Origin of the sequence: Caulobacter segnis (assembly GCF_031454995.1) — a bacterium.
GTDB classification, from domain to species: Bacteria; Pseudomonadota; Alphaproteobacteria; order Caulobacterales; family Caulobacteraceae; genus Caulobacter; species Caulobacter segnis_E.
Genome location: NZ_JAVDRV010000009.1, coordinates 111,094 through 162,772, shown reverse-complemented (window position 1 = coordinate 162,772; position 51,679 = coordinate 111,094). Strand labels below are relative to the sequence as shown.

General features: G+C 68.4%; 53 protein-coding genes, 1 tRNA gene, 1 other RNA gene and 2 pseudogenes (1 of these 57 cut by a window edge). 32 read left to right on the top strand and 25 right to left on the bottom strand.

Annotated features, from left to right (window positions below):
* The first annotated feature begins 15 nt into the window (after positions 1 to 15).
* The 3 genes and pseudogenes from J2728_RS21980 (at position 16) to J2728_RS21970 (ending at position 880) form a co-directional block, all read left to right on the top strand.
* Positions 16 to 92 (top strand) — tRNA-Met (locus J2728_RS21980).
* A 260-nt stretch (positions 93 to 352) separates the two neighbouring features.
* Positions 353 to 556 (top strand): annotated as a pseudogene (locus J2728_RS21975) (cold-shock protein); the annotation flags it as partial.
* Positions 557 to 685: 129 nt separating this feature from the next.
* Complete coding sequence (locus tag J2728_RS21970) at positions 686 to 880, top strand: cold-shock protein (protein ID WP_035017693.1); 195 nt, start codon at positions 686 to 688, stop codon at positions 878 to 880.
* Between the two features lie 110 nt (positions 881 to 990).
* On the opposite strand, the gene J2728_RS21965 is transcribed toward J2728_RS21970, so the two are convergent.
* Positions 991 to 3,279: an NADP-dependent malic enzyme gene (locus tag J2728_RS21965; protein ID WP_310002329.1), complete on the bottom strand. Its 2,289-nt coding sequence runs from the start codon at positions 3,277 to 3,279 to the stop codon at positions 991 to 993.
* A 316-nt stretch (positions 3,280 to 3,595) separates the two neighbouring features.
* On the opposite strand from J2728_RS21965, the gene uraH reads away from it, so the two are divergent.
* The 6 genes and pseudogenes from uraH to J2728_RS22390 all read left to right on the top strand — a co-directional run.
* Complete coding sequence (gene uraH, locus J2728_RS21960) at positions 3,596 to 3,943, top strand: hydroxyisourate hydrolase (RefSeq protein WP_310002328.1); 348 nt, start codon at positions 3,596 to 3,598, stop codon at positions 3,941 to 3,943.
* Complete coding sequence (xdhA, locus tag J2728_RS21955; protein ID WP_310002327.1) at positions 3,943 to 5,397, top strand: xanthine dehydrogenase small subunit; 1,455 nt, start codon at positions 3,943 to 3,945, stop codon at positions 5,395 to 5,397. Before uraH ends, xdhA begins: the two co-directional genes overlap by 1 nt.
* Positions 5,390 to 7,723, top strand: a complete 2,334-nt coding sequence (gene xdhB, locus J2728_RS21950; protein ID WP_310002326.1) for a xanthine dehydrogenase molybdopterin binding subunit — start codon at positions 5,390 to 5,392, stop codon at positions 7,721 to 7,723. Before xdhA ends, xdhB begins: the two co-directional genes overlap by 8 nt.
* Before the next feature lie 96 nt (positions 7,724 to 7,819).
* Positions 7,820 to 8,830 (top strand): xanthine dehydrogenase accessory protein XdhC, encoded by a 1,011-nt coding sequence (xdhC, locus tag J2728_RS21945; RefSeq protein WP_310002325.1) that lies wholly within the window; start codon positions 7,820 to 7,822, stop codon positions 8,828 to 8,830.
* Positions 8,827 to 10,119 (top strand): guanine deaminase, encoded by a 1,293-nt coding sequence (guaD, locus tag J2728_RS21940; protein ID WP_310002324.1) that lies wholly within the window; start codon positions 8,827 to 8,829, stop codon positions 10,117 to 10,119. The genes xdhC and guaD overlap by 4 nt, the downstream gene beginning before the upstream one ends.
* 5 nt (positions 10,120 to 10,124) lie before the next feature.
* A pseudogene (locus J2728_RS22390) lies at positions 10,125 to 10,235 on the top strand (hypothetical protein); the annotation flags it as partial.
* A gap of 10 nt (positions 10,236 to 10,245) precedes the next feature.
* On the opposite strand, the gene J2728_RS21935 reads toward J2728_RS22390, so the two are convergent.
* The 4 genes from J2728_RS21935 to J2728_RS21920 are packed head-to-tail and all read right to left on the bottom strand — an operon-like array spanning position 10,246 to position 13,257.
* Positions 10,246 to 11,223, bottom strand: a complete 978-nt coding sequence (locus J2728_RS21935) for a nucleoside hydrolase (RefSeq protein WP_310002322.1) — start codon at positions 11,221 to 11,223, stop codon at positions 10,246 to 10,248.
* An 11-nt stretch (positions 11,224 to 11,234) separates the two neighbouring features.
* Positions 11,235 to 11,651: an oxalurate catabolism protein HpxZ gene (gene hpxZ / locus J2728_RS21930; RefSeq protein WP_310002321.1), complete on the bottom strand. Its 417-nt coding sequence runs from the start codon at positions 11,649 to 11,651 to the stop codon at positions 11,235 to 11,237.
* Entirely contained in the window at positions 11,648 to 13,042 is a 1,395-nt protein-coding gene (locus J2728_RS21925) for an AtzE family amidohydrolase (RefSeq protein ID WP_310002320.1), read from the bottom strand. The genes hpxZ and J2728_RS21925 overlap by 4 nt, the downstream gene beginning before the upstream one ends.
* Positions 13,039 to 13,257: a hypothetical protein gene (locus tag J2728_RS21920; RefSeq protein ID WP_310002319.1), complete on the bottom strand. Its 219-nt coding sequence runs from the start codon at positions 13,255 to 13,257 to the stop codon at positions 13,039 to 13,041. Before J2728_RS21920 ends, J2728_RS21925 begins: the two co-directional genes overlap by 4 nt.
* A gap of 222 nt (positions 13,258 to 13,479) precedes the next feature.
* Between J2728_RS21920 and J2728_RS21915 the strand changes: the two genes are divergently transcribed.
* Positions 13,480 to 14,433 carry an acetamidase/formamidase family protein gene (locus J2728_RS21915; RefSeq protein ID WP_310002318.1) on the top strand — a complete coding sequence of 318 codons (954 nt, stop codon included), beginning with the start codon at positions 13,480 to 13,482 and terminating at the stop codon, positions 14,431 to 14,433.
* Between the two features lie 90 nt (positions 14,434 to 14,523).
* Positions 14,524 to 15,240, top strand: a complete 717-nt coding sequence (locus J2728_RS21910) for a YceI family protein (protein ID WP_310002317.1) — start codon at positions 14,524 to 14,526, stop codon at positions 15,238 to 15,240.
* A gap of 6 nt (positions 15,241 to 15,246) precedes the next feature.
* On the opposite strand, the gene J2728_RS21905 is transcribed toward J2728_RS21910, so the two are convergent.
* The 9 genes from J2728_RS21905 to trmFO form a co-directional block, all read right to left on the bottom strand.
* Positions 15,247 to 15,924, bottom strand: a complete 678-nt coding sequence (locus J2728_RS21905) for a TetR/AcrR family transcriptional regulator (protein WP_310002316.1) — start codon at positions 15,922 to 15,924, stop codon at positions 15,247 to 15,249.
* Positions 15,921 to 17,108 (bottom strand): urate hydroxylase PuuD, encoded by a 1,188-nt coding sequence (locus J2728_RS21900; RefSeq protein WP_310002315.1) that lies wholly within the window; start codon positions 17,106 to 17,108, stop codon positions 15,921 to 15,923. Before J2728_RS21900 ends, J2728_RS21905 begins: the two co-directional genes overlap by 4 nt.
* Positions 17,108 to 17,632: a 2-oxo-4-hydroxy-4-carboxy-5-ureidoimidazoline decarboxylase gene (gene uraD / locus J2728_RS21895; RefSeq protein ID WP_310002314.1), complete on the bottom strand. Its 525-nt coding sequence runs from the start codon at positions 17,630 to 17,632 to the stop codon at positions 17,108 to 17,110. The genes J2728_RS21900 and uraD overlap by 1 nt, the downstream gene beginning before the upstream one ends.
* Positions 17,629 to 18,543, bottom strand: coding sequence for an allantoinase PuuE (gene puuE / locus J2728_RS21890; RefSeq protein ID WP_310002313.1), 915 nt, complete (start codon positions 18,541 to 18,543; stop codon positions 17,629 to 17,631). Before puuE ends, uraD begins: the two co-directional genes overlap by 4 nt.
* A complete protein-coding gene (locus tag J2728_RS21885; protein ID WP_310002312.1) occupies positions 18,540 to 19,763 on the bottom strand; it encodes a pyridoxal-phosphate-dependent aminotransferase family protein in 1,224 nt (407 codons plus the stop codon). Before J2728_RS21885 ends, puuE begins: the two co-directional genes overlap by 4 nt.
* Positions 19,760 to 21,013 (bottom strand): allantoate amidohydrolase, encoded by a 1,254-nt coding sequence (locus J2728_RS21880; RefSeq protein WP_310002311.1) that lies wholly within the window; start codon positions 21,011 to 21,013, stop codon positions 19,760 to 19,762. Before J2728_RS21880 ends, J2728_RS21885 begins: the two co-directional genes overlap by 4 nt.
* A gap of 170 nt (positions 21,014 to 21,183) precedes the next feature.
* A complete protein-coding gene (locus J2728_RS21875; RefSeq protein WP_310002310.1) occupies positions 21,184 to 22,269 on the bottom strand; it encodes a mechanosensitive ion channel family protein in 1,086 nt (361 codons plus the stop codon).
* Positions 22,270 to 22,326: 57 nt separating this feature from the next.
* A complete protein-coding gene (locus J2728_RS21870; protein ID WP_310002309.1) occupies positions 22,327 to 23,355 on the bottom strand; it encodes an SAM-dependent methyltransferase in 1,029 nt (342 codons plus the stop codon).
* 81 nt (positions 23,356 to 23,436) lie between these two features.
* On the bottom strand, positions 23,437 to 24,885 hold the full coding sequence (gene trmFO, locus J2728_RS21865; RefSeq protein WP_310002308.1) for a methylenetetrahydrofolate--tRNA-(uracil(54)-C(5))-methyltransferase (FADH(2)-oxidizing) TrmFO: 1,449 nt from the start codon (positions 24,883 to 24,885) through the stop codon (positions 23,437 to 23,439).
* Positions 24,886 to 24,985: 100 nt separating this feature from the next.
* Here trmFO and J2728_RS21860 point away from each other — a divergent pair, with 100 nt between their 5' ends.
* The 3 genes from J2728_RS21860 (at position 24,986) to J2728_RS21850 (ending at position 27,655) form a co-directional block, all read left to right on the top strand.
* The gene (locus tag J2728_RS21860; protein WP_310002307.1) at positions 24,986 to 25,924 is read left to right on the top strand and encodes a hypothetical protein; all 939 of its coding nucleotides are present in this window, start codon (positions 24,986 to 24,988) and stop codon (positions 25,922 to 25,924) included.
* A gap of 90 nt (positions 25,925 to 26,014) precedes the next feature.
* On the top strand, positions 26,015 to 26,770 hold the full coding sequence (locus tag J2728_RS21855) for a hypothetical protein (protein ID WP_310002306.1): 756 nt from the start codon (positions 26,015 to 26,017) through the stop codon (positions 26,768 to 26,770).
* On the top strand, positions 26,771 to 27,655 hold the full coding sequence (locus tag J2728_RS21850) for a hypothetical protein (protein ID WP_310002305.1): 885 nt from the start codon (positions 26,771 to 26,773) through the stop codon (positions 27,653 to 27,655).
* Positions 27,656 to 27,666: 11 nt separating this feature from the next.
* On the opposite strand, the gene J2728_RS21845 is transcribed toward J2728_RS21850, so the two are convergent.
* A complete protein-coding gene (locus tag J2728_RS21845) occupies positions 27,667 to 28,281 on the bottom strand; it encodes a glutathione S-transferase family protein (RefSeq protein WP_310002304.1) in 615 nt (204 codons plus the stop codon).
* A gap of 148 nt (positions 28,282 to 28,429) precedes the next feature.
* Between J2728_RS21845 and J2728_RS21840 the strand changes: the two genes are divergently transcribed.
* Positions 28,430 to 29,344: a hypothetical protein gene (locus tag J2728_RS21840; RefSeq protein ID WP_310002303.1), complete on the top strand. Its 915-nt coding sequence runs from the start codon at positions 28,430 to 28,432 to the stop codon at positions 29,342 to 29,344.
* A 7-nt stretch (positions 29,345 to 29,351) separates the two neighbouring features.
* Here J2728_RS21840 and J2728_RS21835 read toward each other — a convergent pair whose 3' ends face one another.
* Positions 29,352 to 29,852, bottom strand: a complete 501-nt coding sequence (locus J2728_RS21835; protein WP_310002302.1) for a ClbS/DfsB family four-helix bundle protein — start codon at positions 29,850 to 29,852, stop codon at positions 29,352 to 29,354.
* Positions 29,853 to 29,860: 8 nt separating this feature from the next.
* Positions 29,861 to 32,770 carry an excinuclease ABC subunit UvrA gene (gene uvrA / locus J2728_RS21830; protein WP_310002301.1) on the bottom strand — a complete coding sequence of 970 codons (2,910 nt, stop codon included), beginning with the start codon at positions 32,768 to 32,770 and terminating at the stop codon, positions 29,861 to 29,863.
* A 281-nt stretch (positions 32,771 to 33,051) separates the two neighbouring features.
* Between uvrA and J2728_RS21825 the strand changes: the two genes are divergently transcribed.
* Complete coding sequence (locus J2728_RS21825; protein WP_310002300.1) at positions 33,052 to 33,213, top strand: hypothetical protein; 162 nt, start codon at positions 33,052 to 33,054, stop codon at positions 33,211 to 33,213.
* Between the two features lie 360 nt (positions 33,214 to 33,573).
* Complete coding sequence (locus J2728_RS21820) at positions 33,574 to 33,723, top strand: hypothetical protein (protein WP_310002299.1); 150 nt, start codon at positions 33,574 to 33,576, stop codon at positions 33,721 to 33,723.
* Here J2728_RS21820 and J2728_RS21815 read toward each other — a convergent pair.
* A complete protein-coding gene (locus tag J2728_RS21815; protein ID WP_310002298.1) occupies positions 33,720 to 34,184 on the bottom strand; it encodes a DUF1203 domain-containing protein in 465 nt (154 codons plus the stop codon). The genes J2728_RS21820 and J2728_RS21815 overlap by 4 nt on opposite strands.
* A 124-nt stretch (positions 34,185 to 34,308) precedes the next feature.
* Here J2728_RS21815 and J2728_RS21810 point away from each other — a divergent pair, with 124 nt between their 5' ends.
* From J2728_RS21810 to J2728_RS21795, 4 genes are read left to right on the top strand one after another with little or no spacing between them, the layout of a single operon-like run.
* Entirely contained in the window at positions 34,309 to 34,422 is a 114-nt protein-coding gene (locus J2728_RS21810; protein WP_310002334.1) for a hypothetical protein, read from the top strand.
* Positions 34,379 to 35,962, top strand: coding sequence for an ABC-F family ATP-binding cassette domain-containing protein (locus tag J2728_RS21805; RefSeq protein WP_310002297.1), 1,584 nt, complete (start codon positions 34,379 to 34,381; stop codon positions 35,960 to 35,962). The genes J2728_RS21810 and J2728_RS21805 overlap by 44 nt, the downstream gene beginning before the upstream one ends.
* Positions 35,963 to 36,017: 55 nt before the next feature.
* Complete coding sequence (locus J2728_RS21800) at positions 36,018 to 37,304, top strand: DUF3422 domain-containing protein (protein ID WP_310002295.1); 1,287 nt, start codon at positions 36,018 to 36,020, stop codon at positions 37,302 to 37,304.
* A gap of 18 nt (positions 37,305 to 37,322) precedes the next feature.
* A complete protein-coding gene (locus J2728_RS21795; RefSeq protein ID WP_310002293.1) occupies positions 37,323 to 37,958 on the top strand; it encodes a class I SAM-dependent methyltransferase in 636 nt (211 codons plus the stop codon).
* Here J2728_RS21795 and J2728_RS21790 read toward each other — a convergent pair.
* From J2728_RS21790 to J2728_RS21780, 3 genes are read right to left on the bottom strand one after another with little or no spacing between them, the layout of a single operon-like run.
* Positions 37,955 to 38,404, bottom strand: a complete 450-nt coding sequence (locus tag J2728_RS21790; protein WP_310002291.1) for a flagellar basal body protein — start codon at positions 38,402 to 38,404, stop codon at positions 37,955 to 37,957. The genes J2728_RS21795 and J2728_RS21790 overlap by 4 nt on opposite strands.
* A 5-nt stretch (positions 38,405 to 38,409) precedes the next feature.
* The gene (locus J2728_RS21785; protein WP_310002289.1) at positions 38,410 to 38,736 is read right to left on the bottom strand and encodes a rod-binding protein; all 327 of its coding nucleotides are present in this window, start codon (positions 38,734 to 38,736) and stop codon (positions 38,410 to 38,412) included.
* Positions 38,736 to 39,860: a flagellar basal body P-ring protein FlgI gene (locus J2728_RS21780; RefSeq protein ID WP_310002287.1), complete on the bottom strand. Its 1,125-nt coding sequence runs from the start codon at positions 39,858 to 39,860 to the stop codon at positions 38,736 to 38,738. The genes J2728_RS21785 and J2728_RS21780 overlap by 1 nt, the downstream gene beginning before the upstream one ends.
* Before the next feature lie 219 nt (positions 39,861 to 40,079).
* On the opposite strand from J2728_RS21780, the gene fliX reads away from it, so the two are divergent.
* Both fliX and dksA read left to right on the top strand, forming a co-directional pair.
* A complete protein-coding gene (fliX, locus tag J2728_RS21775; protein ID WP_310002285.1) occupies positions 40,080 to 40,514 on the top strand; it encodes a flagellar assembly regulator FliX in 435 nt (144 codons plus the stop codon).
* A 203-nt stretch (positions 40,515 to 40,717) separates the two neighbouring features.
* Positions 40,718 to 41,146, top strand: coding sequence for an RNA polymerase-binding protein DksA (gene dksA / locus J2728_RS21770; protein ID WP_099538523.1), 429 nt, complete (start codon positions 40,718 to 40,720; stop codon positions 41,144 to 41,146).
* Positions 41,147 to 41,498: 352 nt separating this feature from the next.
* Here the strand turns inward: dksA and J2728_RS21765 are convergent, their stop codons facing one another.
* Both J2728_RS21765 and J2728_RS21760 read right to left on the bottom strand, forming a co-directional pair.
* Positions 41,499 to 42,110: a pyridoxamine 5'-phosphate oxidase family protein gene (locus J2728_RS21765; RefSeq protein WP_310002284.1), complete on the bottom strand. Its 612-nt coding sequence runs from the start codon at positions 42,108 to 42,110 to the stop codon at positions 41,499 to 41,501.
* Positions 42,111 to 42,159: 49 nt separating this feature from the next.
* A complete protein-coding gene (locus tag J2728_RS21760; RefSeq protein ID WP_310002283.1) occupies positions 42,160 to 42,522 on the bottom strand; it encodes a response regulator in 363 nt (120 codons plus the stop codon).
* Between the two features lie 294 nt (positions 42,523 to 42,816).
* On the opposite strand from J2728_RS21760, the gene J2728_RS21755 reads away from it, so the two are divergent.
* Together J2728_RS21755 and J2728_RS21750 are read left to right on the top strand one after the other, a co-directional pair.
* Entirely contained in the window at positions 42,817 to 43,620 is an 804-nt protein-coding gene (locus J2728_RS21755) for a crotonase/enoyl-CoA hydratase family protein (RefSeq protein WP_310002282.1), read from the top strand.
* 2 nt (positions 43,621 to 43,622) lie between these two features.
* On the top strand, positions 43,623 to 44,219 hold the full coding sequence (locus J2728_RS21750; protein WP_310002281.1) for a DUF3052 domain-containing protein: 597 nt from the start codon (positions 43,623 to 43,625) through the stop codon (positions 44,217 to 44,219).
* 5 nt (positions 44,220 to 44,224) lie between these two features.
* Here the strand turns inward: J2728_RS21750 and J2728_RS21745 are convergent, their stop codons facing one another.
* On the bottom strand, positions 44,225 to 45,418 hold the full coding sequence (locus J2728_RS21745; RefSeq protein WP_310002278.1) for a phytanoyl-CoA dioxygenase family protein: 1,194 nt from the start codon (positions 45,416 to 45,418) through the stop codon (positions 44,225 to 44,227).
* Between the two features lie 195 nt (positions 45,419 to 45,613).
* Entirely contained in the window at positions 45,614 to 47,107 is a 1,494-nt protein-coding gene (locus J2728_RS21740) for a flavin-containing monooxygenase (protein ID WP_310002333.1), read from the bottom strand.
* A 169-nt stretch (positions 47,108 to 47,276) separates the two neighbouring features.
* Here J2728_RS21740 and J2728_RS21735 point away from each other — a divergent pair, with 169 nt between their 5' ends.
* The 7 genes from J2728_RS21735 to rsmH all read left to right on the top strand — a co-directional run.
* The gene (locus J2728_RS21735; RefSeq protein WP_310002276.1) at positions 47,277 to 48,170 is read left to right on the top strand and encodes a DMT family transporter; all 894 of its coding nucleotides are present in this window, start codon (positions 47,277 to 47,279) and stop codon (positions 48,168 to 48,170) included.
* Complete coding sequence (locus J2728_RS21730) at positions 48,167 to 48,895, top strand: N-acetylmuramoyl-L-alanine amidase (RefSeq protein WP_310002275.1); 729 nt, start codon at positions 48,167 to 48,169, stop codon at positions 48,893 to 48,895. The genes J2728_RS21735 and J2728_RS21730 overlap by 4 nt, the downstream gene beginning before the upstream one ends.
* Positions 48,896 to 48,933: 38 nt before the next feature.
* Positions 48,934 to 49,164 (top strand): hypothetical protein, encoded by a 231-nt coding sequence (locus tag J2728_RS21725; protein ID WP_310002274.1) that lies wholly within the window; start codon positions 48,934 to 48,936, stop codon positions 49,162 to 49,164.
* Positions 49,164 to 49,766, top strand: a complete 603-nt coding sequence (locus J2728_RS21720; protein ID WP_310002273.1) for an FMN-binding negative transcriptional regulator — start codon at positions 49,164 to 49,166, stop codon at positions 49,764 to 49,766. Before J2728_RS21725 ends, J2728_RS21720 begins: the two co-directional genes overlap by 1 nt.
* 151 nt (positions 49,767 to 49,917) lie before the next feature.
* Positions 49,918 to 50,316, top strand: an RNA gene (gene rnpB, locus J2728_RS21710) — RNase P RNA component class A.
* A 362-nt stretch (positions 50,317 to 50,678) separates the two neighbouring features.
* Complete coding sequence (locus J2728_RS21705) at positions 50,679 to 51,146, top strand: division/cell wall cluster transcriptional repressor MraZ (RefSeq protein WP_310002272.1); 468 nt, start codon at positions 50,679 to 50,681, stop codon at positions 51,144 to 51,146.
* Positions 51,143 to 51,679: the 5' portion of a 16S rRNA (cytosine(1402)-N(4))-methyltransferase RsmH gene (rsmH, locus tag J2728_RS21700; RefSeq protein ID WP_310002271.1), read on the top strand. The gene runs 399 nt beyond the window's last position; the window shows 537 of its 936 coding nt (coding positions 1–537); it begins with the start codon at positions 51,143 to 51,145; its stop codon lies beyond the right edge, outside the window. Before J2728_RS21705 ends, rsmH begins: the two co-directional genes overlap by 4 nt.

Here is a 51,679-nt window from a genome sequence, read left to right as displayed (position 1 = left end):
CACAAAACACCCTGACGCGGGGTGGAGCAGCCCGGTAGCTCGTCAGGCTCATAACCTGAAGGTCACAGGTTCAAATCCTGTCCCCGCACCCAAGGTCCCCATGGTTGATTTGGGGCGCGATATCCACCCCGTCCGATTGCGGCCGGGGTTTTTCTATATCTTCGCGTGCAATTTAGAGTGGCATTGGCGCCACGCTTTCCCTCTGAACCGCGAATTTTTCTGGCGGTCGCCGCCTTCCCGTCGATTTTCTCCGCTCAAAGCCCATAGCGCGTGGCGCGGTTTTGCGTCATGACTTCCGTTGGAAGGACGCGGGCCGACTATCAGCCCGTCGATTGAGGTGTTTGAGGATAATATGGCGAACGGTGTCGTTAAGTGGTTCAACCCGGCCAAGGGCTTTGGCTTCATTCAGCCCGAGGACGGCGGCCAGGACGTGTTCGTCCATATCGCCGCGGTTGAACGCTCGGGCCTGGCTGGCCTGAACGAAGGTGATCAAGTCGCGTACGAATTGGAAGAAGACCGTCGCTCGGGCAAGACCTCGGCCGGTCAACTGCGCGTCACGGGCCACGGCCCGGCTCCGGCTGGCGGTGGCGCTGGTCGTGGCGCCCCGCGCCCGGCGCGCGGCGGCTTCGACAGCGCTCCCCGCAACAACTTCTCGAGCGGCACCGGCGAGTCCGGCACCGGCGTCGTGAAGTGGTTCAACACCACCAAGGGCTTTGGCTTCATCCAGCCGGACAACGGCGGCGGCGATGTGTTCGTGCACATCTCGGCCGTGGAGCGCGCCGGCCTGCGTGGCCTGAACGAAGGCCAGCAAGTCGGTTACGAGCTTGAACAGGACCGCCGCTCGGGCAAGACCTCGGCCGGCAACCTGCGCATCCTCTAAGGCGCAAAGGAAAAGGCCGCCCCGGACGGGACGGCCTTTTCAGAGACTTTCGAGGGCCCCGCCCGACGTTGACGCGTCGGTCGGGGCCTTTTGTCGTTTCTGGCTAGCCCTCAGGCGGGCGTCTGGGCCCGTTCGGAGGCCGCCTGGTTCACCGCCAGGGCGGTCAGGTTGACGATGCCGCGCGCGGTCACGCTGGGGATCAGCACATGCAGCGGTTTCGCCATGCCCAGCAGCAGCGGGCCGACCAGCAGAGACTCGGTGGCCGCGCTCAGCAGGGTCAGGCCGATATTGGCCGCGTCCAGCGTCGGCATGACCAGCAGGTTGGCCGAGCCCTTCAGAGGGCTGTCGGCGACCATGCGCTCGCGCAGATGCTGGCTGAGGGCCGCGTCGGCGTGCATCTCGCCGTCGACCTCGAGCTCCGGCGCCTGTTCGCGCAGGATCGCGAGCGCCTCGCGCATCTTGCGCGCGGTCGGCGAATTGCTGGCCCCGAACGAGGAGTGCGAGAGGAGGGCGGCCTTGGGCGTCAGGCCGAAGCGGCGGACCGCCTCGGCGGCCAGCTGGGTGCATTCGGCGATCTGCTCGGCCGTCGGGTCGACGTTGACGTGGGTGTCGCAGAAGAACAGCGTGCCGTTGTCCAGGATCAGCGACGACATGGCGTAGACGCGGCTGACATCGTCCCGCTTGGGGATGATCGGCAGGGCGTACTTCAGGTGCTGCCACCAGTCGCCGCTGCCGCCCACTAGGGCGGCCTCGACATGGCCCGAGGCCAGCAGCATCGAGGCGGCGACCGTGCGGCGGCCCTGGACGCGGCGCTCGGCCGCCGTCGGCGGCACGCCGCGACGCCCGACCAGCTTCTGGTAGTCGGCGACCAGCGGACCGAACAGATCCTTGTCGGCGTAGGGATCGACGATCTCGACCGTTCCGCCGACGTCGAGGCGCAGGCCCAGGTCCTGGATCTTGGCCTTGATCACCTCCCGACGACCGACCAGCACCGGCGAGGCCAGGCCTTCGTCGACCACCGTCTGCACCGCGCGCAGCACGCGCTCGTCCTCGGCCTCGGCATAGGCGACCTTGACCGGCGCCTTTCGGGCCCGTTCGAACACCGGCCGCATCAGCTGGCCCGAGCGATAGACGAAGAGCTCCAGCTCCTGGCGATAGGCGTCGAAATCGGCGATCGGCCGGGTGGCCACGCCGCTGTCCATCGCCGCCTTGGCCACGGCCGGCGCGATCTGCAGGATCAGGCGCGGGTCGAAGGGCTTGGGGATGATGTACTGCGAGCCGAAGACCGGCGCCGCGCCGCCATAGGCGCTGGCGACGACCTCGGAGGCCTCGGCGCGGGCGAGTTCGGCGATCGCCTCGACGGCGGCGACCTTCATCGCCTCGTTGATCTCGGAGGCGCCGACGTCCAGCGCGCCCCGGAAGATGAAGGGGAAGCAGAGGACGTTGTTGACCTGGTTGGCGTAGTCGCTGCGCCCCGTCGCCATGATGGCGTCCGGACGGGCGGCGTAGACCAGCTCGGGCAGGATTTCCGGATCCGGATTGGCCATGGCCAGGATCAGCGGGTTCGGCGCCAGTAGCGGCAGCCATTCGGCCTTGAACACGCGCGGAGCCGAGAGGCCCAGGAAGATGTCGGCGCCGGGCAGCACCTCCGGCAGGGTCCGGGCGTCGGTCTGGCGGGCGTAGCGGGCCATGTTGTCGGGCATGTCCGGATCGCGGCCGGCGTGCACCACGCCCTTGATGTCGGTCAGGGTGACGTTCTCGACCGGCAGGCCCATGGAGACCAGCAGGTCCACGCAGGCCAGGGCCGCGGCGCCCGCGCCCGAGGTCACCAGCTTGACGTCGTTCAGCGTCTTGCCCTGGACGAGCAGGGCGTTGCGGACGGCCGCGGCGCAGACGATGGCGGTGCCATGCTGGTCGTCGTGGAAGACCGGGATGTTCATCCGCTCGCGCAGGGCGCGCTCGATGATGAAGCACTCGGGGGCCTTGATGTCTTCGAGATTGATACCGCCGAAGGTGGGCTCAAGCGCCGCCACCACCTCGATGAAGCGGTCGGGATCCTTGGCGTCCACCTCGATGTCGAAGACGTCGATGCCGGCGAACTTCTTGAACAGGACCGCCTTGCCCTCCATCACCGGCTTGGACGCCAGTGGGCCGATGTCGCCCAGGCCCAGAACGGCGGTGCCGTTCGAGATCACAGCCACCAGGTTGCCGCGCGCGGTGTAGTCGCGGGCCGTGTCGGGGTTGTCGGCGATCGCCAGGCAGGGCGCGGCGACACCAGGCGAATAGGCGAGGGCGAGGTCGCGCTGGGTGGCCATCCGCTTGGTGGCTTCGATCGCCAGCTTTCCGGGCCGCGGGAGGCGGTGATAGTCCAACGCCGCCTTGCGGAAATCCTCGTCCATTGGTCTTCCTCTAGAAGCTCTGCGCGTTTTCGCGCGGCCCGTCTCGGTCGCGGGCCGTTCACCCGTCTAGCTACCGGGGATGACCGGCTTTTCCAACCCTGCGCGGTCGGGGAATGGTCTCATTTGTGATAGCGGTAACATCGTGTCGCTCGCCTGAGAGCTCTCGCAAGTAATAAATCTATTATATAATGCCCGCGCTTCGGGCGCCTCGCGCCATGTTCCTCGGCGGTTTGGCGATCGCGTTTCACGGCCGCCGCGCGATGCTGGACATGGCGACGCGCGCGGCCGAGCATCGACTCGATCGGAGTGCGGACGAATGAGCGGATTGACGACACATATCCTCGACCAGGCGGCGGGCAAGCCGGCGGCGGGCGTCGCGGTGCGCGTCTCGCGGCGCGAGGGCGAGGCCCTGTCACCGGTCGCCGAACTGCGCACCGACGCCGATGGCCGGGCGCGCCTGATCGATGGCGAGGCCCTGGCGGTCGGCGGCTATCGCCTGGAGTTTTCGATCGGCGACCACTTCAAGGCCTCGGGCCTGCCGGTCACCGATCCGCCGTTCCTGGATGTGGTGGTGATCGATTTCGCCGTCTCGAACACCGCGCAGCACTGGCACGTGCCGCTGCTGGTCTCGCCCTACGGCTATTCCACCTACCGGGGCAGCTGATGGGCGAGGTGATCCGTTTCCTGCTGGACGGCGAGGTGCGGGAGGTGCGCGGGGCCAATCCCACCACCACCCTGCTGGAGCACCTGCGCGGCCCCATGCGCCGCACGGGGACCAAGGAGGGCTGCGCCGAGGGCGATTGCGGCTCGTGCACCGTCTTGGTCGGCGAGGCGGAGGGGGACAAGGTCGCCTGGCGGGCGGTCAACGCCTGCATCCAGTTCCTGCCCATGCTGCACGGCAAGGCGCTGATGACGGTGGAGAGCCTCGCCCCCAAGGCAAGCGAAAACGGCGCGCTGCATCCCGTGCAGCAGGCCATGGTCGACAAACACGGCTCGCAGTGCGGCTTCTGCACGCCGGGTATCGTGATGTCGCTGTATGGCCGCGCCGTCGGGGCGAAAGGCGCCAAGGCGCCGGTCGGCGAAGTGCTGGCCGGAAACCTGTGCCGCTGCACCGGCTACGGGCCGATCATCGAGGTCGCCAAGGGCGTGACCACCGAGGTCGCGCCGGCGGTCGATCTTTCGGCCGTGCGTGACGAGACCATGCTGGCGCTGAGCTTCCACGACGAAGTCCACGGCGTGACGCGGACGTGGCTGTCGCCGCGAACGGTCGATGAGCTTGCGGACGCCTATCTCAAGCATCCCGACGCGACGATCGTCGCCGGAGCGACCGATGTCGGCCTGTGGGTGACCAAGCAGCGGCGGCCGCTGCCGACCCTGATCAGCGTGTCCGAGGTCGCCGAGCTGAAGACGATCGAAGAGACGCCCGACGACCTGCGGATCGGCTCGGGCGTTCGCTACGTCGACGCGATCGACGTGCTGGCTCGGCTCTATCCGGAGCTGGGCGTGATGATGCGGCGGCTGGGCTCGACCCAGGTGCGCAACAGCGGCACGATCGGCGGCAACATCGCCAATGGCTCGCCGATCGGCGACATGCCGCCGGCCCTGATCGCGGCCGGGGCGACCCTGGTCCTGCGGCGCGGGAACGAGCGGCGCGAACTGCCGCTGGAGGCCTTCTTCCTGGAATACGGCAAGCAGGACCGCCAGCCTGGCGAATTCGTCGAGGCGGTCGTGGTTCCGAAGCTTCCGGTGGGACGGATCTTCAAGGTCTTCAAGCTGTCCAAGCGCTTCGACCAAGACATCTCGGCGGTCTGCGGCGCGTTCTCGATCGCGGTCGAGGATGGCGTCGTGACGGACGCGCGCATCGCCTTCGGCGGCATGGCCGGGACGCCCAAGCGCGCGTCGGCTTGCGAGGCTGCGCTGATCGGCCAGCCTTGGCGCGAGGCGACGATTGAGGCCGCGATGGCCGCCCTGGACGTCGACTACGCGCCGATGAGCGATATGCGCGCATCGGCGACCTACCGCGCCTTGGCCGCGCGCAACATGCTGCGGAAGGTGTTCCTGGAGAGCCTATCGCCCGATCTCGAAACCCGCGTCACGCCGGAGAGCGCCCATGGCTGACTCCGGCGTCGCCCCCGCGATCACCGCGCCGCGCGGCGTCAATGCGGCCCTGCCGCACGACAGCGCCGAACGGCATGTGGCGGGCTCGGCGATCTATGGGGACGACCTGCCCGAGCCTCCGGGGCTGTTGCATGTGCACCTGGGCATGAGCACGCGAGCTCACGCCCGGATCGTCAAGCTGGACCTGTCGGCCGTGCGGGCCTCGCCCGGCGTGGTGCTGGTGCTGAGCGCGCAGGATATTCCCGGCGAGAATGACGTCAGCCCGGTCATCCATGACGACCGGCTCTTCGCCGATGGTGAAGTGATCTGCGTCGGCCAGAGCCTGTTCGCGGTCGCCGCGACCTCGATCGCCGCCGCCCGCGCCGCCGCGGCCAAGGCCGTGGTCGAGTACGAAGACCTGCCCGCCGCCATCGACATCGCCGCCGCCCGGGTCATGGACCTGAAGATCGAGGCCAGTCAGCGCATGGCGCGCGGCGACGCCCAGGCCGCGCTGGACGCCTCCCCGCGACGGGTCCAGGGCGGCTTTTCGATGGGCGGCCAGGATCACTTCTATCTCGAGGGCCAGGTCGCCCTCGCCACGCCGCGCGAAGGCGGCGACGTGCACATCTGGTCGTCGACCCAACATCCTAGCGAAGTCCAGCACCTGATCGCCCGCGTGCTCGACCGGCCCCATACGGCGGTCACCGTCGAAGTGCGCCGCATGGGCGGGGGCTTTGGCGGCAAGGAGACGCAAGCCTCGCTGTTCGCCGCCGCCGCCGCCCTGGTCGCGGTCAAGACCGGCCGTCCGGCCAAGTGCCGCCCTGACCGCGACGAGGACATGGTCATGACCGGCAAGCGGCATGACTTCGAGGTCGCCTACGACGTCGGCTTCGACGACGAGGGGCGGTTGACGGGTATTTCGCTGGAGCTGGCCTCGCGGTGCGGCGCGACGACCGATCTGTCGATGGCGATCAATGACCGGGCGATGTTCCATGCCGACAACACCTACTACCTGCCGGCGGTCGAGATCGTGTCGCACCGGTTCAAGACCCACACCGTCTCGAACACCGCCTTCCGGGGCTTTGGCGGCCCGCAGGGGATGCTGGCGATCGAACGGATCATGGACGCCGTGGCCGCCGAAGTCGGCCTCGACCCGCTGGAGGTGCGCCGCCGCAACCTCTATGGCGGCGAGGGGCGAAACCTGACGCCCTATCATCAGGTGGTCGGGGACAATGTCGCGCCACAGCTGATCGACGAGCTGGCCGCGTCCTGCGACTACGAGGCCCGCCGCCGCGAGATCGAGGCGTTCAACGAGTCCAGCCCCGTGCTGAAGAAGGGCATCGCCCTGACGCCGGTGAAGTTTGGCATCTCGTTCACGACCACCCACCTGAACCAGGCCGGGGCGCTGCTGCACCTCTACGCCGACGGCTCGATCATGCTGAACCACGGCGGGACCGAGATGGGGCAGGGGCTGAACATCAAGGTCGCCCAGATCGTCGCCCAGGCCTTCCAGGTCGACGTCTCGCGCGTGAAGATCACCTCGACGGTCACCGACAAGGTGCCCAACACCTCGGCCACCGCCGCCTCGTCGGGCGCGGACCTGAACGGCATGGCGGCCCTGAACGCGGCCGAGACGATCAAGGCGCGTCTTGTCGAGTTCGCCGCCGCCAAGTGGAACGTCGCGCCGGAAGCGGTCGCCTTCACGCCCGACGGGGTTCGCGTGGGTGGCGAGACGTTCGAGTTCGGCTGGTTCGCCCGCCAGGCCTATCTGGCGCGGATCTCGCTGTCGGCCACCGGCTTCTACGCCACGCCCAAGATCCACTACGACCGCGCCACCCACACCGGCCGGCCGTTCTACTACTTCGCCTATGGCGCGGCCTGCAGCGAGGTGTTGATCGACACCCTGACCGGCGAGATGAAGGTCACGCGCGCCGACATCCTGCACGACGTGGGCAAGTCGCTGAATCCCGCCATCGATCTCGGCCAGATCGAAGGCGGCTTCGTCCAGGGCATGGGCTGGCTGACCACCGAGGAGCTGGTCTACGACGCCCAAGGTCGCCTGCGCACCCACGCGCCCTCGACCTACAAGATCCCGACCTGCGGCGACCGTCCGGCGCATCTGGACATTCGCCTGTGGGAGGCCGGCCGCAATGTCGAGGCGACGGTGCACCGCTCCAAGGCCGTCGGCGAGCCGCCGTTCATGTTGGCGATCTCGGTGCATTCGGCGATCAATCACGCTGTGGCCAGCGTTGGCGACTACCGCGTGTTCCCGGAATTGAATGCGCCTGCGACGCCCGAGGCGATCCTGATGGCGTGCGAGGATGTCCGGAGTCGCGCTCATGCTTAGCGCCCCCTCCGTCCGCTTCGCGTCCACCTCCCCCGTTTCACGGGGGAGGATGACATTCTCCCGCGGCGCGGATACGCGCCGTGACGGAGGGGGCGCATGAGCAGGAACTGGGCCCGCGCCGCGCTCGCTCGCCTCGACGCCCATGACGAGGCCGCGCTGGTCACCGTCCTCGCCACCGAGGGCTCGGCCCCGCGCGAGGCGGGAACCAAGATGGTCGTCTGGCGCGAGGGCCAGGACGGCACGATAGGCGGCGGCAATCTGGAATACCGCGTCGCCGACCAGGCGCGGCGGATGCTGGACGGAAGCCAGGCGCACTTCGCGATCCAGGACTATCCGCTGGGGCCGCTGCTGGCCCAGTGCTGCGGGGGCCGCGTGCGGCTGTTCCTCGAGCGCCTCGACGACAACAGCCGTGACTGGCTGACCGAGGCGGCCCGGCGCATGGACGCGGCCCAGCCGTTCGAAGTCCGCACGCGCTTCGATCCCGGCGCGCTGGGCAAGACCATCGCGCCGATCCTGGCGACCGAGCTTGATGCGCCGGCCGTGACCCTGGCGGGCGCGCCGGCCAGCGCGCGCGGCGCTCGACCCGAGCTGGGCGACGAGCTGGTCGAGCGCGCCGACGCGCCGCGTCCGCCGCTGCTGCTGTTCGGCGCCGGCCATGTGGGTCAGGCGATCGCGCGGGCCTTCGAGCCTCTGCCGTTCCGCCTGTTCTGGTACGACAGCCGCCCGGAGACCGCGCAGATCCCCGGCGTCACCGTGCTGGAACCGGCCGAGATGGCGGCCAAGGCCATGGGCGCGACGCCCGACGCCTACGGCCTGGTGCTGACCCACGACCACGCCCTGGACTACGCCCTGGTCTCGGCGGGGCTGGCGGGCGGGGGCTTTGGCTATTTCGGCGTCATCGGCTCGAAGACCAAACGCGCGCGGTTCATGAGCCGGTTACGCGATGATGGTTTCTCCGAAGCCGTGCTGACCCGCCTGACCTGTCCGATCGGCCTGCCGGGGCTGAAGAGCAAGGCGCCGGAGGTGATCGCGGTCTCGGTGGCCGCCGACCTCCTGATGCGCCAGGAAGCCGCGCGCGTGCGCAACGACGAGAGTTCGAAGACGTGAAAGCCTATCGAGGGTCGATCCTCCACCTGCTGGACGACCCGGCCAAGACCTCGCGCGCGGAGGCGGTCGCCTTCCACGAAGACGGCCTGCTGCTGGTCGAGGACGGCCGCGTGGCCGCTTGCGGCGACCATGCCGACCTCGCCGCGCGCCTGGGCGATACGCCGGTCGAGGACCTGACCGGCCATCTGATTACGCCGGGCTTCATCGACACGCACATCCACTTCCCGCAGGTCGACGTGATCGCCGCCCATGGGGCGCAATTGCTGGACTGGCTGGAGCAGCACACCTTCCCATGCGAGGCCGCCTTCGCCGATCCCGCGCACGCCGCCCAGACCGCGACGTTCTTCCTTGACGAGCTGCTGCGCAACGGCACGACCACGGCGCTGGTGTTCGGCTCGGTGCACAAGGTCTCGGTCGAGGCCCTGTTCGCCGAGGCTCTGGCGCGCGACATGCGGCTGATCGCCGGCAAGACCCTGATGGACCGCAACGCGCCCGAGGGCCTGACCGACACGGTCGACAGCAGCCGCGCCGACATGGAGGCGCTGATCGCCGACTGGCACGGCAAGGGGCGCCTGGGCTACGCGGTCACGCCGCGCTTCGCGATCAGCTGCAGCGACGAACAGCTGGCCATGGCGGGTGAGGTGCTGGCGGCCCATCCCGGCGTCTGGATGCAGACGCACCTGTCGGAAAACGCCCACGAGATCGAGGAGACGGCGCGACTCTTCCCCGCCGCCAAGGACTATCTCGACGTCTATGACCGCTTTGGCCTGCTGCGTGAGCGCTCGGTCTTCGCCCACTGCGTCCATCTGAAAGGCGAGGCCTTCCAGCGGATGGCGGCCAAGGGCGGGGCGGCGGCGTTCTGCCCGAGCTCGAACCTGTTCCTGGGTTCGGGCCTCTTCCCGCTGAAGGACGCGTGCGCCCACGGCGTGAAGGTCGGCATGGGCACCGACGTCGGGGCCGGCACGACCTTCTCGATCCTCCACACCCTGGGCGAGGCCTACAAGGTCGGCCAGTTGCGCGGCGACGCGCTGGACCCGTTCCAGGCCCTCTATCTCGGCACGCTGGGCGGGGCGCGGGCGCTGGATCTGGACGACAAGATCGGCAACCTCGCGCCCGGCAAGGAGGCGGATTTCCTGGTGCTGGATTTGGCCGCGACGCCGCTGATTGAGCGGCGGCTGAAGGCCGCGAAGAGGCTGGAGGACAAGCTGTTCGCGCTGACCGTTCTGGGCGATGACCGCGTGGTGGCGCGGACATATCTGGCCGGCGTGGAGCGGTATAGGCGGGGGTAATCAAACCCTCCCCCCAGCGGGGGAGGTGGCGCGAAGCGCCGGAGGGGGAAGTGCCTGAGAGCCTGCCTCTTCCCCCTCCGTCGCCTCTTCGAGCCGACACCTCCCCCGCTAGGGGAGGATTTTCGATCAGCCGTGCTTGGCCGTCATCGTCTCGGCGTACAGCTTCAGCAGCCGCTCGCCGTCGACCGCCACCGTCACGGCCTGGATCGGCTGATCGTCCCAGGCCGACGGGCCGAACAGTTCGCCCTCGGCCTTCTGGCAGGTCTGGCCGAGCGCGATGCCCTCGGTGACCACGCGGACCGAGCCGCGGCGCACGGTGAACAGCGACGAATCGATCACGAAGGCGACGGCCGCGGCGTCGTGGACGCAGCAGCCGACGATGCCGTCGCGGCCGCCGTAGAAGGCGGCGTAGGGCTTGGAGATGGCGTTCAGGAAGCCGCCGGCGTCGCCGCCGCCGGCCGCCAGGGTTTCCATGTAGTCGGGCGACATCACGACCTGGGTCGTCACGTCCAGGCTGACGGCGGTCAGGCTCCAGGGGGCGGTGAAGACCTGGTCAGCGGCTTCCGGATCGTTCCAGATGTTGGCCTCGGCGACGGGCGTGACATTGCCCGGCTTGCCGGCCACGCCGAACGCGCCGCCCATGATCACGACGGACTTCAGCAGGTTCGCGACCTCGGGATCGGCCTGCAAAGCGAGGGCCAGGTTGGTCAGCGGACCGACCGCGCACAGCACGACCTCGCCAGGATACTGGCGCGCCAGGTCAATGATCGCCTGGTGGGCCGGCTTGGCTTCGGGCTGTTCGGGAACGAGGCCTTCGAGCTCCACGTCGCCCAGGCCGTTCTCGCCGTGCACGAAGGTGGGCGAGGGATTGCGCGGGCGGACCAGCGGCTTGTCCGTGCCCTTGTAAACTGGCGCGGTCAGCCCGAAGCGGCGCTTCAGGTAGAGGGCGTTGCGGGTGGTGGTGTCGATGTCGGCGTTGCCGAAGATGGTCGTCACCGCGATCAGGTCGAGGGCGGGGCTCGCCTCGATGAACAGCAGCGCCATCGCGTCGTCGATGCCGGGGTCGGTGTCGAAGATGATCTTGGTCGGGGTCTGGGCGGTCATGGGCGGGGGCTCTAGCGCTTTTCGGTCGGGGAGGCGAGCCGTTGATCGGCGCTCTCCTGCATCAGGGACACGTGGGCCGAGGCGACCTTCCAGCCGTCCTCGACGCGGATCCAGGTCTGGCTCTGGCGGCCCAGGCGGCCGGTGTCGTCGCGCTGGAACAGGACGTTGGCGGTCGCGAAGTCCGACCCGAAGGTGGTGATCTCGGTCCGCAGCCGCGTGCGGGGCGGCGAGCCGCCGGCCCGGCCGACGCGGAAGGCGGCGATCTCGTCGAAGCTCCACAGGTTCTCGGCCACGCCCAGGCGCACGGTGTGGGCCGAGTTCCAGAACGCGCCATCCAGGGCCGCCACGTCATTGGTCATCAGCGCGATCTCATAGGCGTCGACCAGGGCCGTCACCTCGGCCAGGACGGCGGGGTCGTTGACGATCATGCGAAGGCCTTCGGCGGATGGGCGGCGACAACGCCGGCGCGCTGCAGGCGCAGGGCCGCGGCGAAGGCCAAATCCTCGCGCCAGGGCGGAGCGATGATCTGGACGCCGATCGGCAGCTGGCCCGGACGGTTCACCGGCGCGGCCACGACCGGCAGGCCGATATAGCTGATCGGCTGGGTGAAGGCGCCGAGGTTCTTGCGGACCGAGACCGGAACCCCGTCCATCTCCATCGTCGCCTGGCCGATCGGCGGGGCGGGACAGACCGAGGCCGGCGCCAACAAGACGTCGTAGCGCTGGAAGACCTCGGCGACCGCATCGCGGAAGATCGTGCGATAGCGCCGCGCGGCCTCGGCGACGCCTTCCGGCAGCAGGGCGCCGGCCAGCAGGCGGTCGCGGACGGCCGGGTCGTAGTCCATGGCGCGGGCGGCCAGGTCGGCATGGTGCAGCTCGCCGCCCTCGAAAGCGGTTAGGCAGAAGGCGGCGGCGCGGGCGGCCTGGGCGCCATCCAGGATGACGCCTGTGTCGGCCGACAGCGCTTGGGCGACCTGATCCAGGGCCGCCAGCACTTCCGGGAACGCGCCTTGCTGGAACCAGCCGCCCAGCACGCCGACGCGCAGCGGCTGTTCGGCCAGCGCATCGAGACGGCTGGTCAGAGGCTGCGCCTCACGCACGCAGATCGGATCGCCCTCGCGATCGGGCCCCTGCAGCACGTCATAGGCCAGGGCCAGTTCCTCGATCGAGCGGGCGAAGGGGCCCACGTGGTCCAGGCTCTCGACGAACGGGAAGACGCCCTGGCGCGACAGGCGGCCGTAGGTGGGCTTCAGGCCGAAGACGCCGCACAGGCCGGCGGGGATGCGGATCGAGCCGTTGGTGTCCGAGCCCAGGGTCAGCGGGACCAGGCCCGCCGCCACGGCCGCCGCCGAGCCGCCGGAAGAGCCGCCCGCGATCCGCGTTGGATCGTGCGGGTTGCGCGCCGGGCCGTCGTGGGCGTTCTCGGTGACGAAGCCGTAGGCGAACTCGTCCATGTTCAGCGCGCCGACCAGGATCGCGCCGGCGGCGGTCAGGCGCTGAACCAGGGTGGCGTCGCGCGCGGGCGGAGCGGCGTCGCGGCGAATCTTGGAGCCGGCCAGGGTGGGCAGGCCGTCGATGTCGAACAGGTTCTTCACGGCGAACGGAACGCCGGCCAGCGGGCCGAGCGGCTGGCCCGAGGCGCGGGCCGCGTCGACCGCGTCGGCCGCCGTTAAGGCGCGGTCGGCGGTCACGGCGGTGAAGGCGTTGATTCCACTGTCCAGCTGAGCGATGCGCGACAGCGCCGCTTCAGTGATGGCGCGCGCGGTGACGCGGCCTTCGCGAACGTCCTCGGCGATCTGGATGGCGCTGGCGAAGCTCACGGCTGGAACGGCTCCGGCGCCTCGCCGGCCGCCTCGCCGAGCGCCGCCACGAACAGGCGGGTCTGGGATTGCAGCAGGGCGATATTGTCGATCACGGCGGGCAGGGCCTCCGCCGGAAGCGACAGACCGCGCTCGGCGGCGCGCGCCGTCGTCCAAGGCGCGATTTCGGCCTCGGCAAGATCGAGGAAGGCCTGTGTCTCCGCGTCGAGCGCCATCCGGCCAAGCTCCATAAGTAAGAAAAAACTTCATACACCCGGGTTCGCCGGGCGCGCCAGTCCCGGCGGCCTCCGCGCCCGTGATCGCCCAAGCCCGCGCCACTTTCGCGCCTGTGTCGCCCGCCGCAAGGGCAGGGTCGCCTAATCTTGCCCCCGCGCGCCTTGTAAACCTTGGGATCGGCCGCGAGCCAGCGCCAGATGCACTTGTAATAGAAGGCTTACTTGATGGCGCATCACCGACTGGCCTCGGCCCCCGACACGATCCGTTTCGGCATGTTTGACGCGGCGTTCGATCCCGTGCTGACGGTGGCGTCGGGCGACAGCGTAACCTTCGAGTGCGTCTCGGGCGGCGTCGAGGTGATGCCCGCCGCTGGTTCATCGTATGCGATTCCGCCCGCTCTCCAGGCGATCCACGACAGCAAGCCCGAGCGGATCGGCCCGCACATTCTCACGGGCCCCGTCGCCATCGCCGGCGCCGAACCCGGCGACACGCTGGAGGTCCGGATCGAGGCCATCGAGCCGAACAACGACTGGGGCTACTGCGCCGTGCGGCCGCTGGCCGGCACGATCCCCGAGGACTTCCCCGAGCGCTATGTCAGCCACATCGCCGTCGATCGGACGCGCGGCGTCTGCAAACCCGAGTGGGGACCGGAGCTGCCGCTGGCGCCGTTCTTCGGCACCATGGGCGTGGCGCCGCCCGCGCGCTATGGCCGCCTCTCCAGCCGCGAGCCGCGCGAGCACGGCGGCAACATGGACAACAAGGAGCTGGTCGCCGGCTCGACCCTCTATCTGCCGGTCTGGGTCCCCGGCGCGAACTTCTCGGTCGGCGACGGCCACGGCCGCCAGGGCGATGGCGAGGTCTGCGTCAACGCGCTGGAGATGGGGCTGACCGGGACCTTCACCTTCGTCCTACATAAGGCGGTCGATGTCGGCGCCTTCGCCTGGCCGCGCGCCGAAACGCCCACGCACTACGTCCTGATGGGCTTCAACGAGGACCTGGACCTAGCCATGAAGCAGGCCCTGCGCCAGACGATCGACTTCATCGTCGCCCGCTCGTCCCTGACCCGTGTCCAGGCCTACCAGTTCTGTTCGCTGGCCGTGGATTTCCGCGTCACCCAGACCGTCAACGGGGAGAAGGGCGTGCATGCGCTGCTGAAGAAAGGCGTTCTCTTCTGACCTCCTCATGTCGGCGCGCGATTGACCCGAACGTCCTGGGTGGATCGAATGGCCACAAGCAAGCGTTGAGCTGTGCGAGAGGGGAAGCCCATGAAGAAAGTCGTCATCAGTTCTATCGCCCTGCTTGCCCTGGCCGCCTGCTCGCCGTCCAGCGACGACAAGAAGCCGACCGAGCCGCCGTTGGTCGCCGCGCCGCCGGCGGCCGCCGCGCTCAAGCCGCCGAAAGCGAACATCCCGGCCGGCGACTATGTGCTCGACAAGTCCCACGCCACCCTGGTCTTCCGGGTCAGCCACCTGGGCTTCTCGCGCTACACGGCGGCCTTCGCGACCTTTGACGCCAAGCTGCGCTTCGACCAGAACAACGCCGTCGCCAGCGCGGTCGAGGCGACGATTGATCCGAAGTCCCTGACCCTGCCGTCGCCGCCGGAAGGCTTCCTGGCCGAACTGATCGGGCCTCAGTGGCTGAACACCGGGACCTACCCGTCGATCACCTTCCGATCGACCAAGGTCGAGGTCACGGGTCCGGACACGGGCAAGGTGACGGGCGATCTGACCCTGCACGGCGTCACCAAGCCGGTCACCTTGGACGTGACCTACAACGGCGGCTATCCCGGTCACCCCATGGACCCGAACGCCCGCGTGGGCTTCTCGGCCAAGGGCGTCTTCAAGCGGTCGGACTTCGGGATCGCCTATGGCGTCCCCGCGCCGGGTACGACCATGGGCGTCGGCGACGAGGTCGAGGTCCAGATCGAGGCCGAGTTCACCGGTCCGCCGCTGGTCAACGCTCCGCCGACGCCGGCGGCGTAACGGGCCCTAGCGCGCGCCGCGCGTCAGATAGCCTTCCAGCAGCGCCAAGGCGTGGTCCAGCCGCGCCTTGCGCCACTCGGGCGCGGACATGTCGGTGTCCAGCGTCGCCGACAGCGAATAGCCGTTGGCCAGGTGGAAGCGGCTCATGGCCGCGATGGTGACGTAGATCTGCACCGGGTCGAGGTCAGGCCCGAACACGCCCTGGTCCTGGCCGCTCTTGATCAGGCGCTCGATCGTGCGGCGCAGAGGGAAGGCGGTCTCGGTCACCACGCGCGACTGGGCGGCGAACTTGCCGTGCTGCAGGTTCTCGTTGCGCAGCAGGCCCTCGAACTTCGGATTCTTCTCGAAGTAGTCGAAGGTGAAGCGCTGCAGCTCGAGGAAACCCTCCAGCGGTTTGTCGAAGTCGATCTTCAGCTCGGCCTCGCGCGCCCGCAGGTCCATGTAGGCGCTTTCGAGGACGGCCATGTACAGGCCCTTCTTGTCCCCGAAGTAGTGGTACAGCATCCGGATGTTGCACTTGGCGGCCTTGACGATCTTCTCGATCCGGGCCCCCGCGAAGCCGGCTTGGGCGAACTCCTTCAGGGCCGCGGCGAGGATCGCCTTGCGGGTCCGCTCGGCGTTGCGCTTGCGAGGAGCGGTCTCGCTCTCGGCCTTGGTGGTCGCGTCCAGCACGGCGTCGGTCACGGGGTCTTGGCTCCCTGCTTGATCCAGGCGCCCAGCTGGGCGCGCTCCTCTTCGGTCATGCCGGTCTCGTTGCCAAGGGGCATGCTGGTCGAGAGGACCGCGCGTTCGTTTATTTTCGGTGCGTAGGTCCGGATATGCGCAGGGGTGTCGAACGCCGCGCCCAAAGGTGGGGCGGAAAAGCCGGGATGGGTGGGCGCCGCGGCGTGGCACGTCACGCAATGCTTCTGGATGATTCCCTCGGCCACCGAGAAGGGAACCTCGCCGCTGACCTCGACCTGGTTCTTGAGCTTCATCGAAGCGATCGCGGTGGCGCCGAAGATCAGCAGCGCGCCGATGAACAGCAGCTCGTGCCGGATCTTTCCGAAGTGGCGTTGGATGAAGAAATAGCGGATCGCGATCGCGCCGGCGCTGATCAGGGCCAGCAATAGCCAGGCCTTCGGGTGTCCCGAGACGGCCGGATAGTGGTTGCTGATCATGATGAAGATGACCGGCAGGGTCATGTGGGTGTTGTGCACCGACCGCTGCTTGCCCATGGCGCCCAGGCGCGGATCGACGGGGCGACCGGCCAGCATGTCGGCGACGATCTTGCGCTGGTTGGGGATGATGACCAGGAAGACGTTCCCAACCATGCAGGTGCCGATGATCGCGCCGACGTGGATGAAGGCGCCGCGATCCGAGAATAGCTGGGTCAGCGCCCAGGTCGCGGCGGTCAGGATCGAAAACCAGACCACGCCGAACAGCTTGCCGTTCTTGCCCAGCGGCGAGCGGCACAGGGCTTCGTAGGTCGCCAGACCGCCGAAGATGAAGGCCAGGCCCACGCCGATCGCCTGCGCTTGGGTGAAGGCGTGCTTGGCCGGATCGATCAGATAGACGCCGGCCTGCCAGTAGTAGAGCACCGTCAGCAAAGCAAAGCCCGACAGCCAGGTGGTGTAGGCCTCCCACTTGAACCAGTGCAGGTGCTCGGGCATGTGCGCCGGGGCGACCATGTACTTTTGCGAGTGGTAGAAGCCGCCGCCGTGCACGGCCCACAGCTCGCCCTTCACGCCGTCCTTGGGCGGGTTCGGGTCGCGCAGATTGTTGTCCAGCCAGACGAAGTAGAAGGACGCCCCGATCCAGGCCACGCCCGCGATCACGTGCAGCCAGCGCAGCGCCATGCCTGCCCAACCGGCGAAATCGTAGTCCATCAGATCTTCACCGCGTCGAGCAGTCTGAGCTTGGAGATCAGGCCGATCTGGGTGATCGCCTCGGCGATCTCGGCCGCCTCGTCGTTGGAAAGCCGCGCCCGCATGGCCGCCAGGATCGAGGCCTTGTCGTTCAGCCGCACGCAGATGATGAACGGGAAGCCGAAGCGCTCCCGATAGGCGGCGTTCAGGTCGTGGAAGCGCGCGAACTCCTCGGGCGTCAGCCGGTCCAGGCCCGCGCTGGCCTGTTCGGCGTTGCTCTCGGCCGTGAGTTGCTTGGCGATCGCGGCCTTGCTGGCCAGCTCCGGGTGCGCGCGGATCAGGGCCAGCTTGTCGGCGGTGGTCGCGGCGTTGAGCACCGCCATCATCGCCTCGTGCAGGGCCTCGACGCTGGCGAACGGACGCTCGCTCCAGGCGCGCTCGACCACCCAGGGCGAGAGCTCGAAAGCGAACCCCAGAGCGGTGGTAAAGCCGATCTGGTTCATGCTGTTCAGCCGAGCCAGGGTCAGGGGCGGGGCGCCGCTCACGCCTTGCTCCCCTCATAGGGATGTGTCGCGATCCAGTGCCGCGCGATGTCGATGCGCCGGGCGACCCAGACGCGGTCGTGGTTCGTCACGTGCTCCAGGAAGCGCCGCAGGGCGCCGATGCGGCCGGGCTTGCCGACGACGCGGCAGTGCAGGCCCACGCTCATCATCTTCGGCGAGGTCTCGCCTTCCAGGTACAGGGCGTCAAAGGCGTCGCGCAGATAGGTGAAGAACTGCTCGCCGGTGTTGAAGCCCTGGGCCGCCGTGAAGCGCATGTCGTTGGCTTCCAGCGTGTAGGGCACGATCAGCTGCGGACGGCCGTGCTGGTCGTCCCAGTAGGGCAGGTCGTCGGCGTAGCTGTCTGCGTCGTAGACGAAGCCGCCTTCCTGGGCGACCAGACGCGCGGTGTTGGGGCTGGTGCGGCCCTGATACCAGCCCAGCGGGCGCTCGCCGGTCAGGCGCGTCTGGATCTCGATGGCCCGCTGGATGTGCTCCAGTTCCTGCTCGGGCGTGAAGTGCTGGTAGTCGATCCAGCGGTAGCCATGGCTGGCGATCTCCCAGCCGGACTTCATCATCGCCTCGACGGCGTCGGGATGGCGCTCCATGGCCTGGGCGACGCCGAACACGGTCAGCGGCAGGCGGAACTCGTCGAACAGTCGCCGGATGCGCCAGAAGCCGGCGCGCGAGCCGTACTCGTAGAGGCTCTCCATCGACATGTGCCGCATGCCCTGGATGGGCTGGGCGCCGACCATCTCCGACAGGAAGAACTCGCTGACCGGATCGCCGTGCAGGACCGAGCGCTCGGCGCCCTCCTCGTAGTTCAGGACGAACTGCACGGCGACGCGGGCGTGGTTCGGCCATCGCGGGTGCGGCGGATGCTCGCCATAGCCGATGAGATCGCGGGGGTAGGTCATCCGTACGCCTTCGCCGCCGCGTCGACGCCCGCGCCAGCCGGGGCGTTGAAGCCTTCCCAGCGCAGCACCGCCTCGAAGGCCGCCAGGGTCTGCAGGACCGCGTGCTTGCGGGCGTTCACGCCCATGGTCCCGATGCGCCAGATCTTGCCGGTCAGGGGACCGAAGGCCGAGCCGATCTCGATTTCGAAGTCGGTGCGCATCCGGGCCTTCACGCGGTCGTAGTCGACGCCTTCGGGGACCCAAATGCCGGTGACGTTGGTCATCTTGTGAGCCTTGTCGCCGTAGATCGACAGGCCCATGGCCTCCAGGCCCGCGGTCATGGCCGCGCCCGCTTGGCGGTGGCGATCGAAGCGGGCCGAAAGCCCTTCCTCCAGCACCAGCCGCGCGCATTCGCGGGCGGCGAACAGCATGGGCGCGCATTCGGTGTGGTGGTTCAGGCGCTTCTCGGACCAGTAGTCCATGATCATGGCCAGATCGAAGTAGTTCGAGGCGATGCGCCGGCCGTTCCCCGCCGCGCCGCCGGTTCCGATCAGGCCCTTCTCGACGTGCCGGCGCGAGAAGATGTGCTCGGCGGCCTGGTCGCTGATCGTGATCGGGGCCGAGCCCGAGGGGCCGCCCAGACACTTCTGAAGGCCGGCGGTGACGATGTCGGCGCCCCAGGCGTCGACGGGAACGTCCATGCCCGACAGGGTGGCGGTCGCGTCGACATACATCAGCGCCCCGTGCGCGCGGCAGATCGCGCCGATCTCCTCCAACGGCTGGGCCATGGTGGTCGAGGTGTCGCCGTGGACACAGGCCACCAGGCGCGGCTTCACGCGCTTCACCGCGTCCTCGACCGCCTGCGGGTCGACCACGGTTCCCCACGGCGCCTCGACGAAGGTGACCTTGGCGTCGCAGCGCTCGGCGATCTCGGCTAGCAGCAGACCAAAGCGCCCGGCGTTCACCACCACGACGTCGTCGCCGGGCTGCAGGGTCGAGACCAGCGCCGCCTCGATGCCCGCGCGCGAGGTGCCGTCGATCGTGAAGGTCCAGCGGTTCTTGGTCTGGAAGACGCCGCGATACAGCGCCATGACCTCGTTCATGTAGCCGGTGAACTCGGGGTCGAACTGGCCCAACAGCTGCACCGACATGGCCCGCAGCACGCGCGGGTGCACGTTGATCGGGCCGGGCCCCATCAGTAGGCGGGCGGGGTGGTCGAGCTCGTGAAAAGTATCGGTCATGCGCGTTCGCGTCGTTCTAGCTTGTCGATGAAGGTGAGCATGGCGCGGGCCGCCAAGGCGCAGTCGGCCTCGGTCACGGCCTCGGCCGGGTTGTGGCTGATCCCGCCCTCGCAGCGGATAAACAGCATGGCGGTGGGACACAGGTCGGCCATCACCATGGCGTCATGGCCCGCGCCGCTGGGCAGGCGTCGGGCGGGCAGGGAAAGGTCGCTCAGCGCCTCTTCCAGGAGGCCGATCAGAGCCGGGTCGCAAGGGCTCTCGGCCAGGGCCTGCATCAGGTGGATCTCGGCCTTGAGGTCGCGCGCCGCCGCGATCGCGTGAATCTCGGCGCGGATGGCGTCGACCGCCGCGTCGCGCGTCGCCGAGGTCTCGGCGCGGATGTCCATCGAGAACTCGATCGCGCCCGGAATAACGTTGAAGGCTCCGGGCAGGGCGGTGATCCGGCCGACCGTGCCGACCAGGCCGTCGGTCCCGGCGCGGCAGATGCGCTCCAGGGCCAGCACGCATTCGGCGGCGGCGGGGCCGGGGTCCTTGCGCAGGGCCATCGGCGTCGTGCCCGCGTGGCCGGCGGTCCCGATGATCTTGACCATGATGCGTTTCTGGGCGGCGATGGCGGTGACGACGCCCAAGGCCAGGCCCTCGGCCTCCAACACCGGGCCCTGTTCGATGTGCGCCTCGAGGAAGGCCAGCACCTCCTCGGGCTTCCTGGCCGCGCTTGCGATCCCGGCCGGATCGCCGCCGAACGCCGCCAGGGCTTCGGCGACGGACGCGCCGTCGGCGTCGCGCATCGCCAAGGCCAGGGCGTCGAGCGTGCCGGCGATCGCGCGGCTGCAGCTCATCGAGGCTGGGAAGCGCGAGCCCTCCTCGTCGCCGAAGGCGATGACCTCGATGGCGAAGGGCGGGCGGCGGCCGGCGCGATGCAACGCCTCGACCACGTCGATCCCCAACATGATCCCCAGCGGCCCGTCATAGCGGCCGCCGTTGCGCACGCTGTCGATGTGCGAGCCGATGATCAGGGCCTTGGCGCCGGCTCGCTCGCCCTCGTAGCGGCCGATCAGGTTGGCGGCGGCGTCGCGGCGGACGCTCATGCCGGCTTCCTTCATCCAGCCTTCGAGCGCGGACAGAGCGGCGGCGTGGGCGGGCGTCAGGAACCGGCGCGTCAGCTGGCCCTCGACCTCGCTATAGGGCGGAACGCCCAGCAGGTCGCAGCGCGCCTTGGCCCTCGCGCCGATGTCGAAACCCCCGGTCAAGTCCGCCTTGGCCTCCATCCCTAAGCTCTAGCAGGCTGCGCCCGCCGTCTCGTCGCGACAAGCGCTTCCGGTGCGACGTTCCCGCCCAGGCGCCCGCGCGCGCGCCATGTCGAGCAAGCGGCGCCTCTTCATAAGTCATAATTTGCTTACTTACGGAAGGGCGGGGCCGTTCAGGCTTCGCCCGCGGCCAAGGCCAGGCGGCGACGCGGGAAGGCTTCGGGCAACTCGTCGCGCAGGAAGGCCATCATCTTCTCGCGCACCTCGCAGCGCAGGTCGAATGTCGTGGGCGCGTTGCGAGCGCTGACCAGGCAGCGCACTTCCATGACTTCGGCGGTCAGGTCGGTGACGGCCAGATTCACCACCTTGCCGTCCCAAAGCGCCGAAGCCCGGGCGATCTCCTCCAGCTTGGCGCGCAGCCGATCGACCGGCGCGGCGGGATCGACATAGAGCATGGCCGTGCCGATCAGGGCCGCGCCTTCCCGGGTCCAGTTCTGGAACGGTTGCTGGATGAAGTAGCTGAGCGGCAGCACCATCCGCCGCCAATCCCACAGGCGCACGACGACGTAGGTGGCGGTGATCTCCTCGATGTTCCCCCATTCCTTCTCGACGATGACGGCGTCGTCGATGCGGATCGGCTGGGTCACCGCGATCTGTATGCCGGCGATCAGGTTGGTCAGCAGGGGCTGTAGGGCCAGGCCGACGATGACGCTGGCCGCGCCGCCGGCCGCCAGCAGGCTGACGCCCCATTGCCGCACGCCGGGGATGGTCATCAAGGCCAGGGCCAGGGTGATGATGCCCACCAGTATGGCCACCGCCCGCCGAAGAATCCGCACCTGGGTGATGTGCTTGCGCGCCAGGAGGTTGTCCTCGACGTCGACCTTGAAGCCGCGGAGGTAGAGGGCCGCGGCGATGTCGAGGGCGGTCAGGCACATCCAGCCCAGCAGCAGGATGAACAGCACCAGGAGCACGTTGCGCGCGGCGTCGGCCTGGCCGCCGGTCAGCGGCGCGGCCGAGACGGCGGGACCCAGCGCCGCGACGATGATCGCCAGACGGGTCGGCCGGCGGGTCCGGGCGAGCAGGGCCTGCCAGAAGGCTTCGCGTTTGGACAGGGTGCGCCGGACCAGCTTCACCGCGGCCGCGTGAAGCATCAGCGCCGATAGCAGGGCGATACCGATCAGAACCAGGCTGATCAGCCACTTTGGCGCCCAGGCGACCATGGCGGCGGACGCCGCGAGCCAGGTGAAGAAGTCTTGCATGCGATGGCGAACGCGCGGCGCCGGTCATGGCTCCCCCGCGCGCTCCTCGAAACGGGCTCAGGCGACTGGGCGCATCCGATAGTGGCTGACGCCCCACTCCTCGCCGCCGCGATGGCCGAACAGGCCGGCCGTGGCCAGGAAGAACAGCCGCCAGCGTCTGCGCCAGACCGTGGCGTGCTTGCCGTAGACCGAGGTCAGGATCGGGTCGATCGTCGCGCGGCGGGCGTCGAAATTCTCCAGCCACTGGCGCGCGGTGCGGGCGTAGTGCTCGCCGTTCCAGCGCCAGTCGGTCTCGACCTTGAACAGATCGGGGAACTGCCTGGGCAGGTCGTGGCTGGGCATCACGCCGCCGCTGAAGAAGTACTGGGCGATCCAGTCCGCCGGATCGTCGACCTCGAAGCGGTAGGGCGTGTTCTTGTGCGTGAACACATGCAGGAACAACAGGCCGTCGGGCTTCAGCCAGCCGCGCACGCGCGTCAGCAAAGCGCGCCAGTTGGACATGTGCTCGAACATCTCGACCGAGACCACGCGGTCGAAGCGCTGGTCGGTCTGAAAGTCGTTCATGTCGGCGGTGACGACCGTCAGGTTGTCGAGCCCCCGCGCCGCCGCCCGCGCCTCGATGAAGGCGCGCTGGGAGGCCGAGTTCGAGACCGAGGTGATCATCGCGTTCGGATAGCGCGCCGCCATCCATAGCGACAGCGAGCCCCAGCCGCAGCCCAGCTCCAGAATCGTCTGGCCGTCCCGCAGATCGGCGTGCTCGGCGGTCTCGCGCAGGGCGGCGGCTTCACCCTCGGCCAGGGTCGTCGCGCCCTGGGGATAGAGGCCGCTGGAATATTTAAGGTTGGGGCCCAGCACCGCTTCGAAGAAGGGCGCGGGCAACTCGTAGTGCTGGGCGTTGGCCGCGTCGGTGTGGCTCGCGATCGGCCGCGCCTCCATCTCACGGGCGAAGGCCGCGGACGTCCCGGGCGGGGCTTTTCCGAGACGGCGGCGGGCGTCGCCGACGAGAAAGTCGATCGCCGCGCGCGAGACCGCGTCCGGCATGGGCGCGTCCTCGAACGCGTGGATCGCCGCCTTCACCAAGCTCATGGGCCGTTCTCCCTCGCTAGCCCCTGGGTTACGGAGCGAGCGGGGCGGCGGATGGGTCCCGGCGACGATCTTATGCGGTCGTCAGGATTGGGCCCAGGCGTCGAGGTCCTTCAGCGCCCGGATGCTCATCAGCCGCTTCTTGGCGCGGCCGCGTTCCTTGAGCGGGATCTTCTTGCCGTCCTCGTCGACCTTCGGCGCCTCAAGCGGCGGCAGCAAGCCATAGTTGATGTTCATCGGCTGGAAGCTGCCGGGGCCGTTGCCGGCCTCCAGGTGGCCGCCGGTGATGTGCTCGACCAGAGCGCCCAAGGCGGTGGTCGGCGGCGGGGCGTCGATAGGCGCGCCCTTGCGATCGGCGGCCGCGAAACGGCCGGTCAGAAGGCCCATGGCCGCGCTCTCGACATAGCCCTCGACGCCCGTGACCTGGCCCGCGAAGCGCAGGCGCGGCTGGGCCTTCATCCGCAGCGACTTGTCCAGCAGCTTGGGCGAATTGATGAAGGTGTTGCGGTGCAGGCCGCCCAGGCGGGCGAACTGGGCGTTCTCCAGGCCCGGGATCATGCGGAAGGTCTCGGCCTGGACGCCGTGCTTCAGCTTGGTCTGGAAGCCGACCATGTTCCACAGCGTGCCCAGGGCGTTGTCCTGGCGCAGCTGGACGATGGCGTAGGCCTTGACCAGCGGGTCGCGCGGATTGGTCAGGCCGACGGGCTTCATCGGGCCGTGGCGCAGGGTCTCGCGACCACGCTCGGCCATCACCTCGATCGGCAGACAGCCGTCGAAATAGGGGACGTTCTCCCACTCCTTGAACTCGGACTTGGGTCCGGCCAGCAGGGCGTCGATGAAGGCCTCGTACTGCGCCTTGTTCATCGGGCAGTTGATGTAGGCGGCGGCGTCGCCGCCGGGGCCTTCCTTGTCGTAGCGCGACTGGCGCCAGGCGACGTCCATGTTGATCGAGTCGTAGTGGATGATCGGCGCGATGGCGTCGAAGAAGCTGAGCTGGCCTTCGCCGGTCAGATCCAGGATCGCCTGGGCCAGGGCCGGCGAGGTGAGGGGACCGGTGGCGACGATCACGTTGTCCCACTCCGCTGGCGGCAGGCCGGCGATCTCCTCGCGGACGATCGTGACCAGCGGGTGCTGGGAAAGGCGCTTTGTCACCTCGGCCGAGAAGCCGTCGCGGTCGACGGCCAGCGCGCCGCCCGCCGGCACCTGGTGCTGGTCGGCGCAGGCCATGATCAGGCTGTCCAGCTTGCGCATCTCGGCGTGCAGCAGGCCCACGGCGTTGAACTGCCAGTCGTCCGAGCGGAAAGAGTTGGAGCACACCATCTCGGCCAGACCGTCGGTCTGGTGGGCGTCGGTGCGGATCTCTTTTACTTGCCCTATCGCTTCGCTGCTCGAGGGCGGGCCGATAACCTCGTCCCTGCGCATCTCGTGCAGGATCACCGGCACGCCGCTCTGGGCGATCTGCCAGGCGGCTTCGGAGCCGGCCAGGCCCCCGCCGACGACGTGGATGGGCTGATAGGTCGCGTTCGTGGTCATGGCGCGCCCTATACCCCCGGCTGTCGCTTGGCGAAACCTCGTGTAGGCTCTGGGTCGAGCGATGCGTGATCCGCGCGTCCGGGGACCCTGGGGAGGGTATATGGCGAGATTTGCGGTGGGCGAGGCGGCGACGTCGGGCTTTGGCGTGGTCGTGCGGCATCCTCTGGCCGTCGGCGGCTGGGCGTTGGCGATGGTGGTGGGGCTGATCATTCCCGCCCTGGTGGGTCTCTTCTGGCTGGGGCCTGACTTCGCGCGTCTGATCCAACTGGCCATGACGCAGAGGACCGGTGCGCCCGACCCGGACATGGTCGACGAGATCATGCGGGCGCAGTCCGGCATGACCGCGCTGAACATCCTCTACTGGCTTTGGTCCTCCTTCGTGCGGGCGGTGTTGTGCGGGGCGGTCTTCCGCGCCGTGCTGATGCCGGACGCCTCGGCCTGGGCCTTCCTGAGGATCGGCGGACGCGAGCTCTGGCTGACCTTGCTGTTCGTCGTCGAGCAGGTGCTGGCGATGATCGTGGTCTTCATCGTGGCCCTGCTGATCATCGTCCTGACGGCCATCGTCGCCGTGGGCGGCGGGGATCAGGGCCAGACGGCGGCGATGGTCGTGGCGGCTTCCACCTCGGCCATCGCGGCGGGCGTGCTGATCTGGGTGGCGCTGCGCCTGTCCCTGGCCGCGCCCATGACCTTCGCCGACGCGCAATTCCGCCTGTTCGAATCCTGGAGCCTGACGCGCGGACAGGGTTGGCGGCTGCTGGGCATGCTGCTGCTGGTCGTGGTCTTCATCCTGCTGATGGAGGTCCTGGTCGCCGCCGCGGCCTTCGGCGCCATCGTGGCGGCGGGCGGTTCGCTGGAGGTGATCCGGGGGCCTGGCGCGCTGGAGGCTTTCCTGTCCCGGCCGCCGGTCGCGCTGCTGACGGACCTCTGGCCGTGGCTGCTGGGCCTCGGCGCGCTGTCGGCCGTGTTCAGCGCGGTGCTGCAGACGGTGTTCTGGGCTCCGTGGGCCGCCGCGCATAAGGCCTTGACCCAAGAGGTCTAACGACGCATCGCCAGCGCCGCGCCAACACCTTAGGCTGGCGGGGATAGCGCTGACTCGCGGCCGAGCGGCGTGAAAGGGAAACTTGATCTGATGACGGATCGATCGGCGGGCGTCGGAAGCTTGCTGAAGGCGGGGCTTTCCAGCATGGGCGCGGCGCGGGCCTCCTGTTTGGCGGCCCTGGTCGTGGCGATCGCCCTCACGGTCTCCACGAATTTCCTGCCGCCGGAACCACGCCCGCTGGCGGCGCTGGCGGCCGTGGTGATCGCGCAAGGCGCCCTGTTCCGCCACGCCTTTGGCCGCGCGTCCGGCTTCAAGGGCCTGCGCTGGGGACGCGACGAGTGGCGGCTGCTGGGCGCGAATCTTCTGGTGCTGGGCCTGTTCCTGCTGATCGGCTCGATCCTGCTGATCGTGATCGGCGCCATCGCGCTGGGCGTGGCCAGGGTCAGCGCGCCACAACTGGACGTGAGTTCCGCCGAGGCTTGGCGCGAAGCTCTCGCCAACGCCGGCCCGGCGGGCCTCTTCGCGGGCGCCGCGCCGATCGCGGCCTTGGCGATCCTGATCTGGTTGGGCCTGCGCCTGTCATTCACGGCGCCGGCCACGGTGGCAGAGTCCGGCGTACGGGTGCTGAGCGCCTTTCCGCTGACCAAAGGCAAGGTTCCGCCTCTTCTGGTTCCAGGCATATTGGGGCTGCCGATGATCGCTTGCCTGATCCATGGCGTCGCTCCGCCGCGGGGAGTCGTATTCACGGCCGTCTCCGCCACGATCACCTATCTATTGTTGGCGCCGGCCTGGTCCGGCGCGCTGGCCCATCTCTACCGCCAAAGCGCGGTCACGCAGGACGCCTAGATGTCTGTTCGCCCTACCGACGCGGCTCTCGAAGGTCTTCGCACCATGCGGCGCAAGCCGCTGACGGTGCTGGCCTGGGCGGCGTTCTCGCTGGTCATGCTGCCGATCCTGGGCCTGATCGCCAAGATCGTCCTGGGCGAGGAGGGACGCACCGCCCTGGCCGGCCGGGTCGGCTCGGCCGATCCGCGTGAACTGCTCGATCTGGTCACCCACCTGGGCGGCGCGATGGTCCTGCTGGTCGCCCTGGCCCTGGTGCTGGGCGCGGTGCTGCAGGCGGCGATCATTCGCTCGGTGATCGAGCCTGAAAACGACCGCCTGGCCTATCTGCGTCTGGGGCGCGAGGAGGTGCAGCTGCTGATCGTCTCGCTGATCACCTGGGCCGCCGCCCTGGGCGTCACGGTCATCCCGTCGGGCGCGGTGGTGTTGGGCGCGGCGCTGCTTTCGGGCGCGGCGGCCGGCTGGTTCGCCACCTTGGGGGCGCTGGCGGTCATCGGCCTATCGATGTGGGTCGCCGTGCGCCTGTCCCTGCTGGGACCGCACGCGTTCTCCCACCACCACATCGACGTCCGCGCGGCCTGGCTTCAGACCCATGGCCAGTTCTTCCGCCTGCTGGCCATGTTCGCCTTGACGATCGCGCTCAGCGCGATCGTTTCGATCATCGGCGCCACCGTCTCGGGCGTGCTCGGCAACTTGATGAGCGGCGGCATCGACACCGCCGACGGCGGCGTTGTCGCCAGCCATCCGGGGCTGATCCTGACCCTGCTGGCCAACATGCTGCTGGCCCCGATCTTCCTGACGCTGCAGACGGTGATCGTGGTTTCGGCGCCCGCCAAGGCCTTCGCCCACTTGAACCAGGACGAGATCGAGGCGGGCCTGCACGACTAGCCGGACGGGGCTCAGGCCGAGGCGCTGGGCCGGGCCGCCATGCGCTCGCGCCAAGCCAGGACGTTTCTCGCCTCGGCGGGCGTGGGCAGGCCGATGAAGTCGGCGAAGTCCAGCGTGGTCTGGCCCACGATGTCGGCCATCGTATAGGTCTCGCCGGTCAGGTACGGGCGGCCGTCGGACAGCTCGCCGTCCAGCCACAACAGGATCTTGTCGACGACCTCGCGATTGGATTCACCGAACTCTCGGTGCTGCTTCAGCAGGTGCGCCGTGAACGGATGGGCGTGACGCCAGAACATGCCGACCGGGACCATCACGCGCAGCTCGACGCGGCGGCTCCACATCTCGACCTGGGCCTGCTCCAGCGGTGTCACCCCGAACAGGGGCGGCGTCGGGTGCAGCGCCTCGAAATAGGGGCAGATGGCGACGGTCTCGCTGATCGTGGTCCCGTCGTCGAGCTCCAGCACGGGCACCTGGCCCAGGCTATTGCGCGCCAGGTGCTCGGGCTGGCGGTGCCCGCCCTGGCGCAGGCCCACGTGGACCTCGGGAACCTCGATCCCCTTCTCGGCCAGGAAGATCCTTACACGGCGCGGATTGGGCGCGGGCATGGCCTCGCCATGGAGCTTCATCGGCGTCTCCCCATTCATGATTTCAAACGAATGTTAGGGGCGCGGGCGCCCCGATCGCAAGGTCGCGCGAAAAACCCGGTATCAGCCCTGTCGAAGCGGCGCGAACCTTGTTAGGGCTTAAGGCCAGTCCGCAAAGCAAGAGTACGACATGTCCAGGTTCTCGGCCTCCGACGCCGCCTTCTCCGGCTTTCGACTGGTGCGGGAGAACTTGAAGACCATCGCCATCTGGGCGGCGGTCATGACCGTGCTGTCGATCATCTCCAACGTGCTGGCGATCCAGTTCTTCGGGCCCAAGCTCGAGGCCCTGATGTCCTACGTCTCCGACAACACCAATCCGGATCCGCAAGAGTTCTTCCGGCGGGCCGCGGACCTGACGCCGCTGATGCTGTGGTCGCTGCCCTACAGCCTCATCGTCAACGGCGTGATCTTCGCGGCGCTCAATCGCCTGGTGCTGCGGCCTGGGGACAGCCGGTTCGCCTTTCTGCGACTGGGCAAGCAGGAGCTGCGGCAGGCCGCCGTTTGGGTGCTGACCAGCCTCATTCTGACGGGTGTGCTGTTCGCCGGATCGCTGGTCTCGGGCTTCCTGGCCGCGCTGGGCGGTCCGACCGGCGCGTTCCTGGGGCTGTTGGGTATGATCGGTTCGTTCTGCGCGGTCATCTATCTGGCCGTGCGGTTGTCGTTCGCGCCCGCCGTCACGTTCGAGACCGAGAAGGTCACCATCTTCAAGTCGCTTCCGGAGACCAAGGGAATCTTCTGGTCGCTGCTGGGCGCCTACCTGCTGGCGGTCGTGATGAGCATCATTGTCGTGCTGCTGATCTGGACCATCGTCTCGGCGATCGGCCTGCTCGCTTCCGGCGACTTGTCGGCGACGGGCAAGATGCTGCGCGCCGACACCAGCTCGCTGCGGGCCTATTTCACGCCGGCGGGCGTCGTCCAGGCGTTGTTCTCGGGCCTGATCTCGATCCTGACCACGCTGATCGTGTTCGGCCCCGCGCCGACCATCTATCGCGAGCTGAAGGGCGGCTCGCCCGGCTCGGCTCCGGGGGGCGCTGGCGCTTGGTAGGCGGGCGCTAGGTCTTCAGCCACTTGCGGATTCTGCCCCGCGCGTTGGCGTACGGCGACGACGTGTTGAGCTGGATCATCCGGCCCTTCGTCCATTTGTCGTACCAGGGACGGCCGTAAAGTTCGGCGTCGGAGCGCGCCGATATGGTCTCGATCAGGCGCGCCTTGGCCGCGGCCAGCCGCTCCAGTCGCCGCGGCCAGTCCAGCGCGCCGTGGTCGGCGTAGAACTTGCCCGCAAGCTGGCCCAACTGGTTCCACCGAAAGCCCGTCTCGGGGAAGTCGACGGGCTGGCCCCGGTCATCGCGATCCAGCCATTTCAGGACCAGTTCGTTCCAGCCGATCAGATAGGCCACCAAGTCCGCCGGGCTCATCAGCGTCCCGGCGGCATGGCCTGGGAGCGTGGTCTCGTCGACCCGCTCCAGAGGCGTCCGGGCCAAGTCCGCCATCAGCCTGTCGAACGTCAGGTCGATCGCGGCCAACAGTTCGGCCTTGGAGGCGGGAACGGCCACGGCCGTCCCTAAGCCCGCTTGGCCTTCTTGAGATCCGCCACCCGCGCCTTGCGGCGCTCCTCGTGGCGATCCAGCAGCTCCTTCAGGTAGCGGCCGGTCCAGCTGGCCTCGACCTTGGCCACGTCCTGAGGCGAGCCGGTCGCCACGATCTCGCCGCCGCCGTCGCCGCCCTCGGGACCGAAGTCGAGCAGCCAGTCGGCGGTCTTCACGACGTCGAGGTTATGCTCGATCACGACCACGGTGTTGCCCTGGTCGGCCAGCTCGTGCAGCACCTCCAAGAGCTTCTTGGTGTCCTCGAAGTGCAGGCCGGTGGTCGGCTCGTCCAGGATGTACAGCGTGCGGCCTGTGGCGCGGCGCGAAAGCTCCTTGGATAGCTTCACGCGCTGGGCCTCGCCGCCGGACAGGGTCGTGGCCTGCTGGCCGACCTTGATGTAGCTGAGGCCGACGCGCTTGAGCGTCTCCATCTTGTCGCGGATCGGCGGCACGGCCTTGAAGAAGTCGGCGGCCTCCTCGACGGTCATGTCGAGGACGTCGGCGATCGTCTTGCCCTTGAACAGCACGTCCAGGGTCTCGCGGTTGTAGCGCTTGCCCTTGCAGATGTCGCAGGTGACGTAGACGTCCGGCAGGAAGTGCATCTCGATCTTGATGACGCCATCGCCCTGGCAGGCCTCGCAGCGGCCGCCCTTGACGTTGAAGCTGAACCGCCCCGGGCCATAGCCGCGCGCCTTGCTCTCGGGCAGCCCCGCGAACCAGTCGCGGATCGGGCCGAAGGCGCCGGTATAGGTCGCCGGGTTCGAGCGCGGGGTGCGGCCGATCGGCGACTGGTCGATGTCGATGACCTTGTCGAAGTGCTCAAGCCCCTCGATCCGCTCGTGCGGGGCGGGGGCGTCGCTGGCGTTGTTCAGTCGGCGCGCGGCGGCCTTGTAGAGCGTCTCGATCGTGAAGGTCGACTTGCCGCCGCCCGACACGCCGGTGATGCAGGTGAAGGTCCCCACGGGGATCTCGGCCGTGACGCCCTTGAGGTTGTTGCCGGTCGCGCCGACGACCTTCAGCACCTTCTTCTTGCTGATCGGACGGCGTTGTTCGGGCACCTCGATCTCGCGCGCGCCGGTCAGGTACTGGCCGGTGACGCTGTTGGGGTTGGCCATGATCTGCTCGGGCGTGCCCTCGGCGACGATCTCGCCGCCATGGACGCCGGCGGCCGGGCCCATGTCGATCACGTAGTCGGCGGTCAGGATCGCTTCTTCATCGTGCTCGACGACGAGCACCGAATTGCCCAGGTCCCGAAGGCCCTGCAGGGAGGTCAGCAGACGGGTGTTATCGCGCTGGTGCAGGCCGATCGACGGCTCGTCCAGCACGTAGAGCACGCCGGTCAGGCCCGAGCCGATCTGGCTGGCCAGGCGGATGCGCTGGCTCTCGCCGCCCGACAGCGTGCCCGAGCCGCGCGATAGGTTCAGATAGTCCAGGCCCACGTCGACCAGGAACCGCAGGCGATCGTTGATCTCCTTCAGGATCCGCCGGGCGATCTCCATCTGCTTGTCGGTCAGCTTGCCCTCAAGGGCGGTGAACCAGTCGCGGGCCGGGCGGATGGCCAGGTTGGAGACTTCGGCGATGTCCTTGGCGTCGATCTTGACGGCCAGGGCCTCGGGCTTCAGGCGCTTGCCGTGGCAGGTCTCGCACGGGGTGTCGGACTGGTAGCGGCCTAGCTCTTCACGGACCCACGAGCTGTCCGTCTCGCGCCAGCGGCGCTCCAGGTTCGGCAGCACGCCCTCGAAGGGCTTTTCGACCTCGTACTTCCGGGCGTTGTCGTCATAGACGAACTTGATCTTGGTCCCGCGCGAGCCGTTCAGCACCACGTCCTTGGCGTCGGCCGACAGCTTGTGCCACGGCTCGTCCATCGAGAAGCCGTAGTGCCGCGCCAGGGCCTGCAGGGTCTGGGTGTAGAGCGGTGAAGGACCTTTGGCCCAAGGCGCCACCGCGCCCTTGTGCAGGCTCTTGTCCTTGTCGGGGATCACGAGGTCCGCGTCGAAGGCCAGCTTCGCGCCCAGGCCGTCGCAGACCGGGCAGGCGCCCGCCGGATTGTTGAACGAGAACAGGCGCGGCTCGATCTCGGCGATCGTGAAGCCGCTGACCGGACAGGCGAAGCGCTCCGAGAACAGGATACGCTTCGGCTCCTTCTCGCCTTCCTCGATGGTGGCGAACTCGGCCACGGCCAGACCGTCGGCCAGGCGCAGGGCCTGCTCGATGGAGTCGGCCAGGCGCTGCTCCATGTCGGGCTTTGTCACCACGCGGTCCACGACCACGTCGATGTCGTGCTTGAACTTCTTGTCGAGCGCCGGGGCGTCCTCGATCGGATAGAACTCGCCGTCGATCTTCAGCCGCTGGAAGCCGGCCTTCTGCCACTCGGCGATCTCCTTCTTGTACTCGCCCTTGCGGTCGCGAACGACGGGGGCCAGCAGGTAGAGGCGCGTGCCTTCGGGCAGGGCGGTGATCTTGTCGACCATCTGGCTGATGGTCTGGCTCTCGATCGGCAGGCCGGTGGCGGGCGAGTAGGGGACCCCGACCCGCGCCCACAGCAGGCGCATGTAGTCGTGGATCTCGGTCACCGTGCCGACGGTCGAGCGCGGGTTGCGGCTGGTGGTCTTCTGCTCGATCGAGATCGCGGGCGACAGGCCCTCGATCAGGTCGACGTCTGGCTTGCTCATCAGTTCGAGGAACTGACGGGCGTAGGCCGACAGGCTTTCCACGTAGCGACGCTGGCCTTCGGCGTAGATCGTGTCGAAGGCGAGCGACGACTTGCCCGAGCCGGACAGGCCGGTCAGCACGACCAGCTCGCCACGGGGGATGTCGACGCTGACGTCCTTGAGATTGTGCTCACGGGCGCCGCGAACGCGGATGAAGTTCAGTTGCTCGGCCATGTTTTCCGGAACGTTGGGCCGCCCAGTTGGTGGCGGCGCAGCGGCTATATGTAGGGCTCGAACCGCGAATTAACACAAGAACAAGATGCGAACAAATGTCGCGCGCGCGAGGCCTGGCTTCTGCTGACAGCGGATGTCAGCAGGATGGCCGCCGGGGCGCCCGTTTCGAGCCTGGCCATTCGGACTTCCTAAACCGTGTTTGGAAGCAGGTTCTTCAAGGACCGGTGGTCTATCGCTCCATCTTGGGTCGAGTTGTGGCCCGCCGGAGAGGGACTGGAGCCATGGCCAACAAGGAGGTCGCGAGCGCCAATCAGGGGGCCAAGCACGACGCGTTCAACGCCCTGCGCCCGCCCAAGCCGCGTTCGGTGGTCATCGATGGACTGGTGTTCATCAGCGGGGTCGGGGCGCTAGTTTGGGTCCTGTGCGGCATGGCGCCGAACTAGAGGTTCTCTCGACCCCGGGGCGGCTCGACGGGATCACGTGATCTGTCCCGTCGACGAGGCCTAGGGCGAGCCCCCCACCGCGACACCAGGTCGCGGTCGGACGGCGGGGCGCCTTCAAACCGCGACGCCGGAACAGACAACGCGACTAAGTGTACTGATTTCGCGAACAAAATCATAGCGATAAGCGCGGATAGCTCGTCGGGCGGCGAGATAGGGGCCGCCTTCCGGGCGAACGGCGTTGGCCCATCCTGGGGGCGTTCGCTTTTGCTCAACCTTCTTTCGAAGCCGCCTGTTCAGCGTGATTTCTGAAAACGTTTGCGATCGGGCCTGGGGCTCGAGGCCGTCGGAAACACTCTCGTCATGTCGCAGGACTCCGCCAAACAAGACGCCAAGCGCGAGGCCTTCAAGGCCCTGAACGCCGGCAAGCCGCGTTCGGTCATTATCGATGGGCTGGTGTTCCTGGGCGGCGTCGGGTCGCTGCTCTGGGTCCTGCGCAACATGACACCCTAGGCGCGGTCGATCCGCGCCGCGTAGCAGCCCCACTTGGCGTAGTGGGCGTGCAGATAGGCGATCTCCGGATCCTCGAACAATCGCTCGATCAAGGCCCCCGCCGCCGCGCCCTCGGCCATGTCGGCGGCGCGCATCATCCCGCTGGCGTCGAACGCGCGCAGGGACAGCAGGCGACGCTTCAACGCCGGCGGTATCTCGTCGACCGTCGAGACGGGCTCGACGCCTTCGCGCACGAAGATCGCGTGGCTGGCGCGGAACGGCGTCGGCGCCGGCTGGTGCTCGTAGTTGACCAGGATCAGGGTCTCGCCCGGCCGCGCGTCGTCCAGGCTGACGCGGCAGGGAAAGCCCAGCGGCGCGTCGGCGATCATGCGGCGCGCGCCCCGCGCGGCCAGGGCCTCGTCATCCATCTGGAACAAGGGCGCGAAGGGCTCGGCGGGCAGGCTGGTGACGGTGTAGGACATGTCTTCAACTCCTTTTTGTCGCCGACGTTCTCGCGCGGCGCGCCTCGGCGAGACACCCGATCCTTGCGCTCGGCCCAGCTTGCCGCTTGCCGGCGACGGGCGTAGACACCTCGCCATCCCACCGATGGAGGCTCCCATGATCAGCAAGACGGAACACCGCTTCGTCCTTCCCGTTTCCCTGACCGTGGGGTCGCATGTCCTTCGTCACCCTGGATTCCGTTTCCGCCGCCACGCCTGACGGCCGGCTTCTCTTCGAAAACCTGGATCTTTCCATCGGGGCCGAGCGCATCGGCCTGGTGGGTCGCAACGGCGCGGGCAAGTCCACCTTGCTGGCGTTGATCGCCGGCATGCGCCCGCCGTTGGCCGGAACGGTCTCGCGCACCGGCGCGGTGGCCATGCTGGAGCAGTCACCCGACCTCGCCACCGCGCGGCTCGTCGACCTGCTGGGCGTCGGCGAGGCGTGGGATCGGCTGGCGCGCATCGAGCGCGGCGAGGGGGACGAGGCCGACCTCGCCGAGGCGGACTGGGATCTGCCCGCGCGGCTTGAACAAGCCATGGCCGAGGTGGGCCTGGGCGACTTCGCGCCGGAGCGCTCCGCGACGGCGCTCTCGGGCGGGGAGGCGACGCGGGCCGGCCTCGCGCGGTTGCTGATCGCTCGGCCCGACGTGCTGCTGCTGGACGAGCCGACCAACAATCTCGACGCGGCGGCGCGGGAGCTGGTGGGCCGGATCCTGTCCCGCTGGCGCGGCGGGGCGGTGGTGGTCAGCCACGACCGGTCGCTGCTGCGCGGCATGGATCGGATCGTCGAGCTCTCGGCGCTCGGCGCGTGGTCCTACGGCGGCGGCTACGACCTCTACGCCGAGCGCAAGGCGCTGGAGGCCGAGGCCGCCCAGCGCGATCTGGACCATGCCGAGCGCGAGGTTCGCCGGGTGGCCCGCGAGGTCCAGGTCGCCCGTGAGCGCAAGGACCGCCGCGACGCGAACGGCCGCCGCTTCGCCGACCGGGGCGGGACGCCAAAGATCCTGCTGGGGATGATGGCCGAGCGGGCCGAGGCCAGCCGCGCCAAGGAGGGCGTGCTAGCGGGCAAGCTGGCCGCCCAGGCCGAGGACGCCCGCGCCGCCGCCGAGGCGCGGGTGGAGCGGGCCCGCGTGCTGGGCTTCGACCTGCCGTCCAGCGGCCTGCCGGAGGGACGCTCGGTCCTGACGTTCGACGCGGTGCGCTTCGCCTGGCCGGGCGGGCGGGCCGTTTTCGAGGGTCTGTCGTTCCAGATGACCGGACCCGAACGCCTGGCGGTTCTGGGAGCGAACGGTTCGGGCAAGACCACCTTGATCCGCCTGGCGACGGGCCAGCTCGCGCCGAGCACGGGCGAGGTTCGGCGCCAGGTTCCGTTCGCCCTGCTGGACCAGCGCGCGGCGCTGCTGGACGACGACCAGTCGATCCTGGAGAACTTCCGCCGCCTGAATCCCGGAGCCAGCGTGAACGACGCCCACGCGGTCCTGGCGCGGTTCCTGTTCCGCAACGCCGCCGCCCTGCGGGCCGCCGGCACGCTCAGCGGGGGAGAGCGCCTGCGCGCCGCCCTGGCTTGCGTGCTGTGCGCGGCGACGCCGCCGCAACTGCTGATCCTGGACGAGCCGACCAATCACCTGGACCTCGACTCCGTGCGGGCGGTCGAGGCGGCGCTGGCCGGATACGATGGAGCGCTGCTGGTGGTGAGCCATGACCAGGACTTCCTGGAGGCGATCGGCGTCGACCGACGGATCACGCTGAAAAGCCCGTGACGCGTCGCCTCGAGTTCGTTACGACTATGTGACCGGTAACATTGGGCATGATCCGATGATCCGAACGCAGGGCGAGGACGAGATGAACGAGCGTCGGGACCACCCGCTGAGGGTGACATTGAGCGAGCTGATGCACCTGCGGGCGCTGCCGCTGGACCGGGCGCCGGTCCGCCTGCGCCAGTGGGTGTTCCTGGTCGAGCCTTCCGACCGCGACGCCGAGGCGGCCTTCGTCGGGCTGTTCGCGCCGGGGCAGGACGCCGGGCTCGGCCGCGCCGTGAGCGTCGGCGACGACGGGGGCTGGCTGTGGGAGCGGCATCAGGAGTTCTCGACCTGGACCTGGTTCGCCTATGGCGCGCTGGGCGAAGAGCTCGGCTTCCAGCCGGAGGCGGACGAGCGCTTCTTCTGGCTGCACGGCGCGCCGGGGCAGGTGTTCCGGGGCGTCGAGATTTCCGTCGGGGCGGCCGATGATCCGCCGCCCAGCGACGCCGCGCTCAGCCGCCACATCGACCTGCGCCGGTGCGTCTCGTGCGAGGTGTTCGACGGCGCGGCGCGGATCTGGACCGATTTCCGCCTGCGCGAGGGCGGGGCGGGGCGCATTCACGTCCACAACCTGGGCCTGGCCAATGACGAGGTCTCGCGCCTGGTCCAGACGCTGCTCGAGATCGGCAACTACCGGAAGCTGGCCCTGCTGGGCTTCGCCCCGGCTCGCGAGACCCTGGCCTGGCTGGATGGCGCCGAGGCGCGGCTGGCGGCGATCACCGGTGACCTCGCGGCCGGGCAGGACAGCCAGGGCGTGCTCGACCACCTCCTGGCGCTGTCGGCCGAGGTGGAGGCCCGCGCGGCGACCAGCCGCTTTCGGCGAGGCGCGACGGAGTCTTACCACCAGCTGACGCTCGACCGCCTGGAGGCCCTGCGTGAGCGGCGGCTGCCGGGCCACTCGACCATGAGCGAGTTCATCGCCCGGCGCCTCCTGCCGGCCATGCGCACGCGGGAGGCGGCGGACCGGCGGCTGGACGACCTGTCCCAGCGCGTGGCGCGTTGCGGCGATCTGCTGCGCGCCAAGCTGGGCCTGGCCCAGGACCGCCAGAACCAGGAGACCCTGCGCGGCATGGACGCCAGCCTGCAGTTGCAGACCAAGCTGCAGGGCCTGGTCGAGGGTCTGTCGATCTTCGCCGTCGGCTACTACGTGCTGGGTCTGCTGGGCTATCTGCTGAAACCCTGGCTGCACGGTTGGCCGGGCGGCGAGTGGGTGCTGGCGGGCCTGGTCCCTCTGGTGCTGATCGGCGTGGCCGCGAGCCTGCATCGGCGCAAGAAGCGCTTGATCGAAGACGAGCGGCCGTAAGGCGCCTATAGAGCGCGGATGGACATCGACGCCTTCATCCGGGCGAACCTGCCACTGGAGCCCGTCTCGGGCGCGCCGGAGATCCGCCTGCACCGGGCCGGTCCGCGAAGCGGGCTGATGCGTCTGGCCGAAGCCGATCCCGATTTCGGCTCGCCGTACTGGGCGCGCTGCTGGGGCGGCGGCCTGGCCTTGGCGCGGCACGTGCTCGATCATCCGGAGACCGTCGTCGGAAAGCGCGTGCTCGACCTTGGCGCCGGCTCGGGCCTGGTGGCGATCGCGGCGATGAAGGCGGGCGCGACCAGAGCCTTGGCGGTCGACGTCGATCCCTACGCGATCGCCGCCGCGCGCCTCAACGCCGAGGCAAACGCGGTGATCGTGGAGGCGCGGTTGGCGGACCTGACCCGGGGCGGGCCGCCGGCGGACGTCGATCTGATGCTGGTGGGGGATCTCTTCTACGATCCCGAACTCGCCCGGAGCGTGACGCCTTTCCTGGAGCGCTGCGCGGCGGCGGGCATGGGGGTGCTGATCGGCGACCCCTGGCGGGCCCATCTTCCGACCGACCGTCTCGCCATGGTGGCGGAGTATCCGGTCGCCGACTTCGGCGATCCCAGCGGCGTCTCGCGAGACGCCGCCGTCTTCTCGCTCGGGATCTAGGCCCGACGGTTCAGGGTGATCGCCGCGCCCATCGCCGGGCGGTCATTGACCATGCCGCCGGCGCCGTAGGTCGTGGCCGGCGCGGCGCGTTGGTTGGCGATTTCCTCGGCCACGGCGCGGACCAGGCCCTCGGTGACCGTCCGGGCGGCGTCGACCGCGCGAGCCTGGCGCGCCAGCACGGCGTCGAAGGCCTCGGTCGCGCGCTTCAGATGCTGGCGCAGCTCCAGGCGAGCCGCCTCGATCAGGGCGATATTGGCCCGAACCCGCATCGACTCGTGTCGATAGACATTGGCCAGCTTGGCCGTCTCTTCGATGTACTGCGCCGCCTCATGCGGTCGACGGTTCTCGAAGGCCTGGGCCTCCTTGGCGATCAGGTCTGTCAGGCGTTCGGTCAACAGGATCAGCTGGTGGACGCGATCGTCGGCGTCGACGGCGGCGATGGCCATGGCGGTTACTCCTTCAGGCCCTGAAGCTTCAGCATTTCGCGTTCGACGGTGGGGGCCAGGCCGATGCCGCCGGCCCGGGTGACCTGCTTGGCCATCGCCTCGGCCATCACCGACTTGAACATCTCCTCGCCCTGACCGCCGCCGAACGGCTCGGAGGTTTTCACGCCCTCGAACATCTGCTGCATCATCACCGACAGGAACGAGGCCTCGAAGTTCTGGGCCGTCTCCTTGATCTTGCCGCGCTTGGCCAGCTCGGCGGCCGAGGCCGCGGTCGACTTGGCCCCGAGCGTGGCGACGTCGGGCGTGACGGGCGAGAGGGAGAAGGCGCTCATCACATCACCTCGATGTCGGCTTGCAGGGCGCCCGCGGCCTTCACGGCCTGCAGGATCGAGATCATGTCGCGCGGGGTGACGCCCAGGGCGTTCAGGCCGCCGACCAGGCTCTTGAGCGAGGGCGAGCCGCCCAGGGTGAGTAGCTTCTTACCCTTCTCCTCCTCGACGTTGACCGTCGACTGCGGGACGATCGCGGTTTGACCCTGGCTGAACGGGGCCGGCTGGCTGACCGCCGGGGTCTCCTGGACGCTGATCGTCAGGTTGCCTTGGGCGATCGCGACCTGGCTGATGCGCACGTCGTCGCCCATGACGATGACGCCGGCGACCTCGTCGATCACCACCTTGGCCGGGAAGTCGGGCTCGACCTCCAGGTTCTCGATGTTGGTCATGAAGCTGATCATGTCCATGCCGGGCGGCGGACGCACCGCGACGATGGTCGGGTTCTGGGCCTGGGCGCAGCTGGGAAACTTCTTGTTGATGGCGTCGGCGATCCGGCGGGCGGTGGTGAAGTCCGGATTGCGCAGGGTCATGCGCAGGATGTCCATATTGACCATCTGGAAGCCGGTCTCGCGCTCGATGATGCCGCCCGAGGCGATGCGGCCAGCGGTCGGCACGCCCTTGGTGACCGAGCTGCCCGAGGCGCCGCCGGCCGAGATCGAACCGGTCTGCACCGTGCCCTGGGCGACGGCGTAGGTCTGGCCGTCCGCGCCTTGCAGGCTGGTCACCAGCAGGGTGCCGCCCAGCAGGCTCTTGGCGTCGCCCAAGGCCGAGACGGTGACGTCCAGCTTCGAACCGGCGGCCGAGAAGGGCGGCAGGCTGGCCGTCACCATGACCGTGGCGGTGTTCTTGGTGTTCAGGGTCGCGTCGCGGACGTTGACGCCCTGGCGCTCCAGCATCGCTTCCAGGCTCTGCTTGGTCATCGGGGCGTTGCGCAGGGAGTCGCCGGTGCCGTTCAGGCCCACGACGACGCCGTAGCCGACCAGTTGGTTCTCGCGAACGCCCTCGAAGGCGACGATGTCCTTGATGCGCGACTTGGCGAAGGCCGGCGCGGCGACCAGGGCGGAGGCGGCGACCAGGGCGGTCAGAACCGGGCGAAGAACGGTGCGAAAGAGTGAACGCGGCATGGCAGTCCCGTTGCGGGGAAACGTCCCCGCGCCGCCCCATGCCAGAACCGGGCCAGTTTCAAGCGCTTGTGACTCAAGGGATTCTCGGCGCGGCGGTGGTCAGGCCGGCGCCTCGCGGCAGATTCTGCCCGGCATTAACCATACTTCAAGCGCGCAAACCGACTATGATTGTGCGACGAGACAAGTGACTCGCGTGTCTGAGCTTTTGGAGCTTGTCGGATGAAGGTTTCCAGCACGGGGGGCGTAGGGGCGGCGGGGCCGTCCCGAGCCAAGTCCTCTGGCGGCGCTTCGAACTTCTCCCTGCCATCGGTCAACGCCGCCAGCGGCGCGGCCAGCACGGCCTCGGTCGGCGGCCTGTCGGGCGTCGGCTCGGTCGACGCGCTTTTGGCCCTGCAGGCGGCCGGCGCGGTCGGCGATCCCCTGGAGCGCAAGAAGCGGGCGGTGCGTCGCGCCGACCATATCCTCGACATCCTGGGCGAGGTGCGAATCGCCCTGATCGACGGGGACATCCCGCACGCGACGCTGGCCAACCTCCAGCGCGCGATTCGCGAGCAGCGGGACAAGACCGACGATCCCCGACTCGAAGGCGTGCTCAACGAGATCGAGACTCGCGCCGCCGTCGAGCTGGCCAAGCTGCAAGTCAGGGGCGGCTGAGATGGCGGGGACCGGATGCGCGAATGTTTCCCGGCCCCGCGACGCTTGGCGTTCTCGCGCGTTTTACACTCGTCCATGCCGTCGTTCGGGACGCTCGATGAAGGCGGTTTTCGCTCTTCATGCGAGGTTCATTGAACGCGGCTCACCTTTTGGTATAAGCACCCGGCCTTTGAGGGCTGAGTTCATTGGGGCGTGAGGCGTTAATGCAGACGGCCACTGTTCTAGTCGAGAAGTCCGATTACCGTCCTTCCGAGGACGAACCGTTCATGAATGAGCGGCAGCTTGAGTATTTCAAGAACAAGTTGCTGGCCTGGAAGGAAGAGATCCTCCGCGAATCTCGCGAGACGGTGACCCATCTCCAGAAAGAAACCGAGAACCACGCCGATCTCGCCGATCGCGCGTCCTCGGAAACTGACCGAGCCCTTGAGCTCCGCACCCGCGACCGCCAACGAAAGCTGATCTCCAAGATCGACCAGGCCCTGCGCCGAGTCGAGGACGGCTCCTACGGCTACTGCGAGGAGACCGGCGAGCCGATCGGCCTCGCCCGCCTGGAAGCCCGTCCGACGGCGACCATGAGCGTGGAAGCCCAGGAGCGTCACGAGCGCCGCGAACGCGTCCACCGCGACGACTAAGCGTCCGCTTCGGCGACTATGTGTTTTCGAGCGGCCTCGGGGGAAACTCCGGGGCCGCTTTTGTTTGGTGGGCGGAAGGTCGGCTTTCGACCCTTTGCGGACCTTGTACGAAACCCCTCTCTCTTAGAGAGAGGGAGGGGCCCAAGCGAAGCTTGGGAGGGTGAGTGGTTACGCCGTCAGCCGGCGTGCCGGCACAGAGTCCCCAGTCGCGCCAGAACCGTCCCCGGGCTTCGCCTACCCTCTCACCCTCCCACGCCTGCGGCGAGGGCCCCTCCCTCTCTCCATGAGAGAGGGATTTGGAACGGCGGCAATCCACCCATAGCCAACCTTGATCACCCCATGACGGATCGGCCTACCACAGCGTCTTGGCCGCCCGCTCGGCCCAGCCCGCGTCGTAGGCCTCGCCGCCGACCTCGCCGGCCGTGAAGGCCGCCAGCATGGCGCCGGGGGAGGGCAGGGTCGTCGGGTCGATCTGACTTTCGGCCTTCCACAGGCCCGAACGCACGATGGCGCGGGCGCATTGGAAATAGGCCTCGTCGACCGTGATCACCGTCACCGTGCGCGGCGCCTTGCCGTCGACGGCGAAGCTTTCGAGCAGGGCGGGATCGGCGCTCAGCTTGGCGCGGCCGTTGACGCGGAAGGTCGTGCCCGAACCGGGGATCAGGAACAGCAGCGCCACGCGTGGGTCGCGGACGATGTTGCGCAGGGTGTCGAGGCGATTGTTGCCGCGTCGGTCGGGCAGCATCAGGGTCTTGGGATCGGCGATGCGGACGAAGCCGGGCAGGTCGCCGCGCGGACTGCAGTCCAGGCCTTCCGGACCTACGGTGGCCAGGGCCACGAACGGCGAGGCTTCGATCAAGGCCGCGTAGTGCGGGGTGATGCGGTCGCTGACCTTGACCTGGGAGGCCGGGAGGGGGGCGGGCTGATACAGCGCCTCCAAGGCCTCGATCGTGGTGATGTCCATCGCGTGTCCTCCCCGCCAGAGCTTACGAGGGAGGTCGGCGGGCGGCAAATCAACTGGCGAAGGCGCTGGCGCAGGCCTCGGCCAGGTGGCGCGGCGAGATCGGCTTGTCGACGATGGGCTTGAAGCGGCCCTTGAGCTGGTCGGCGTTACCCGTGACATAGACGACCGGAATGTGGCCCAGACGACTTTGGATGGCCTCCACGGCCTCGACGCCAGTCCCTCCGACGATGCGATAGTCCGCGGTGATCAAGTCGGGAGGATGAGCGACCGCCAGGGCCAAGGCGTCGGCTGGGCAATCGGCGATGTCGAAGCTGGTGAAGCCTTGTTCGGCAAGAAGAGCCTCGACCTCGAAGGCCACGAGGATTTCATCCTCGATGATCAATACATGTCGGGCCTTTGCGTGCACGGTCATTGCCGCTGCTTTCTATCGAGTCCCTCGCCATATCAATGACGGTCGGCGCTCGCGCGCCAGTCGCGTTTTCGTGATCGAGAATGCCGCCTTGGTTGAGTGACTTCCCGGCGGGGCCTGCATGGACCGTCAAGCCGCGCTAGAGCCCGTCGGGTTTAAGTGTGAGCGGCCAAACGGCGCGAACGCGCTCTAAGTGTATGAATTAGAGCCTGTTTATCCGGTTTAGATGGTTCCATCCAAGCCGGACAGGCTCTATGCAGGACGAAACAAACAAAATCCGCAGGAGCGCCTTCGTCGATGTCCCAACCCTTGATTCTGACCGAGAAGCGCGGCCACGTCGCCATCCTGTCCCTGAACCGCCCCGACGCGATGAACGCCCTGGGCGCGCCTGGCGACGGCGACCAGGTGGCGGCCGCCTGCGAGGCGATCAACGACGACCAGGAGATCCGCTGCGTGATCCTGACGGGCGCGGGCAAGGCCTTCTCGGCCGGCGGCGACGTCAAGGCGATGAAGGCCCGCGAGGGCGCCTTCGCCGGCAACGGCGTGGCGGTGCGCGACGGCTATCGCAAGAACATCCATCGCATCGTGCGGGCGATCTACGGCCTGGAGGTCCCGTCGATCGCGGCCGTGAACGGCGCGGCGATCGGCCTGGGCTGCGACGTGGCCTGCATGACCGACATCCGCATCGCCGCCGATACGGCCAAGTTCGGCGTCACCTTCCTGAAGCTGGGTTTGATCCCCGGCGACGGCGGCGCCTGGCTGATGCCGCGCACGATTGGCATGAGCCGCGCGGCCGAGCTGCTGTTCACCGGCGACGTGATCGACGCGGCCAAGGCGGCCGAGTGGGGCCTGGTCAGCAAGGCCGTGCCGCACGCCGATCTGATGGGCGAGGCGATGGCCTTGGCCGAGCGGATCGCCCAGCAGCCGCCGCACGCCCTGCGCATGGCCAAGAGCCTGCTCAAGCACGGCCAGACCGCCAGCTACGACACCCTGATGGAAATGAGCGCCGCCGCCCAGGCCATCGCCCACCACACCGAGGACCACATGGAAGGCGTCGAGGCGATCCTCGAAAAGCGCGCTCCGGTCTTCAAGGGCGCTTGAGCATGGGCAAGGAAGCCAGCGGCGTCTGGGGGCAGCTCTCCGACGGCGAGAGCGAGGGCAAGCTGCTGTGGGAGCCGCCGAAGCTGATCTTCCGCGGGGCCTATCGCGGCATCTATCAGGGTCACGCCCTGAAGAACGTCCGCGTCGAGGGCGATGACCTGGTGCTGAGCGACGGCACGCGCTTCACGCTCGACCCCGGCCAGGCCGAGAAGTGGGTCCACGCCATCCTCAACCCGCCCTCGCGCCTCGACAAGCTGGGCGTGAAGCCGGGCATGACGGTGGTGATCGACGGCGTCGAGGACGAGGCGTTCCTCGAGGAGTTGGGCGCGCGCGTCGAGCCGGTCGAGGCCGAGGAGGGGATCGACATCCTGTTCCTGGCCGCCGAGGACCTGGCCGACCTCGAGCGCATGGACGACTGGAAGGGCGCGCTGGCCGACAAGGGCGCGATCTGGGTGGTCGCTCAGAAGGGCAAGGGCGCGCCGCTCAAGGACACCGACATCCTGGGCGCGGCGCGCGGCATGGGCTTCTCGGACACCAAGGTGTGCGGGTTCTCGCGGACCCACACGGCCTTGCGGTTCGTGAAGCGCAAAGGCGGCTAGCGCGTCTACGCGGCGGGGCGCGGGTCCAGGCTCAACGAGCCGGGCAGGCCCGTGGAGTCGTAGTAGCCCACCACCCCCTCGGCGAAGTAGTGGCAGACGATCGAGCGGCGCGACAGGCCCAGGTCGCGCCGCAGCGATCCGGCGTGCATCAGGTTCTCGTGCCAGACCAGCACCGTGCCGGCCTTGGGGCGATAGACCTCGGGCTGGAAGCCGCCCTCCTGGAGCATGGACTGCCAGCGGGTGACCACCTTGTCGCCAAAGGCCGTCCAGTCGCCGTTCTCGACGACCGGCAGATCGACGCTGGCGCGATAGACGCGCGGCAGGCGGTGCGTGCCCGGATAGACGACCAGCTCGCCGGACTCGGGCTGGACGTCCTCCAGCGCGGTCCAGACGCCGCACATGTATCCGGCGGGGAAGGCCGTCAGGTGGATGGTGTCTTGGTGGTGATCCTGCTGGGAGCCGAAAACATAGCTCAACGACTGGCAGGGCCGGGCGGGGGCGTCGAAGATCAGGTCCAGAAGCTTCAGGACCTTCGGGTGCTGCCACAGCCCCCGCACGGCGGGATAGTGCTCATGCAGGTTATGCAGCCGTTGGCTGGAGCCCCATTCATAGCCTTCCCGCTTCTGGGCGACGGCGTCGTCCATCGCCGCGTTGAGGGCGGTCAGCTCCTCCGCGCCCACCACATCGGGCAGGATCATGAAGCCGTTGGCGAGGAAGCCGCGCAGCGCCTCGGCCTCGTCGGCCTCGATCTGGCCGTTGGCGAGCAGGGCGTCGACATGGGCGTTGGCGACCTCGGGCGCCTGGTCGAACCACGGGCGCAGGTCCTGGTCGGCATAGTCGTAGAGGTCGCTGCCCAACGTATCGGCCACCAGCGGCGTGTCGCTGGCGCTCAGGCTGGCGGCGACGCGCTCGGCCAGGCCACCCTGGACCCGCGCCTTGGCCACGACCGACGTCCGCGCCAGGACCGCGCCGCCAGCGTCGAAGAGCTCCACCTGGAACCCATGGTCGCCTCCGCCCAGCAGATGGCCGTGGATCGACAGCCGCCGCTCTTGACGCTGCTCGGCGCCCTTGATGTCGGCTTCATAGGCCGTCGCGCCGTTCGGGCCGCGAACCACGAGGCGCGCGTCGGTTGGGCAGGACACCTGAACGTGCAGCGGGATCAGGCCCGCGGTCGGCGCGCCGGGACATGACGCGGTCAATGGGGCTAGCGAGGATTCCGCGGACGCCTGGGACGACTTTTCTCGACGCACGACGTTAAGCAGGCGACGCCACATGCGGACTCTCTACCCGGTTGAGTTATCGATCCCGGCACGTTTGGGCCGCTTCCCGCCGACGTTCAAGCCATCAAAGGCGCCGCGCGGCGAAATCCGCCCGGGCCGCGAACGCCTTGCGGCTCAGGCCGCCGCGCGGGTGTCGGGCGTCGCGGCCCGCGCGCCGGTCTTTCGCCCGAACGCCATAACCCCGTCATCCACCTTGCCAAAGCGCAGGGTCATCAGGTCGAGCGCGTAGTTCTGGTGCGCCTTCCACGGCGCCTTGGGCCCCTGTTTCGGGAACTGGCCGATCGAGCGGGTGACGTAGCCCGACGAGAAGTCCAGCCACGGCGCGATCGGCATGTTGGGGTCGTCGATGCGCGGGACGCAGAAGTCCACATGCGCGCGGTCCAGATGCTTGAGCAGGCGGCAGACATATTCGCTGGTCAGGTCCGCCTTCAGCGTCCAGCTGGCGTTGGTGTAGCCGAAGGCCGAGGCCAGGTTCGGCACGCCGCTGAACATCATGCCCTTGTAGCTGAACGCCTTGGAGAGGTCGGTCACCTTGCCGTCGACCACGACCTCCATGCCGCCCAGCAGCTGGAGTTGCAGGCCCGTGGCGGTGACGACCACGTCGGCCTTCAGGGTCTTGCCGGATTTCAGCAGGATCCCGTCCTCGGTGAAGCTCTCGATCTGGTCCGTGACGACCGAGCTTGTCCCGGCCTTGATCGAGTCGAAGAGGTCGGCGTCCGGCACCAGGCACAGGCGCTGGTCCCAGGGATTGTACTTGGGCGTGAAGTGGGTCGCGACGTCGTAGTCGGGACCCAAGTGCTCGCGGACCAGGTCCAGCAGGCGCTCCTTGGTCTTCTCGGGCTTCTTGCGGGCCAGGTTGAAGAACAGGAGCTGCAGGATGACGTTCTTCCAGCGGGTGATGCCATAGGCGGTCATGGCCGGCAGCTTGGTCCGCAGCCAGTTGGCCAGGCCGTCCTCGGCCGGGCGCGAGACCACGTAGGTCGGCGAGCGCTGCAGCATCACGACGTGCGCGGCGGTCTTGGCCATCTCCGGCACCAGGGTCACGGCGGTGGCGCCGCTGCCGATCACCACGACCTGCTTGCCGGCGTAGTCGAGGTCCTCGGGCCAATGCTGCGGGTGGACGATGCGACCCTTGAAGCGCTCGGTTCCGGCGAAGTCCGGCGTATAGCCCGCCGAGTAGCGGTAGTAGCCCGAGCACATGTAGAGGAAGCCGCAGCTGAACGTGACGATCTGGCCGTCGTGCTCGGCCTCGACGGTCCAGGTCGCGGTCTCCGTCGACCAGCTGGCCCGCTTGACCTTGTGGTTGAAGCGGATGTGGCGGTCGACGTCGTTCTCGCGCGCGGTCTCGCGGACATAGTTCAGGATTGAAGGCCCGTCGGCGATCGCCTTGGCCGCCTTCCACGGCTTGAAGGCGTAGCCCAGGGTGTACATGTCGCTGTCGGAGCGGATGCCGGGATAGCGAAACAGGTCCCAGGTGCCGCCGATCGCCTCGCGCCCTTCCAGGATCGCGAAGGTCTTGCCGGGGCAGTGCTTGCGCAGGTGATAGGCCGCGCCGATACCGGAGAGCCCGGCGCCGACGATCAGCACGTCCACGTGTTCCATCAGAATTCCGCCCCAGCTCGACGCCCGGCGGTTGATCCGCCGTGGCGATAGGTGAACATTGTTCAGGAACAAAACGACCGTTTTGACCGAACGTCAACCGCGATAGCGCCTCAACATGAGCGTCGCGCGGGTTTTGATTGCGTACGGAGGCGGCGAAGGCTTAAGCGGTGGTCCCATGTCTCTGCGCGACTTCGGCGTTCTGGTCCTGATCTGTCTGGCCTGGGCCGGCAGCAACATCGTCTCGAAGCTGGTCGTCGCGCACTGGGGCGTGCCGCCGCTCTATTACGCGGCCGTTCGCTTCGCCTTGGTGGCGGTCATCACCCTGCCATGGCTGTTTCCCGCACCGAGGCCGACCTGGCGGATGGTGCTGGTGGGTCTCCTGATGGGGGGCGGCAACTTCGCGCTGCTGTTCATGGGCTTGACGACCGCCTCGCCCTCGGCGGCGGCGGTGGTGATCCAGCTTGGGGTGCCGTTCACGACGGTGCTGTCGGTGCTGATGCTGGGCGAGCGCATCCGCTGGCGGCGGGGCCTCGGCATCGCGCTCACCCTGCTGGGCGCGGTGGTGGTGATGTGGAGCCCGCATGGTTTCGAGCTGTCGCCGGGCCTCTGGCTGATCGTCGCGGCGGCCTTCACCGGCTCGCTGGGCGCGGTGATGATGAAGCGGATCGAGGGTGTCAAACCGCTGCAGTTCCAGGCCTGGGTCGGCTTTTCGTCCCTGTGGCCCCTGGCGGTCATGAGCGCGGTGATGGAGCCGGGGCAGGTGGCGGCGGGCCTCCGCGCCGGCTGGCCGTTCCTGGGCGCGGTGGTGTTTTCGGCGCTGGTGGTTTCGGTCGTGGCCCATACGGCCTATTACGGGCTGATCCAGCGCTACGAGGCTAACCTGATCGCGCCGCTGACCCTGATGACGCCGCTCTTCACGATCGGCATGGGCGTGGTGATCACCCACGACCCCTTCGGTCCGCGGATGGGGATCGGGGCGGCCCTGGCGCTGCTCGGCGTTCTGATCATCGCGCTTCGGCGGAATCAGGTCATGCCGCTGTTGATGTCGATCCGGAACCGCGTCCAATGAGCATGCCCCTTATCGAGGCCCCGTCGCCCAATTTCGACGCCCGCAAGGCGGTGCCGGACATGGTCGTCCTGCACTATACGGGCATGGAGACCGGCGAGGGCGCGATCGAGCGGCTGCGCGATCCCGAGGCCAAGGTCTCGGCGCACTATTGCGTCGAGGAGGACGGCCGGATCTTCCGCCTGGTGCCCGAGGAGCGCCGGGCCTGGCACGCCGGCGCGGCCTTCTGGAAGGGCGTCAAGGACATCAACTCGGCCTCGATCGGCATCGAGATCGTCAATCCTGGCCACGAGTTCGGCTATCGCCCGTTCCCGGAGGCCCAGATCGCCGCGGTGATCAACCTGCTGGCCGACGTGCGCTCGCGCTGGATGATCCCCGACAGCCGCATTCTCGGCCATTCCGACGTCGCCCCCGCCCGCAAGGTCGATCCGGGCGAGCTCTTCCCCTGGAAGCGCCTGGCCGAGAGCGGCCACGGCCTGTGGATCGAGCCCCCGCCGTCGCCCGGCGCGCCGCTGGGCCAGGGCGAGGAGGGGACCGGTGTCTTCGCGCTGCAGGCCGGCCTGACGCGCCTGGGCTTCGACTGCGCCCCGACCGGCAAGTACGACGAATGGACCACGACCGTGGTCGCCGCCTTCCAGCGCCACTGGCTGCAGAGCCGTTTCGACGGCGTCGCCGACGGCGAGACCCGGGCGCGGCTGGTCGGCCTGCTGCGCGCGGCGGCTGACTGATGAGGCGGCCGCGTCTGGTCGGCGTCGGCGGAGCCATCTTGATTGTGGTGCTGTTCACGGGCCTCGGGCTGCTGGTCGGCGACCAGCCTCCGTTCCTCGCGGTCGGACTCGGCCTCCTGATCGGGGGCGCCTGGTTCCGGTCGCGGTGCCGCTCATGCGGCTTTCCGGTGCTGCGCAAGGACCTGGGCGCGCATCTGCCGCCGCGTTGGCGCTACACGCGGATGTTTCCGAAAAACGCGCGGTGCGAGCGTTGTGGGGGAGAAACCTGATGCATCCGGCTCCGGCCTTCCACGTCGAGCACCGCGCGGTCCTGCTGGACTTCCTGCGGGCCCATCCGTTCGTGACCATCGCCGCCAGCGTTGGCGGCCGGCCGATGGTCGCGCAGTCGCCGGTGGTGATCCGCGAGTTGGACGGGGAGATCGCCCTCGATTTCCACCTGTCGCGCGGCAACGTGCTGACGCCGCACCTGACTCAAGGCTTTCGCGCGGTGGTCTTGGCCACCGGCCTCGACGCCTATGTCAGCCCCGACTGGTACGAGAGCGCCGACCAGGTGCCGACCTGGAACTACCAGTCCGTCGAGGCCGAGGGCTCCGTGGCTCCGCTGGATGAGGCGGAACTGATCGCGCTGCTCGACGACCTGTCGGCCCAGGAGGAGGCCCGCCTTCTCCCGAAGACGCCCTGGACCCGCGACAAGATGAAGGCCGGCAAGTTCGAGGCTCTGCTGCGCGGCATCCAGGGCGGCCGGCTGTTCGTCGAGCGCCTGGAGGGGACCTTCAAGCTCTCGCAGAACAAGAGCGACGCCGACCGCCTGGGCGCGGTCCGGGGGCTGGGCGATCATCCGATCGCGAACCTCGTGCGAGACCTTCCCTAATCGTGTCATCCCGGAAGCGCGAAGCGCTATCCGGGACCCAGGGGCGAGTGGCGGTGCGGCGGCCCCTGGGGCCCGGCTCTCCGCTACGCTGCGGCCGGGATGACATATGAAAAGTTGACCTCGTGGGCGAGCGAGGTCATTGAACCTCGGACCAGATGGTCGGGCGGTCGCGTCGTCTTCGGACGCCGAGGAAAGTCCGGGCTCCACGGTGACAAGGCGGTGGGTAACGCCCACCGGGAGCGATCCCAGGGATAGCGCCACAGAAAGCAAACCGCCTCCGGTTCGCCGGCGGTAAGGGTGAAAGGGTGGGGTAAGAGCCCACCGCGGACCTGGTGACAGGGACGGCATGGCAAGCCCCGCCTGGAGCAAGACCGAATAGGGACCCCGCGCCGACCTCGCGTCGGATAGGCCGTCACTGGCCGAGAGGGTCCGGGTAGGTCGCGAGAGCCGTCCAGCAATGGCCGGCCTAGAGGAATGATCGTCGCCGTCTCTCCTTTTCCCAAGGATTGGAGAGGCGGAACAGAACCCGGCTTATAGATCATCTGGTCCCCTTAAATCCTCCCCCCAACGGGGGAGGTGGCGCGAAGCGCCGGAGGGGGAAGCGCCTGCGCGCCTGCTTATCCCCTCTCCGTCGGCCGCGCCGACACCTCTCCCACGGGGAGAGGATTTCCTCGCCTTTCCCTGCCTCCCAACGGGTTCAACTGACACCGGTCGCCCCGTTCACTGAACAGTTCTGTGTATGTTCTGTTGATTAACTGGCGCGCCCAGTGGAGCGCCGGCGCGACACCTTTGAATTCTCGATGAAATGGCATTTGGTGTCATTGTATCCCAATTCATCCCATGTTAACCCAATTGCGTCGGGGCGATGTGGCGGGTCGCCGACCGACGTGGATCTGGCGGGGTTCAGCGTTCGTGTTTCTCTCGACCTTCGAGAAACAGCTCGACAGCAAGCGGCGCATCGTTGTGCCGCAGGAATTCCGCGCGGCCGTGTCCGGCCTGTTCGACGGCATTTTCTGCTTTCCCTCGATCGAGGCCGACTGCCTGGAGGCGGGCGGCAAGGCCCTGTTCGATCGCTACACGGGCGTGATCGAGGAGCTGCCGTTCGGCGATCCGATCCGCTCTGCGCTGGAGACCAGCGTCCTGGGCGGCTTGGCCAAGCTGTCGTTTGATACGGCTGGTCGCATTACCTTGCCCGACCATTTGTGCGAAATGTGCGGCCTCACGGATTGGGTTGCTGTCGTCGGTATGGGTGAGCGTTTTCAGGTTTGGTCCCGCGAGGCCTTCCAGGCCCATCGCGCGGCGCAGCGTGACCTGGCGCGCGAAGGCCTGGCCGCTTTGCGCGCCCAGCAGCGGGCCGCCCGCCTGGGCGTTGTGTCGTGAGCGCCGCGCCGCACATCTCGGTCCTGCTCGATGAGGTGGTCGAGGCGCTGGGCGCCGGCCCCGGCGACGTCGTCGTGGACGGCACCTTCGGCGCGGGCGGCTATACGCGCGCCGTGCTGGCCACCGGCGCCAGCGTCATCGGCTTCGACCGCGACCCAACCGTCCAGCGCTTCACCGAGGGCCTGCCCGCGGACCGCTTCCGCCTGATCCAGGCCCGCTTCTCCGAGATGCTCGATGAGCTGGGTCCGCAGTCTGTCGATGGCGTGATGCTGGACCTTGGCGTGTCGTCGATGCAGCTGGACCAGGCCGAGCGCGGCTTTTCGTTCATGCGCGACGGGCCGCTGGACATGCGGATGGGCGACGCCGGACCGACCGCCGCCGACCTCGTGAACACCCTGGATCACGCCGAGCTGGCCAAGATCCTCTACGTCTATGGCGAGGAGCACGCCTCGCGCCGCATCGCCAGCTTCATCCTTCGCCGCCGCGGGGAGCGCCCGTTCGAGCGCACCCTGGACCTGGCCGAGGTGATCGAG

Bases quoted from the DNA above. Each gene is read 5' to 3' on its own strand.
- J2728_RS21845 (WP_310002304.1), bottom strand. From the start codon at position 28,281: ATGAAGCTCCATGGCGAGGCCATGCCCGCGCCCAATCCGCGCCGTGTA.
- uraH (WP_310002328.1), top strand. From the start codon at position 3,596: ATGAGCGGATTGACGACACATATCCTCGACCAGGCGGCGGGCAAGCCG.
- J2728_RS21780 (WP_310002287.1), bottom strand. From the start codon at position 39,860: ATGCCGCGTTCACTCTTTCGCACCGTTCTTCGCCCGGTTCTGACCGCC.
- J2728_RS21875 (WP_310002310.1), bottom strand. From the start codon at position 22,269: ATGCAAGACTTCTTCACCTGGCTCGCGGCGTCCGCCGCCATGGTCGCC.
- J2728_RS21825 (WP_310002300.1), top strand. From the start codon at position 33,052: ATGGCCAACAAGGAGGTCGCGAGCGCCAATCAGGGGGCCAAGCACGAC.
- J2728_RS21800 (WP_310002295.1), top strand. From the start codon at position 36,018: ATGATCCGAACGCAGGGCGAGGACGAGATGAACGAGCGTCGGGACCAC.
- puuE (WP_310002313.1), bottom strand. From the start codon at position 18,543: ATGACCTACCCCCGCGATCTCATCGGCTATGGCGAGCATCCGCCGCAC.
- J2728_RS21790 (WP_310002291.1), bottom strand. From the start codon at position 38,404: ATGGCCATCGCCGCCGTCGACGCCGACGATCGCGTCCACCAGCTGATC.
- dksA (WP_099538523.1), top strand. From the start codon at position 40,718: ATGCAGACGGCCACTGTTCTAGTCGAGAAGTCCGATTACCGTCCTTCC.
- J2728_RS21935 (WP_310002322.1), bottom strand. From the start codon at position 11,223: ATGACCGCCCAGACCCCGACCAAGATCATCTTCGACACCGACCCCGGC.
- J2728_RS21885 (WP_310002312.1), bottom strand. From the start codon at position 19,763: ATGACCGATACTTTTCACGAGCTCGACCACCCCGCCCGCCTACTGATG.
- J2728_RS21870 (WP_310002309.1), bottom strand. From the start codon at position 23,355: ATGAGCTTGGTGAAGGCGGCGATCCACGCGTTCGAGGACGCGCCCATG.
- J2728_RS21910 (WP_310002317.1), top strand. From the start codon at position 14,524: ATGAAGAAAGTCGTCATCAGTTCTATCGCCCTGCTTGCCCTGGCCGCC.
- J2728_RS21810 (WP_310002334.1), top strand. From the start codon at position 34,309: ATGGAGGCTCCCATGATCAGCAAGACGGAACACCGCTTCGTCCTTCCC.
- J2728_RS21815 (WP_310002298.1), bottom strand. From the start codon at position 34,184: ATGTCCTACACCGTCACCAGCCTGCCCGCCGAGCCCTTCGCGCCCTTG.
- J2728_RS21735 (WP_310002276.1), top strand. From the start codon at position 47,277: ATGTCTCTGCGCGACTTCGGCGTTCTGGTCCTGATCTGTCTGGCCTGG.
- xdhB (WP_310002326.1), top strand. From the start codon at position 5,390: ATGGCTGACTCCGGCGTCGCCCCCGCGATCACCGCGCCGCGCGGCGTC.
- J2728_RS21920 (WP_310002319.1), bottom strand. From the start codon at position 13,257: ATGGCGCTCGACGCGGAGACACAGGCCTTCCTCGATCTTGCCGAGGCC.
- trmFO (WP_310002308.1), bottom strand. From the start codon at position 24,885: ATGACCACGAACGCGACCTATCAGCCCATCCACGTCGTCGGCGGGGGC.
- uvrA (WP_310002301.1), bottom strand. From the start codon at position 32,770: ATGGCCGAGCAACTGAACTTCATCCGCGTTCGCGGCGCCCGTGAGCAC.
- J2728_RS21900 (WP_310002315.1), bottom strand. From the start codon at position 17,108: ATGGACTACGATTTCGCCGGTTGGGCAGGCATGGCGCTGCGCTGGCTG.
- J2728_RS21840 (WP_310002303.1), top strand. From the start codon at position 28,430: ATGTCCAGGTTCTCGGCCTCCGACGCCGCCTTCTCCGGCTTTCGACTG.
- J2728_RS21850 (WP_310002305.1), top strand. From the start codon at position 26,771: ATGTCTGTTCGCCCTACCGACGCGGCTCTCGAAGGTCTTCGCACCATG.
- xdhA (WP_310002327.1), top strand. From the start codon at position 3,943: ATGGGCGAGGTGATCCGTTTCCTGCTGGACGGCGAGGTGCGGGAGGTG.
- J2728_RS21760 (WP_310002283.1), bottom strand. From the start codon at position 42,522: ATGACCGTGCACGCAAAGGCCCGACATGTATTGATCATCGAGGATGAA.
- fliX (WP_310002285.1), top strand. From the start codon at position 40,080: ATGAAGGTTTCCAGCACGGGGGGCGTAGGGGCGGCGGGGCCGTCCCGA.
- J2728_RS21785 (WP_310002289.1), bottom strand. From the start codon at position 38,736: ATGAGCGCCTTCTCCCTCTCGCCCGTCACGCCCGACGTCGCCACGCTC.
- J2728_RS21720 (WP_310002273.1), top strand. From the start codon at position 49,164: ATGCATCCGGCTCCGGCCTTCCACGTCGAGCACCGCGCGGTCCTGCTG.
- J2728_RS21805 (WP_310002297.1), top strand. From the start codon at position 34,379: ATGTCCTTCGTCACCCTGGATTCCGTTTCCGCCGCCACGCCTGACGGC.
- J2728_RS21795 (WP_310002293.1), top strand. From the start codon at position 37,323: ATGGACATCGACGCCTTCATCCGGGCGAACCTGCCACTGGAGCCCGTC.
- xdhC (WP_310002325.1), top strand. From the start codon at position 7,820: ATGAGCAGGAACTGGGCCCGCGCCGCGCTCGCTCGCCTCGACGCCCAT.
- J2728_RS21860 (WP_310002307.1), top strand. From the start codon at position 24,986: ATGGCGAGATTTGCGGTGGGCGAGGCGGCGACGTCGGGCTTTGGCGTG.
- J2728_RS21820 (WP_310002299.1), top strand. From the start codon at position 33,574: ATGTCGCAGGACTCCGCCAAACAAGACGCCAAGCGCGAGGCCTTCAAG.
- J2728_RS21965 (WP_310002329.1), bottom strand. From the start codon at position 3,279: ATGGACGAGGATTTCCGCAAGGCGGCGTTGGACTATCACCGCCTCCCG.
- J2728_RS21755 (WP_310002282.1), top strand. From the start codon at position 42,817: ATGTCCCAACCCTTGATTCTGACCGAGAAGCGCGGCCACGTCGCCATC.
- J2728_RS21855 (WP_310002306.1), top strand. From the start codon at position 26,015: ATGACGGATCGATCGGCGGGCGTCGGAAGCTTGCTGAAGGCGGGGCTT.
- J2728_RS21765 (WP_310002284.1), bottom strand. From the start codon at position 42,110: ATGGACATCACCACGATCGAGGCCTTGGAGGCGCTGTATCAGCCCGCC.
- J2728_RS21750 (WP_310002281.1), top strand. From the start codon at position 43,623: ATGGGCAAGGAAGCCAGCGGCGTCTGGGGGCAGCTCTCCGACGGCGAG.
- hpxZ (WP_310002321.1), bottom strand. From the start codon at position 11,651: ATGATCGTCAACGACCCCGCCGTCCTGGCCGAGGTGACGGCCCTGGTC.
- J2728_RS21730 (WP_310002275.1), top strand. From the start codon at position 48,167: ATGAGCATGCCCCTTATCGAGGCCCCGTCGCCCAATTTCGACGCCCGC.